We start from the raw sequence: 57,671 nt of genomic DNA, 5'->3' as shown, positions 1-57,671 counted from the left end.
CATGATATTTTTCTTAGGGATTAGCCCTAATTGCATGCTCACGCTTAAAAGTTCTACAAGCTTAATAATCACAATCGTTTTACCACTCCCTGTAGCCATATAAAAGCCTAAGCGATTAATTAAACTTTCAAAACCCAAACGATTATTTTCTATTTCAAAATGCGTTTTTAAAAAATCATTAGGTTTGATAAAATCACAATTAGCAAAAGTATAATGCGTTTGATAAAAACGATAAAAGGCTTTTTTATCCCCCTTAAACTCATTAAAAAACGCTCTTAAAACCCTAAACGCATTTTTTAAAGCTCGGCATTGATAATCTAAAAGCTCTCTTTTACTATCAAAACTTTTAAAGTCTAATTTTTCTAAGCTTGTGTTAATCTCGTCTGTATTAAATTCATTTTCGGCGAGTTTTTGAGCGACAAACACCTCGTTGAGACTATCTATTAAACTTTCTTGTTTTTTCTTGGCCATAAGCCCCCCATTACCAAATTAACGCACTTTTAAGTGCTTTTAAAATCTCTATTTTTTCATCTAATCCTTTAAACTTCACAAACCTTTCATTAAAGCTTTCTACTTCCAAACCGCTTAAATTTTCTAAAGTCTCTTTAATATCCACCCCCCTACTCTCTAAAGCTTTTAAATCAAGCGTATAAAAATCATTTTCGCTTTTAACTAAATAGCTGTATTTCTCGCTATAGCTTAATGGCTTAGTATCATTTTCATATTTAATATTCCTTAAAATCTCTTCATAGCTTTCTAATTCGTAGTATTTCACAAGCCCTCCAAGCTTGAAATCTGTATCTTTTGAAATACCACTTTTAAATCCCCCTATGACCTTTTTTATTCGTGGTAAGACTACACTATCAAAATGCTCCCCCATTTCTATGCCGATATACTTTCTGTTGAGTTTATGAGCGACCGCACATGTTGTTCCGCTACCGGCGAAAAAATCACAAATTAAATCGTTTTCTTGTGTAGAGATTTCTAAAATATGCTTTAAAAAAACTTCGCTTTTTGGATAATTAAAAACCTTATCATTAAATAAAGCTCTAATTTCAAGAGAGCCGATTTCTGTTCTTGCTATTTCACTTTTTATAATGGATTGCGGTAATCTACCTTTTTCATCATCAATATATACTTTTTTATGTAATTTATATTCTCCATTAACTTTTTTTACAATAAGCTTATGTTTTTCTTTTATCATTTTATCCCTACTCCAAGTCCACCTTCCTAAAACCCCTTCCATTTGATAAGGAATGATTTTAATTAAATTTTCTGTATTGTCTATTTCGCTATCAATAAAAATTTCTTTTGTTTTTTCATTGTAAAAAACCGGAAAATGTAACGATGGCACATCTTCTTTTCTTCCGCCCTGCCCCCTTTTCCATACTCTTTCAACATAAAATAAACCAAATTTATCTTTTTCTGTATATTTTTTATGCAATTCATTATCATTTAACCTTATAGGATAAAGCGAAACATTATCTATTGATTTAGCAAAACATAAACAATAATTGTGTTGTTGAGCTATAAATTTTGAGCTTTGAGTTCCTGCTGGAGCATTTTCACAAACTAAACAGCTAACGAAGTTATCACCCCCCCCCCCCCGTTGAATACTTCGTCCATAAGCACTTTACAAGTTGCTTGTTGATTATCATCAATAGAAACAAACATCACGCCTTTATCATTTAATAGAGTATGAGCGAGTTCTAAGCGATTACTCATCATGCTAAGCCAAGTAGAATTTTTAAATTTATCCATATAAATAAAATCGTTGTTTTGCGTGTTATAAGGGGGGTCAATATAAATACAATCTATTTTTTCTTTATAGCGGTTTTTAAGAGAGTTTAGGGCTTGGTAGTTTTCGCTTTTTATAAGTGTGCCATTAAATTCATTTTCATTAAAAAGGCTTTTAATCTCATCTTCTAAGTCTTTAAAATACTTCGTATCAAGGGGTAAAAACTCGTTTTCTATTAAGTTATCTGTGATTTGTAGGTTTAAATCTTGCCACTCTTTCTTTTGATTAGCATAATTTTTATGCTCTTTAATCTTGTTTAAATCATAGCCTTTTTCTTTTAATTTATCTAAGCTCACTATTAAATGGCTGTTAGTTACAAAGCGTGGTTTATTCCAAATTTTAGAAAGCTCATTTTCAAACTCGCTCACTAGCTCAATAATGTTTAAAGCAACTTCTTTAATGGTGTTAATCTCTTTTAGGCGTTCTTCTTTAAAATCGCTTATTTCTTTAAATAAATATTCAAACAAATACAAATCTAATTGCTCTTTTAAAAAATTATAGGCGTTTTTATGGATAAAAAAGTCCATTTGAGTTTGTTTATTGAAACTAGCAAAGGCTTTTTTTAAATTTTCTTCGCTAATTTGAACGCCTTGTTTTTTACACTCTTTTAAAATCTCTTGAATCTTTGTAACACTTCCTTTGCTAGAAAGTTGAACGCTAAAATTTAGGGCGTTTTTTTCTACACTTTCTAAATTAAATACAAGGACTGTTTTTTCATTACTCTTTTTGCTCTCTAATTTTCTTGTATCAAAATTAAAAAGGATATTTTCTATTTCTAAACTTAAATCTTTATAGATAATCTCACTTTTTACATAGTAAAGATTTTTAGTTTTATAAAAAAGGGCGGTGTCTTTTTGATTTAGTTCTAGCTTTTCATAATCGCTATAACTTTTAGTATAAATATCATAAAATAACGGCGTGTAGTTAAAATAAATACCCCCATTAGCACTAAAATAACGCATAAAAAAGCTATAAAGTTTGTCAAATAGCTCATTCTTAAAATCGCTTTTATCTTGGCATTTCTCATTAATTAGATTTTCTAATTCTTTCTTTTTGACTTTATAATACTCGCTTTTTGTTTTCATTAAATTGACTATGCCATTTTTTTGTGCCTTAGCGTTTTCATTAAAAAGATTGTCTTCTTGCTTTTCAATCTTAACGCCTACAAACAAGTTTTCTAAAATTTCATAAAATTTAGCTTCGTTAGTTTTCATTGATAATCCTTTTTTAAGATAAAATTATACTCGTTTAATGATTTTTTAATCCATTCTATTAAAAACTCTAAACAGTTATTTTTAGGGTTAGCAATAACTAAATTCAAGCATTTTTCTAAAATTTCGCCTATTTTTTTATTTTGATAGCCTAAACTTTTAAGCGTATCGCCCTTAAGAACTAGGTGTTCTTTTTTAAAAGGCTCGTTTAAATTTAACACTTCATTAAACAAGTATTTGATTTTTAAGGCATGTTTGTAGTTTTCTAAAAAATAAAATTCTAAGGCTAGATTAAAAGACTCTATATCATAGTCTTTTAGTAAAAATTTTAACTCTGTTTTATTATGGATATTTAAAAAGGCTTTTAGGCATTCTTTAGCTTTAGCAAATAAAGTGCAAGTTTTCTTAGGGTAGCGTAAATTTTCTAAACTCTGTTGGTGCTTAAAAAACCCTAGCAACCTTAACTCTAAATTTAAAGCAGCTCCTTTTAAAAACTCTAAATTTTCTATTTTCTCTTCAATCACTAATTCAAAAATCTCTTTAAACTCTTTTATAACTCCATAGGCGTTTTTTCCTATAAGAAGTTTGTTTAATTCGCTTTGTAAGCGTTCTTTTGAAAGGTGTTTTAACAAATCCTTGCATTCAAAAATCGCCATTTGAGTGTTTTTCTCTATTTTAAATCCCAAGCTCGCCCTAAATCTTAATACCCTTAAAATCCTTAAAGCGTCTTCAAAAAACCTTAACTTAGCCTTACCTACACACTCAATCACTTGATTTTTAATCGCAACTTGTCCTTTAAAAGGGTCAATAAACCCTTTTGTAGGGCTATATGCTATGGCATTCATGCTAAAATCACGCCGTTTTAAATCTTCTATCAAACTCGTGCTAAAAATCAATTCCTTAGGCTTTCTGTGCTTAATATGCCCCTTTTCAATCCTAAAAGTCGTGATTTCATAGCTTTTATTGTTTTTAAGGGCTGTAAGTGTGCCATGCTTAATACCGGTTTCTAGCACCTTAAAATGGTGTTTTAATAAGATTTCTTTACTTTCACTAGGCTTGGCATTTGTGCTTAAATCATAATCTTTAGGGATAAAGCTCATTAAATTATCACGCACACACCCTCCTACCAAATAAAGCTCATAATGATATTTTTCATAAAGGTTAAATAGCTCTTTTAATTCTCTATCTAGTTCAAACACGCTCATCACTCTTAAAATTTCTTTGTGTTATTATATCTCTTTAGTTTTTTTAAGGAATTTTTATGAAACAAGAAATTTGTGTAATCAGCTTTAGTGGCGGACAAGATAGCACCACTCTAGCTGTATGGGCAACAAAACACTTTAAAAAAGTCTGTTTAGTAGGATTTGATTACGCACAAAAACACTCTATAGAATTAGAATGCGCTACAAAAATCGCTTCTTTTTTACAACTTCCCTATGAAATCATCAAATTAGATTTTTTAGAGAGTATCACAAACTCCGCCCTTTTTAAAAACTCTAAGGATTTAGTAGAAAATTCACACACTCAGCATAAAAATTTACCCAACTCTTTTGTGCCTAATCGCAATGCGATTTTTATCACACTCTTACATTCTTACGCTCAAAAACTAGGGGCTAGTAATATTGCCTTAGGGGTTTCACAAGCGGATTTTAGTGGCTATCCTGATTGTAAAGAAGATTTTATTAAAAGTATAGAGCATTCATTAAATTTAGGTTCAAATACCCATATCACTATTCATACCCCCTTAATGTTTCTTTCTAAAGCACAAGAATTTCAAATGGCTAAAGATTTAGGAATCTTAGATTTAATCATTAAAGAAACGCACACTTGCTATCATGGCGAGCGAAAGACTTTACATGCTTATGGCTATGGTTGCAATGAATGCCCTGCATGCAAATTGAGAAAAAAGGGTTATGAAGAGTTTATGTTAGAATATAATTAAAGCGTTTAAAACTAAAACAAAGTAAAAATATGTTACATTTTTCTAAATTTTTAATATTTTAGGAAATTTCATGTTAAATACAAACACTAACTCTAAAGATTTAAAAGAATATTTTGTTAAAGGGGGGCTAACCCTAAGTGCGTGGTGTTTGGTCTATAGCCTAAATGGTTGTGGGGCTAATGTGCCGGTTGAAGAAGTGATTATTAAAGACCCTAAAGAAACTGAGGCTCAAAAAGTTGCCCAAGAAAATCAAGCCATACAGCAAGAAGATGCTATTATTGACGCACACACCACCCCCACCATTAATCACTTCAATAATTATGGCTCTTTAAATGGCTTTTACAATTCGCAAGACAATCTTAATTCCCCCATGCAAAATGGAATGTATGGGGGCTATTACATGCCCTATGGTCTCATGCCTTATGGCTATGGCATGATGCCCGGATATTTCCCCTATTCTTTTTATTAATGCATGAATGCATGCTAGATAACTGCACCTTATTCCTTTTGAATAAGGTTTTCTTTTCCATAAGAATCTAATGCCAAAATTTAAAGTTTATAGCGAGATTTATTTTTATAAAATAAATCTTTATATCTTTTTTACTTTATAAAAATAACCAAACTTGATTTTTGCGATTGCGATATTTTGATGGCTAATCATTATACGAACTTGTCTCATGGATTAATATATCATAAACCCTATTTGTTTGTTTAATGCTTGCTTCTCTAGTCGCCTCCAAAAAATTACAATATCTTGCAATAGGCATTACGCCATCTTCGCATCAATGCTTTTGTGAATATATATCCAAGACCTTCTCATTTATCCATTCACACAAATAATAAAGAAATCGCTTTAATTAGCTTATCTCTTAGGGTTCTTAGATTTTGAATGCTTGCTTTTTTTGCTTATATTGTAGACATAGCTAGAGACTAACCTTATTTATTGGTAAGTCTCTTAATTTTAAATTAAAACCTTATTTTACTTTTTCAAGATATTCTTCAGTCTCAGTATTAACCTTAATGGTCTCACCCTCTAAGACATGAAAGGGCACCTGCACCACCGCACCTGTTTCTAAAGTCGCTGGCTTTTTGCTTGCACTTGAAGTATCGCCCTTAAAATTAGGAGCAGTTTCTACAATCTTTAGAGCTACAACTTGTGGCACATCTACTGAAATGGCCTTGTCATTATGCAATAAAACTTGCACTTGCATGCCATCTAACATCCATTTAGACGCATCGCCTACTTGAGAGTCATTCAAGGCAATTTGCTCATAACTCTCTATATCCATAAATTGATAAGCATCACCATCATGATAGAGATATTGCATCGTCTTTTCTGCTAAATTTGGCTCTTCGCACTTATCTCCGGCATGGAAAGTCTTTTCAATCACTTTACCATCTAAAAACGACTTGATTTTTGCACGCACAAATGCCGCACCCTTACCGGGCTTAACATGCTGGTATTCTACAATTCTATAAGGAACACCACCTAATTCAATTTTCAAGCCTTTCTTTAGTTCGCTCATACCAATTGCCATATTATTTTCTTTCCTTGTTTAATTAAATTTTATTAGAACTGCCTAAGAGTCTCATGCGCTCTTTAACCACATTTTTAAGAGCCAATTGAGCTGGAGTAAAAAACTTTCTCAAATCAAATTGACTCTTATCTTCATTAGCGACTCTACGCACTTCTGCTATGAAAGCGATTCTTAAATCTGTATCGGTATTAACCTTATTAATACCGCCCTTGATTGATTCTTGCAAAAATTCAAAAGGCACACCCTTAGAGCCTTTTAAATCACCTCCAGCATCCAAATAAGCCTTTCTCACATCATCAGGTATCGCACTTGCTCCATGCAAAACTAAGGGAATATTTGTTAGTCGCTTCACTTCTAATAAACGCTCAAAATCTAGCTGTGGCTCACCCTTAAATTTAAAGGCTCCATGGCTTGTGCCAATGGCTGGGGCTAAATAATCTACTTGAGATTCTTTGACAAACTGCTCTGCTTCCTTAGGGTTCACTAACACAGCGTCTTTTTCATCTACAGAAATATTGTCTTCAATTCCCATCAAGCGCCCTAATTCTGCTTCCACGCTCACTCCGGCACTGTGTGCCATTTTTACCACTCTAGAAGTCAATTCCAAATTTTCTTCAAAGGCATGATGAGATGCATCAATCATTACAGAAGTAAAGCCCGCTCTCACGGCATTCTCACAACTCTCAAAAGTTGTTCCATGGTCTAAATGCAAGGCTACAGGAATATGAGAATAGCGTTCACACATAATCTTTACCATGCCAACCGCCATATCAATCCCCATGTATTTAATCGCACCCTCACTCGCTTGAATAAATACCGGCGAATTCTCTTCATTTGCAGCTTCAAAAATAGCGTTTAACATTTCAAAATTAACAAAGTTAAACGCCCCTACTCCATAGCCCTCTTTATGGGCTTTTAATAAAATTTCATTGCCATAAACTAGCATAAGAAATCCTTATTCTACTTATTAATAACAATTTTAGCTTGCTTTTTGAGTTCCTCAATCTTTTTATTCATAAGCTCTTGGAAACGCTTTTCTTGCAACATGCCTTGAATAGTGGGTTTAGCCTGCTCGTAAGTATAGGTTACAGGTTTATCCTTTGAAATCAAATAAATAATATGATAGCCAAACTCTGTTTTTACAGGAGTTTTAGTATAAGTTCCCGGAGTTAGAGCAAAAGCTGCTTTAGAAAAATCAGGAGTCATCTGATTCTTTTGAAATTTTCCTAAATCACCACCATTTTGTGCATTTTTACTATTAGGGTCAATGGTATCACGATTAGCCAATTCAATAAATTTTTCTTGCACCTTAGTTTTAGGTTGCTTATTAAGCTCAGAAATAATTCTTTTGGCCTCATCTTCACTCTTAACTAAGATGTGTCTTGCATGTGCCTCTTGCTTAACAAACATTTGGTCTTTATTAGCATTATAGAAATCTTGCATTTCTTTTTCGGGGATTTGAATCTTTTTTACTGCCTCAGCTTGCTTTTTAGCCCAAAATTCTACGAGTGCTTGCTTTTTTACCGCATCAATCATCGCCTTAAACTCTGGCGTATTATCTAACTTTTCCTTTTTAGCCTCTTTTTCTACTAACAAGGTGCGGATAGCTTGGTCAATCAAAGCTGCTTTTTGGTCGTCTTTAAGCTTATCAAAATCAAAATTTGGGTTGCGTTGCTTAATCATATCAAAATCGCTCTTAGTAATCGGTGCACCATCAACTGTTGCTAAAACTCCCATTGTAGGAACGCTCTTTTTAGTTGTGTTGGCTGTATTGGCAGACTTAGCTACTAATAGTGTCGTGCTTAATGCACCAACCAATGCCAAACTTAAGATACTTCTTTTCATCGTGTATACCCCACTTAATCAATTAAAATTAAAAATAAATGTTAGATTATAGCAAGTTTAAGCTAAATTTTATACTATTTTTTCTCTAATTTAAAAACATTAAAAATCAAAAACATTAAGCTAATTTATGCTTAAATAATCTTTAGTTTTTAAGAATTTATGCAACCAAGGTTTGTTATGACTTCATCTCTAATGATTTTAAAAAAAAGCTTTAAAGATTTTTTAAGCACCAGAATGCTTTTTATCAATCTTGGACCTGTTATTTTAAGTTTGGCGTTTTTTGGAGCTGTTTTTTATTACAATGGTGATAGCATTGTAAGTTATTGCAAAACTTTATTGCCACAATTTTTGAGTGATTATTCTCATTCTCAAGGCTTTTTTGCAAGTTTGTTTACATGGGTTTTTAAGGCATTAGTGTATTTTCTTATCTTTTGGATAGTCATTCTTTTAAGCTTAATCACTAATATTTTTATGTCTATTTTTTATACCCCTTTGGTTGTCTCTTACTTACATCAAAAGTATTATTCTCACATCGTTTTAGAAAGTTTTGGATCAACCCTTTTTTCTGCCAAGTATTTTATCAAAGCATTAATTCTTATGCTTTTCTTTATGGCACTTTTAACACCCTTATACTTCATTCCTTTTGTAGGGGTCTTTTTTTCTATGATTCCACATTTTCTCTTTTTTAAAAACACAATGAATTTGGATATAGGAAGTTCTATTTTTAACGCTAAAGATTATCAAAACTTGCTCAAACAACACCGATTAAACCATTATCGTTTTTCATTTTTTTGCTATCTTTTTTCTTTAGTCCCCTTTTTTAACTTTTTTGCAACTTTATTGCAAACCATCATGCTAACACACTACTTTTTTATCCTTAAAGAAAAAGAATGTTAGATTTCATTCAAGAGCTTAACACCCCTCATGTGAAAGATTTTTTCCTATTGTTTTTAAGGGTTAGTGGCGTGCTATCCTTTTTTCCTTTTTTTGAAAATAATTTAGTGCCATTATCGGTGCGTGGGGCTTTGAGCTTGTATGTGAGTGCGATTTTTTACCCTACCTTAACTTTCTCAAACTTCACTTACACACCTGAGAGTTTTATCATCGCATGCTTATGCGAGCTATTTTTAGGGGTGTGTGCGTCTATCTTTTTACAAATAGTCTTTGCAAGTTTGGTGTTTGCAACTGATAGCATTAGCTTTTCTATGGGGCTAACTATGGCAAGTGCTTATGACCCTATTTCAGGCTCACAAAAACCTATTGTAGGACAAGCTCTTTTATTACTAGCCATTTTAATTTTACTAGATTTATCTTTTCATCATCAAATTATTTTGTTTGTAGAGCATAGTTTAAAGGCTGTTCCTTTAGGACAATTTGTCTTTGAGCCTGAGCTAGCTAAAAATATTGTAAAAGCCTTTTCACATTTATTTGTAATAGGGTTTTCTATGGCGTTTCCTATTTTATGCTTAGTGTTATTGAGTGATATTATTTTTGGTATGATTATGAAAACACACCCTCAATTTAACCTACTAGCTATTGGTTTTCCGGTTAAAATTGCCATTGCGTTTGTAGGCATTATTTTAATCGTTTCTGCTATTCTAGGGCGTTTTAAAGATGAAATTAGCCTAGCCTTTAGCACGATTAGTAAATTATTTTAAAGGATAAAACATGATTAGTTTTAAAGAAGCTCTAAAAATCAACTCTAGCATTCCCCTAAAACTCTTAGAAACAGAAAACATCTCTTTATTTGAAAGCGTAGGGCGTATTCTAGCTAACGATGTTATTTGCACCCATGCTTTGCCAAAGTTTAATCAAAGCGCTATGGATGGCTATGGGTTTAAAACGCAAGATTTAGGCAAGAAAACCAAAGTTATCAAACACATCTTTGCTGGAGAAGATACAAGCTCTTTAGAGATTAAAGAAAATGAATGCGTAAAAATTATGACTGGAGCTATGGTGCCAAAGGGCGTAGAAACTATCATTCCTATAGAATGCATGCTAGAGAGTGATAAAAATTTCGCCCTAGCACCTAAAGATTTTAAGACTAACGCTAATATCCGCTTAAAGGGTGAAAACGCTTCTTTAAACAGCGTTTTAGTCCCTAAAAATACCCGTTTAAATTATGGACATATCGCACTCATTGCCTCTCAAGGGCTAAAAGAAATTAAAGTATTTAGAAAATTAAAAATCGCATTATTCAGTAGTGGCGATGAATTAGTGCCTTTAGGACAAAACGCCTTAGAGCACCAAATTTATGATGTCAATTCAGTAAGTATTTTTAACATGCTTAAAAACTATGACACGCATTTTTTAGGCGTTTTAAAAGATGATAAAGACTTACAGCTTAAGCAACTTGAATTAGAAGACTATGATGTAATTATTTCAAGTGCAGGAGTGAGTGTGGGGGATAAAGACTTTTTTAAAGATGCCTTGAAAGAAAAAAACGCCCGCTTTCATTATGAAAAAGTCAATCTCAAACCCGGAAAACCTGTAACTTTAGCCGAGCTTAACAAGAGTATTATTGTAGGCTTACCCGGCAATCCTTTGAGTTGCTTATTAGTATTACGCACTCTTGTTTTACCTTTGCTAGAGCGACTTTCCCTAAATAAAGACTTTAACTTAAAAACCTTTAAAGCTAAAATCAACGCTCCCTTAAAACTTAAAAACAAACGCACGCACTTAATCTTAGGCAATTATTCAAACTTTGAATTTATTCCTTACAATAACAACCGCTATGAAGCTGGAGCCATTCAAGCTCTAGCACAAGCTGATACAATCGCTTTAATTGATGAAGGAGTAGAATTAGTTCAGGGCGAAATTGAAATTTTAAGGTTTGAAAATTAAATACTTGCTAGGTTAAAAAATTTTCAAAAACTTCTCTATTCTTTTTAAACTCTCTGTTTTACCTAGAATAAAAAGCGTTTCTTTTAGTCCTATTCCGCCTCCTTTTCCTAAAAGGGCTAATCTCAAAGGTTGCATAAAATTGCCCGCTTTAATCTTTTCTTTTTCAATGATATTGTGCATGGCATTTTCTAAAGTGTTGTCATCATTGAAACTAGCTTTATCTAATTCAAGCTTAAACTTTTCTAATAATGGCACAACAACCACTTTATCAAGCTTCTTAAAAATCTTTTCTTCATACTCCATAGGAGTATTTAAAACTTCATCAATTTTAAGGGCTAGTTCTTGTAGGGTTTGTGACCTTTCTTTAAGGGCGTTAAATAAGCAATCTAATTGAGTGGGGCTTAAATGAGAAATATCACTAAAACTAAAACCCTTTAATAGTTCTAGCAATTCTTGGGTGCTTTTATTTTTCAAATAATGGGCGTTGAGCCATAATAATTTTTGCGTATTAAACGCACTGGGCGAAGAATTTAAATCTTTGGGGTTAAATAACTCTAATAATTCTTGCATGCTAAAAATCTCTTGGTCTTTATGGCTCCAACCTAAGCGCACCAAAAAGTTTAATAACGCCTCTTTTAAATACCCCATTTTAGGATAGTCCATAACACTTGTTGCGCCATCTCGCTTGCTTAATTTATGCCCTTCTTCATTTAAAATCATAGGCACATGAAAAAAGTTAGGGATTTTAAAATTTAAAGCTTCATAAAGCACGATTTGTTTAGGGGTATTAGATAGATGGTCATCGCCTCTAATAATATCTGTTATCCCCATTAGAGCGTCATCAATCGTAACGACAAAATTATAAGTAGGCGTGCCATCACTTCGTGCGATAATAAAATCATCTAATTCACTCGTATTCACGCTCACTAAGCCCTTAACGCCATCATTAAAGCTAATGATTTTATTTTCTGGCACTTTAATCCTTACTACAGGCTCTATGTTTTTAGGGGGTGTGCCTTTAAAATCACGATAGCGATTATCATAACGAGGGGTTTCTTTTCTAGCTTTTTGCTCTTCTCTTAAAGTATCTAGCTCTTCTTTACTCATGTAGCAATAATACGCCTTATCTTCATCTAAGAGTTTTTGAATATATTCTTTATACAACTCAAAGCGTTTGGATTGATAAATAATTTCGCCATCGTGTTCTAGTCCTACCCATTCAAACGCCTTTAAAATAGCCTCTGTAGCCTCCATAGAATTACGGCTTAAATCCGTATCTTCAATGCGTAAATAAAATTTTCCTTCATTAGCTCGTGCAAAAAGATAATTGAATAAAGCTGTTCTTAGACCCCCTATATGCAAATGCCCTGTAGGCGAGGGTGCAAAGCGAGTAACAATACCACTCATTATTTTAACCTTAAAATAAAATATCAATATATTGTATTCTAAATTGACTTAAAAATTCGTTTATCGGCGTTTTTTTCTAAAAAGTAGGGTATCATTGGTTATTTTTTAAAAAGGTTTAATAAATGCGAGTTAAAAAAGTATTATTGTATTTATCTTTAGTTCATTTTGGTTTTACAGAGGAAAATGGAGCTTATGCAAGCGTAGGTTTTCAATACTCTCTTATGCATGCGGTGCAACAAAATGACCCTTTTTTAAACCAAGAGCGCATTAAAACTATCATAAACGCTCAAAATAATATCGCTCAGCTTAAAAAGGTTGAAAATCAAGTGAAAGGAATGTCAAAAAACTTTGCGTATATCAATAATCAGTTAAAGCAAGCCCAAGAACAAGCACAAAAAGAAGAAAAGATAAAAAAGCTTGACCCTAGCTTTGAACCAAGTCCCGAGCAAATCAAACAAGAAGAAAAACAAAAACAAGAAGGTATGCAATACATTCAATCAGTTGTTAAAGGCATTGGAGAAATCGTAACTATAAGCCATAGTGCGAGTTCAACTCTAGGTTTAGATAAAGCGTTAGAAAACATGCAAAATCCTAAAAATTTAACTTCCCCACAAACTTTTGAAGAGAATTTAGGTAATTTAGAAAAACAATTTACACAATCACAAGGCACTATTCTTTCCAATCTATCTAGCCAAATCGCTGAAATTTCTAATTCTATCAATGCCATGCCAAAAGGCCCTTCAAGTGCGACTAACTCTAATATGTTTGGCGTAAGCTTGAATGTAGGCTATAAACATTTTTTTGGTAAGGAAAAACGCCATGGGTTTCGCTACTACTTATTCTATGAATACGGCTATTCTAACCCTAATTATCGTGGCAATGGAACAACGATTTTAGGAAAGATGAATAACCATGTTTATGGAATTGGGGCAGACTATCTATTCAACTTTATAGACAATGAAAAAACGCATTTTACAACCGGAATTTATATGGGCTTTGCTTTAGCGGGAAGTTCTTGGGTAGCAGAGGGCATGAGCATGTGGATTAGCCAAATGAATTTTATTAATAATTACTTACCTAACTATAGTGCGACAATGCACACAAGCTATTTTCAAATCCCTTTAAAATGGGGGTTTCGCACTAATATAGACAGACATAATGGTTTTGAAATAGGCATGCAAATCCCCCTAGCGGTTAATTCTTATTATGAATCCCATGGCAAGGGGCTTAATTCGGCCCTGTATTTTAAGCGCTCTATCGTATTTAGTGCGAATTATGTTTATAATTTTTGAAAATGTTTTCAAACGCTACTTCTATTGAAACAATCGCTCACTCGCTCAATGTTTCTCATAGTAGCGTGCATAATTGGATAAAAACTAATCTCTTAGAGACCATAGAAATGGATAATAAAATTTATGTCAAAACTAGCTCTTTTTTAGATTTTTGTCACAACCATTTAGGAAAAAATAAGCTTAACAAATATGCTAACAAATCCTTAAAAGACACATACAACCATAAAGAACTTACTTTAAAATATCTCAAAAAATTAGAAAGTAGCTCTCTTTTAGAAAATTTAGGTTCTTATTATGAAGAAGAACTTTCTAATACCACTAGAAATTTGGAAGGCATTTACTACACTCCAAATACAATAGTGGAGCGACTTTTTACACTTCCTAAAGATTTTGATGTATCTTGTGCTACATTTTGCGACCCGTGCTGTGGGAGTGGGAATTTTATTATGCATGCCTTAAAACTAGGTTTCAAGGTTGAAAATATCTATGGCTATGATATAGATGCCTTTGCTATCGCTTTAACTAAAGAGCGTATTAAAGAGCGTTATGGTATAGATTGCCCTAATATTTTGCAAAAAGATTTTTTAAACTTAGAACATACCCCACAATTTGATTGTATTTTCACTAATCCGCCATGGGGTAAGAAATACCATAAAAACCAAAAAGAAATTTTCAAACGGCGTTTTAATCTCATCCAAAGCCTAGATAGTGCGTCGTTATTTTTTATGGCGAGTTTAAATTGCTTGAAAGAAAACGCTCATTTGGGACTATTATTGCCAGAAAGCTGTTTGAATATTGATGTGTTTAGTGAAATGCGAGAAATCGCTCTTACATTTCAAATCAAAAAATTAATGGATTTTAACAAACCTTTTAAAACCCTAATAACTAGGGCTGTGGGTTTAGTGCTAACAAAAACCCCAAATAAAACCCCCAATAATGATGAAAAAATCTCTTGCTTTTATCAAGATAATGAGTTCAAACGCTCGCCTTATTCTTTCTCAAACAATCCTAAAAAGATTTTTAATATCCATTGCTCTAGTAAAGAAAATGAAGTTTTAGACCACCTTTTTTCCATCCCCCATATGACTTTAAAAGATAACGCTCATTTTGCTTTAGGGATTGTTACGGGTAATAACAAAGAAAAATTGTATTCTAAGCAAGAAAGAAATACCATTCCTATTTTTAGTGGTTCAGATATTTCAAAGGATAGCTTAAAAACCCCTAGTAAATTTATTAGCACTGATTTATCACAATGCCAGCAAGTTGCTCCCCTAAGTCTTTACAAGGCTAGAGAAAAAATCGTGTATAAATTCATTTCTTCAAAACTTGTCTTTTTTTGTGATACTAAGCAACGCCTTTTTTTAAATAGTGCGAACATGTTTGTTTTAAAAGAAAATTTTCCTATTCAATCTTACACATTAAAAGAGTTATTAAACAGCGATTTAATGCAATTTATTTTTGAAAAACTTTTTAGAACGCATAAAATTTTAAGAAAAGATTTAGAATGCTTGCCCCTATTTACGCAGTTTATTAACGATAAGTTTGATGAAAAAACTTATCTAGAATGCTTAGGAATAGAAAAATTAGATTCTAAACATTTTGCAATTAAATCATAAGGAAAAATCATGCATTTTGCTTGTCTTCTAGCCTTAGGGGATAATCTCATCACACTTAGTCTTTTAAGGGAGATAGCAAGTAAGCAACAAAAACCCCTTAAAATTTTAGGCACGCATTTAACCTTAAAAATTGCCAAACTCTTAGAATGTGAAAAACATTTTGAGATTATCCCTATTTTTGAAAATGTGCCAGCTTTTTATGAGATTAAAAAACAAGGCGTGTTTTTAGCGATACGAGATTTTTATTCCTTATTAAAAACAATCAAAAAATACCACATCAAGCATTTGGTTTTAGAAAAACAAGATTTTAGAAGCTCTCTTTTATCTAAGTTTATTCAAGTAAGCACTCCGAGCAAAGAAATTAAAAATGTTTATCAAAACCGCCAAGAGTTGTTTTCACAAATTTATGGGCATGTTTTTGATAGCACTCAATATTTTATAAACTCAAAAAACCCCAAAAAAATTTTGATTAACCCCTTTACTAGAGAAAATTATAGAAATATTTCTTTAGAGCATTTACAAATTATTTTAAAACTTTTAAAGCCCTTTTCTATCACGCTTTTAGATTTTGAAGAACGCTATCTTTTTTTAAAAGATGAAGTAACTCATTACTACACCAAAACAAGTTTAGAAGAAGTTAAAAATCTTATTTTAGAAAGTGATTTGTATATGGGGGGGGATTCGTTTTTAATCCATTTAGCTTACTACTTGAAGAAAAATTATTTTATCTTTTTTTATAGGGATAATGATGATTTTATGCCACCTAATTGCAAAAATGAATGGTTTTTAAAAGCCCATAGAAGCCATTTTATAGAAAAAGATTTAAGAGAAAAGTTTAAAAACTTGGGACTAGATATAACACAAACTGCTTAAACCTTTATCAAGTTAAAATGTATTATACTTCTGACTTTACACCTTTAATTTTAACATAGGAATATTGATGAAAAATATTAGAAATATCGCCGTAATTGCGCATGTTGACCATGGAAAAACCACTTTAGTAGATGGCTTGCTCTCTCAATCTGGCACATTTAGTGAGAGAGAAAAGGTAGATGAAAGAGTTATGGATAGCAATGATTTAGAAAGAGAAAGAGGTATTACTATCCTTTCTAAAAACACCGCCATTCATTATAAAGACACTAAAATCAATATCATTGACACTCCCGGACACGCTGATTTTGGGGGCGAAGTGGAGCGGGTTTTAAAAATGGTAGATGGCGTATTGCTCTTAGTAGACGCTCAAGAAGGGGTTATGCCTCAAACCAAATTCGTGGTTAAAAAGGCTTTGAGCTTTGGAATTTGCCCCATTGTTGTGGTGAATAAAATTGATAAGCCTGCTGCTGAACCTGATAGAGTGGTAGATGAAGTTTTTGATTTATTTGTAGCTATGGGGGCTAATGATAAACAACTAGATTTTCCCGTAGTTTATGCCGCTGCACGCGATGGCTATGCGATGAAAAATTTAGATGATGAAAAGAAAAATTTAGAGCCGCTTTTTGAAACGATTTTAGAGCATGTGCCAAGTCCTAGCGGAAGCGTAGATGAGCCGTTGCAAATGCAAATTTTTACGCTTGATTATGATAACTATGTGGGAAAAATCGGAATTGCAAGAGTGTTTAATGGCTCGGTTAAAAAGAATGAGAGCGTTCTTTTAATGAAAAGCGATGGGAGTAAAGAAAGTGGGCGTATCACTAAACTTATAGGCTTTTTAGGACTAGCAAGAACTGAGATTGAAAACGCAACTGCAGGCGATATCGTGGCGATTGCTGGTTTTAATGCAATGGATGTAGGCGATAGTGTAGTAGACCCTGCTAATCCTATGCCCTTAGACCCCATGCATTTAGAAGAGCCTACTATGAGCGTGTATTTTGCGGTCAATGATTCCCCTCTAGCAGGGCTAGAAGGAAAGCATGTAACCGCTAACAAGCTTAAAGACAGACTATTAAAAGAAATGCAAACTAATATCGCTATGAAATGCGAAGAAATGGGCGAAGGTAAGTTTAAAGTGAGTGGGCGTGGGGAATTACAAATCACCATTCTAGCGGAGAATTTACGCCGTGAAGGGTTTGAATTTAGTATTTCACGCCCTGAAGTGATTATTAAAGAAGAGAATGGTAAAAAATGCGAGCCTTTTGAACATTTAGTGATTGACACCCCCCAAGATTTTAGTGGGGCTATCATTGAGAGATTAGGCAAGAGAAAAGCCGAGATGAAAGCCATGAACCCTATGAGTGATGGCTATACAAGATTAGAATTTGAAATCCCAGCAAGGGGGCTTATAGGTTATAGAAGTGAGTTTTTGACCGACACTAAGGGTGAAGGCGTGATGAACCATAGCTTTTTAGAATTTAGAGAGTTTAGTGGGAGTGTGGAATCTCGCAAAAATGGGGCGTTAATTAGTATGGAAAATGGCGAAGCGACCGCTTTTTCGCTCTTTAATATCCAAGAAAGAGGCGTGCTTTTTATCAATCCACAAACTAAGGTTTATGTGGGCATGGTCATAGGCGAACATAGTAGAGATAATGATTTAGATGTGAATCCTATTAAGTCAAAACATTTAACCAACATGAGAGCTAGTGGGAGCGATGATGCGATTAAACTCACTCCACCAAGAACCATGGCTTTAGAAAGGGCGTTAGAATGGATTGAAGAAGATGAGATTTTAGAAGTTACGCCCTTAAATCTAAGGATTAGAAAAAAGATTTTAGACCCCAATATGAGAAAAAGGGCGAAGAAATAAGTATGTTTAACCATATCTTTTAAAAAGGTGTGGTTAAAAAACTATTGTTTGATAATTATACTATTAGCTCTTTTTAATTCTGGAAGTTGCAAAAAAATGATATGGCAACAAACAAAAATGAAGTAAGAGTATTGCAAAATATACAAAGGAATGCAATTTTTATGATGGAGAAAACGGAATTTTAAAAAAATGTAAAATGTTTTTGTAGAGATAAACTTGTTTTATTTTTTGAAGAAAAAGAAACCCACTAACAGAGATTTTAAACACCTTTATTCATTTCAATATCATGATATCTATTTTTGATAGTAAATTTTTGAGGTGATATTAAAGAAAAAATGAATGAACTAGTAGATGACTTAAAAGACAAAAACTTTTCAAATGTGGGGCGAGACCAAGTGCTAAAAACTTGTTTGCTTTTAATTGGTAGCAACACTGCTTTTAAATTAAGTAATTTTAATAAGCCAAATATCAAAGAAATTGAGCAAAAATACGAAAAAATTATAGAGAGCATTTATAGGGCTACAGAATTATTACAAGCTTTTGGTTATACAGATCATCTAAGCTCAGCCTACATTCTATCTACCTTAGCCTATTTTTATTTTTTAAATCAAAAATAAATAAAAAATAATAATCTTTCCGGTTAAGTTATTATAAAATAATTATATATTTTTTATAATATATAATTATTTTATAACCTAATTTTATTTGCAATATCCTTAGTTATTTTGAAAACAACTCATTTCTTATTTCACATAAATAAAATAATACCAAGATTCCTTACCACCAAAACCTATTTAAAAATAACGCCATTTTTGTTATAATACTTGCATTCTAACAATTATTCATTGAGGATATATCCATGCCTTATGGAGCACACCCTATGAAAATCAGTTTATTCCGTTGGTTTTCTTTTCTAAAAAAACCCAAGCTCCAATCTAAGCTCTTAAGACGCTTGTTTGTATCTGCCTCTATTAGGCGTTGGAATGACCAAGCATGCCCTTTAGAATTTGTGGAATTAGACAAGCAAGCCCATAAAGCTATGATTATGTATTTACTCGCTAAAGATTTAATAGATAGGGGCAAAAACTTAGATTTAGATATTTTGATTAAGTATTTTTGTTTTGAATTTTTTGAACGCTTGGTGCTAACAGATATTAAACCCCCTATTTTTTACGCTCTTCAACAAACCCATCATAAAGAATTAGCATCCTATGTTGCACAAAGTTTGCAAGATGAAATCAGCTCTTATTTTTCCTTGCAAGAATTAGAAGATTATTTAAGCCATAAGCCTAAAAATTTAGAGACTCAAATCTTAGAAAGTGCACATTTTTATGCGTCTAAATGGGAGTTTGATATTATCTATCATTTCAACCCCAATATGTATGGCGTAAAAGAAATTAAAGAAAAAATTGATAAACAACTCAAAAATAACGAGCATTTATTTGAAGGGCTTTTTGGGGAAAAAGAAGATTTGAAAAAAATGGTGAGCATGTTTGGGCAATTGCGTTTTCAAAAGCGATGGAGTCAAACCCCAAGAGTGCCACAAACAAGCGTTTTAGGGCATACCTTATGCGTAGCTATTATGGGATATTTGTTGAGCTTTGATTTAAAGACCTGTAAAAACATGCGAATCAATCACTTTTTAGGTGGACTCTTCCATGATTTACCTGAAATCTTGACACGAGACATCATTACACCTATTAAACGAAGTGTTGTGGGGCTTGATGATTGCATTAAAGACATTGAAAAAGAAGAAATGCAAAACAAAGTCTATTCATTTGTCTCTTTAGGCGTTCAAGAAGATTTAAAATATTTTACCGAAAATGAATTTAAAAACCGCTACAAAGACAAATCAAATCAAATTGTTTTTACTAAAGACGCTAACGAATTATTTGCACTTTATAATCAAGATGAATATCAAGGGGTTTGCGGGGAGCTTTTAAAAGTATGCGACCATTTGAGTGCCTTTTTAGAAGCTAAAATCTCTCTTTCGCATGGTATTTCTAGCACCGACTTAATCAAAGGGGCAGAAAACCTTTTCAAACTACGCTCACACACTCAGCTACTTGACTTAGACTTAGGAGCGTTGTTTAGGGACTTTAAATAGTTTATAGCTCTATTTTTAATGGTGTGTTGATAACTTAATAATAGAGGGCTTGCGATAGCGTTGTATAGCAAGAGATAATCTTAAAGCAACAAAAAGAAATAAAAGACTACAAACGCCTTAGTTATATGGGGGCATTTTTCAATCATTTTAAGTAACGATAAAAACAAAATTAAAAGAGCATGGGTTTTGAAATAAAAAACCTGTTTTTAACATCAATCCATATAGCATGCAAGCAATTCTTAAAAAATAATATTTTGTTTAATATTTTTAAGCACGCATTAAATAGAGCTTTTTTCTCTCGCTTGAAGAAGCGATGTTGAGTAGTTGGCGGTATTTTGTAATAGTTCTTCTCACCATTTTTAAATGGAATTTTTCTTCAATGAGTTCTAAAATCTTAGCATCGCTCAAAGGCTTTTTCTTATTTTCATTGTTAATCAATTCCAAAAGATAGTCTTTAATCACAGCGTTTGAAGTCTCACTATTGTCTAATGCAATGCTAAAGAAACTCTTAATAGGAAAAACCCCCCTTTCACATGCTAAATATTTATTAGAAATAGCCCTTGAAATCGTGCTTACAGAATGGTTAAATTCATTGGCTAAATCTAGCAATTTTAAAGGGCGTAGCTCTTTACCCTTAAAAAAATCATATTGATACTCTAAAAGCATGAGTCCGATTTTATAGATGGTAGCTTTTCTCAAATTCAAGGCATCAATCAAATCTTTGGCTTCTTTTAATTTTTCTTTCAAATAGTTTGTGTCTTTGAAATGCGTTTCTTCTAAACTAATCACAGGGTAGCTCTCATCATTCAAACGCACCACTATTTCATTATCCACTTCCACAATAAAAAGCTCAGGAATGACTTCTTTTTCTCTTTCTAAAAACTCAATAGCTGGGGGATTTTTAAAAGATTTTAAAATCTTTAAGGCTTTTTCATAGTAGAAATCTTTAGAAAATTCATGGTGTTTTTCTAAATAAAAAATAATCTTTTGAACTTCTTCATAAAGCTCGTTATTCTCTAGTTCCCTACTCTCTAACTGAAACAAAAAGCTCTCTTTAACATTCTTTGCCCCTATTCCAGCTGGGGTAAGATAGCTAAAACGCTTACGCACTTTCTCATACATTTCACTTTCTACGCCTAAAATCCTAGCCCTTTCTTCAATATTTTCTTCAAAATACCCTTCGCTATTTAACCCACTAATAATATCCATGGCGATTCTTTGAGAGATTTCAGTAGGAAATAGGGGGGGGGTAATTTGAGCTTGTAAGGTCTCAAAAAGGCTTTTTTTAGCGATAGTAAAATTCTCCAAATTATCGCTGGTATTTTTGGAATTAAACCGCTCACTAAAGCTTTTCACTCGTTTATTCTCAATTTTGATTAAGGGGTTATTGAGTGCATTTTCTTTTAAAACTTCTTCTAAGTCTTCAAGCTCGCTTTGTAAAATGGGAAGCCAGTTTTTTAAGGTAGCGTTTAATTTGTTTTTGGAACTAAGGTTTGTGCGTAAAATTGCCATTGACTTATGCCTTAAAATGCTCCCCTAAGTAATACTTACGCACTAAGGCATTCTCATAAATTTCACTAGCATTTCCGCTCGCTAAAAGCGTGCCACTTTTAATCACATACGCTCTATGGCACACGCTCAAGGTCTCTCGCACATTATGGTCTGTGATTAACACGCCGATGTTTAATTCCACTAAGCTTTCAATAATTTTTTGAATATCAATCACCGCAATGGGGTCTACCCCAGCAAATGGCTCATCTAATAGCACGAATTTAGGGTTTTTCATTAAAGCTCTTGCGATTTCTACACGCCTTCTTTCTCCCCCACTCAAGCTCATGCCTTTGCGTTTTCTAATGGCTTGGATATTAAAAGCATCTAGCATTTGCTCCATCTTTTCTTCACTCTCTTTAGAGCTTTTAAAAGTGGTCTCCCCTGCTAGGGCTAAATTCTCTTCTACGCTTAATTCTTTAAAAATACTTGATTCTTGGGGTAAGTAGCCTATGCCCAAGTTAGAACGCTTGTGTAAAGGATATTTAGCGAGATTTACATCGTTTAAAAAAACATTCCCCCCACTAGGCTCTAAAAGTCCGCATATCATATAAAAGGTGGTTGTTTTACCCGCTCCATTAGGTCCTAGAAGCCCCACTACTTCGCCACTTTTAACTTCCAAAGAAACATCTGAAACAATCTTAGTTTTTTTGATTTGTTTGTTTAAATGCTCTGCTTTTAAAATATCCATTCAAGCAACCCTTATTGTATAAAAGCGGTTTGTTAGCTCTGTTTTAATTTCTACAACCTTAATAGCTAAATCGTATTTTTTTAAAATTTTTTCTAATTTTTCATCGCCCCATTCTATAAAATGAATCCCTTTTTCTAACAAGCACTCTAGCATGCCAAGTTTTAAACAAGCTTCTAAATCACGCATATAAAAATCATAGTGAAACACGCTTTCACTATAAGCGTGCATTAAACTAAAGGTCGGCGAAGTAGCCTGCTTGTCTAAACCCAAATGTTTTAAGCAAGCTTGAACCAAGGTCGTTTTGCCACTTCCTACAACGCCTTTTAAAAAAACCACCCCCATAAAATTATCTTTCAAAATTTCACTAGCAATCTTTTCTAGCTCATCTAAATTCGCTCTCATAGTAGCTCCACGCTTTTAACCCCAAACTCACTCTTAATCTCTTTAATGAGTTCTTTATGGTTATCTATAAAATTTTGCAATTCATTTAAAGGGGGTTCTTGTATTTCTTTAGGGTTTTCTTTGTTTTGAGTTTCTTTTTTAACTTCTACCTTAGAAACTTTAGGGGTCGTTTTTGAAAGGTCTATAATTTGTTCTTGTGGGGCGTTATTCATTAATTTAGGGGTAATTTGTCCGTTATTAACTTGTTCTTGTGTGTTTAACGAAGATTTTGTATTCTCTATATCCTTAAGATTTTCTGTGCTTTTTAGGGCGATTTTAATCGTCTCGTTTTTACCAAAAACTTCATCAACAATTTTTTTGACAATTTTAAAATGCTCTCTTAAAAGTTCCTTATCCTTATCTATCGCTAGAGACTCCCAAGTGAGTGTCTTAGTATTACTATCAAAATCTACAAAACGAATACTTTTTTCAAACACAGCCCCTAGTTCATAGTTTCGCTCATAAACTAATTTTTGAACTTGCTTGAATAAATTCTGAAAAATTTGTTCTTTGGCTGATAGCGTAGAAGCTTGTAGGGTTTTTTCTTGTGGAGTTTCTAAGTTTTTGGTTTCTAATCTTGGAACTTCTTTTTCGTTATAGTTTAAGTTTTGATTTAAGGGGGGTTGAGAGATTTTTTCTTTAGTTTGTTCTAATTCTAAAATCGCATCATCTAAGGCTTTAAGCTTTAGGGCTTCTTTAAATTTCATTTTTAATAATAACAGCACAAAGCTAGAATTTGCCCCTTCTTTTAAAAGACTCAAGCTACTCATAATGATTTTAAAAAACCGCTCTATCAAAATTAACGAATATGAGCTAGGACTTAATAACTTTGCTTTCAAAAAAAGCATCATTTCTTCTAAAACGCCTTCTGTTTCATAATTTTCTAAAATTCCATAACGCTCTTGTAATAAGGCTTCATCTTGGTTGATTAAACTTTGAAAAAAGTCTTCTAATACACTTCTATCAATCGCCCCCAACATTTCAGCTACTTTACTCTCTGTGATAGAATTATTGCAATAATTTATGGCTTGTTCTAAAAGAGTGAGCGTATCTCTTAAGCTTCCTTGTCCACTGTGAGCTAGTTTTTCTAATGCACTCTCTTCATAACCCACTTTTTCTTTTTCCAAAATGGTTTTTAAATGGGCTATTACAGCAATTTCTGGGATTTTTTTAAATCTAAAATGCTGGGTGCGACTAAGGATAGTTGCAGGTAATTTCAAAGCATCAGTAGTTGCTAGAAGAAATTTCACATGACTAGGGGGTTCTTCTAAAGTCTTTAAAAGAGCGTTAAATGCTTCTGTAGTAAACATATGCACTTCATCAATGATAAAGATTTTATAACGCCCAAAGCTTGGTTTGTAGCGGGTTTGCTCTATGAGATTACGCACATCATCAATCCCCCTATTAGAAGCCCCATCCATCTCTATAATATCAATATGATGGTTATTTAAAGCACTCTCACACTGAATGCAAGTATCACAAGGCACAGCTTTTGGCCCTGCTTCACACATCAACGCTCTAGCAAAAATCCTAGAAGAGCTTGTTTTACCAGAACCCCTTAACCCACTGAATAAATAAGCATTAGCCAAACGCTTATTGTCTAGGGCTAAAGAAAGCGTTTTGGCTACGCTATCTTGTCCTACTAGCTCGCTAAAATGTTTGGGGCGGTATTTTAACGCTAAGACTTGCATATCTATCATAATCCTTAACTCAGAACTCGTTTGTGAATATTGTAATGCAAAATGACTTAAAACTCACAAAGCTCCACCCAAAAAAACAAAAAGATAAAAACCATGAAAACTAACACTATAAAATCAGCGGTGCAATAATAAAACCTAGTGCCACACTCAAAGACACGATTAAAACCCCAGGAATTAAAAACGAGTGGTCAAACACATAACGCCCCATTTTCGTGGTGCCGGTATTATCCATAGCAATCGCTCCTAGTAAAGTGGGATAAGTAGGCAATACAAATAATGCCGAAACGCTTGCAAAAGAAGCCACGATAATATACAAATATTCTGTATTATTTGCACTAATACCCAAAGCCATAATCACGCTTGGAATAAGGGCTTTAGAAGTAGCGGCTTGTGAATATAAAAGCATGGAAGCAAAAAAGAGTGCCACCGCAAGCAAAAACGGATAATCTCTAATCAAAAAAGAAGCGTAATGCTTAATTTCATCTATATGATTACTCACAAAAGTATCCCCTAGCCACGCTACTCCAAGCACGCATACGCATGCTTGCATACCGGATTTAAACACACTTGTTTGTGAAATATCGTTAGTATTTAGCTTACATAATAACACAATTAAAGTCGCCACGCTCAGCATGAAACACACAATCGCATAATCTCTACCTAAAATCACTGGCTCAATTAGAGCGATATTTTTAGAAATCGCACTCGCATAACAAACAATCGCTACAACCCCACCCATAAAAATCCATACCGATAATTTGGCATTCTTAGACACTTCTTTTTCTGCTTGAGTAGTGGGGGGCGAAATTTTACCCTGTTTCAAACGCTTCAAATAAATGGGGTCGCTATCTAATCTCAAATTCGTAAAACTCATTATAAAGGCGGTGAGTATACATGCTAGAAAAGTCGTAGAAATCCAAATCATTAAAAGCGTGAGATAGCTTGCCCCTAAGGGTTCTAAAATGCCACTCATAAACACCACAGCCGCACTTACAGGGCTTGCTGTAATGGCTACTTGACTAGACACTACCGCTAAACTTAAAGGCACTTTGGGTTTGATATTTTGACTTTGACTCACTTCAACAATTACAGGCATCAAGCAAAATGCCGTATGCCCTGTGCCAGCTAGAAGAGTTAAAAAATACGCCACGCTTGGAGCAAAATAATTGATTTGTTTGGGGTGTTTTTTTAAAAATTTTTCAGCAATTTTGACTAAGTAATCTAAGCCCCCAGCACTTTGCATGGCACTTATAGCACTAATGACTGCCATAATCACTAAAATCACATCAAAAGGGATTTTACCCGGATTTAACCCTAAAAATAAGCAAAGAATAAGCACACCCAAGCCCCCCGCATAGCCTACCCCTAAGCCCCCAAGCCTAGCCCCTAAAAAAAGTGAAAAAAGTAACACTACAATTTGAAAAAAGGTATCCATGGCTAACCCTTTTTAAATTTATTTAATAATAAGAAAACTATACTCAAAAATACTTAAAGTTTCAAACTAAATCACATTTTTTTGTTATTCAATCATTAACTTTTTACTAAATTAGATTTATTAAAAAAATACAATCAATCTTTTCTAATCTAATTAGATTGTATAAGCCGTTTGAATTAGTTTACTAACAAAATACTATACTTAAAATCACATTTAAAATCTAAAGGATAGCCATGATTAAAGCATTTTTAAGATGTTTGTTGATGGTTGTTTGTTTTAAGGGGTTACTTATGGCTCAACACTTACCTACTATCGCACTTTTAGCGACAGGCGGAACAATCGCAGGGAGTAGTGCTAGTGATAGCACCAGCAGTTATAAAAGTGGGGAATTAGGCGTTGAACAGCTTATCAATGCTGTTCCTAATATTAAAAAGCTTGCTAATCTTAAGTCTGAACAAATCTCAAATATTGGCTCACAAGACATGAATGAAGAGGTGCAATTCAAGCTTGCTAAACGCATTCAAGAGCTTTTAGATAATAAAGATATTCAAGGTGTGGTAGTTACACATGGCACAGACACTTTAGAGGAAAGTGCGTATTTTTTAAATCTCGTGGTGCATTCTAATAAGCCTATTGTATTAGTGGGAGCTATGCGTAATTCTACTTCCTTGAGTGCTGATGGTGCTCTTAATTTATACAACGCTGTGAGTGTAGCCACCAATAAAGAAAGTAAAAATAAGGGTGTATTGGTTGTCATGGACGATAATATTTTTAGCGCTAGAGAAGTTACTAAGACAAATACCACGCACACTTCTGCGTTTAAAGCCCCAAACAGCGGTGCTATAGGGAGTGTGTATTATGCTAAAGTGCGTTATTATATGCAACCTTTAAGAAAACACACTAATGAAAGCGAATTTTCTATCAGCGAGCTAGAAAAGCTAGTTAAGCATTCTTCAAACCATGATGTTCTATTGCCTAGAGTGGATATTATCTATGCTCATACTAATAGTGATGCAGAATTGTTGAATGCAAGCATCAAGCATCACGCTAAAGGCATTGTAGTTGCTGGAGTGGGTAATGGGAATGTCAATGAGACATTGCTAAAAGCTATGCAAAATGCAAGCAATCAAGGAGTTGTTATTGTGCGTTCTAGCAGAGTAGGCAGTGGTGAAACCACAAGTCCGGGCGAAATTGATGACAAGACCTACCATTTTGTAGCAAGCGATAATCTCAACCCACAAAAAGCTAGAGTGCTTTTACAGCTCGCTTTAACAAAGACTAAGGATGTAGAAAAAGTTAGAAAAATCTTTGAAAGATATTAACTATAACTAAGCTAGAATCGTAGCTTTAAAATAATTATCAAGGAATGCTCAATGGGCACAAAAGTTTGATATTGGCTTAAATGCTAAAATCAATGATTTTTTAAAGAGATTTAACATAACTAAAAGTGAGCAAAATGAAAATAATATTTTTGAAGACTTCAGTAACTATATTATTGCCTCAAATCTATTGGAAGAAGAATTACACGATATTGCATCAATATCTACAGATAAGGCACAAGGAATAGATGGCATTGCAATCATAGGAAACGGATAATCAATAGCTGAAGAATCTGATATAGATAAATTTGGTGATAAGAAAAGAATAAATGTTAAAATAGGTTTTATACAATCTACAACACAGAACGGTTTCAATGAACAAAAGTTTAGCACTTTTGTAGATACGGTTGTTAGCTTTCTAACAGAGAATATAGAAATTGAACCTTTTTATACAATTTACAAGAATGGGAGAACTTCGCATAATTTTTCACCTAATAAGATTAAAATTGAAGAAAATAAAATTCAATCTAGGAATGATTTAGAGCATAAATGTATTCTTGACAGAATTGGCATCCTCCAAAAAGATGAGCTCAAGGAAAAGTATGACAAAATTGCTAGATTTCATGCAGTAAAGTTACAATTTGAAGATACGATTGAGTTACCTTCTGTTAAAAATATTGAAATTAGTTTATTGGCAACTGTTAAATTCCAAAATCTGAAAAATTTAATACTAACTACTGACGGTCATTTAAAACAAAGTTTATTTATGGAAAATTTCAGAAGTTGCATTGGGCAAACAAATGTCAATCAATCTATTGAAAAAACTTTAAACAATGAAAGCAAAAAATGTTATTTTCCTTTTCTCAACAATGGGTTAGTTATTGTCTGTGACAATATAGAAAGAGAAAGATCTAAAAAATAATTTTTCACTTACATTTCCAAGAATTATCAATGGGTGTCAAACAACAAATGTCCTTTTTCATCAATATAAAAAAGAAAAAAGAAAAGATCGATAATGTTGAAATGGTTATAAAAGTAATCGCCACTAAAGATAAGACATTAAAGAAAGACATTATATATTCAGCCAATAATCAAAACGCCATTGATAAAGATTTACAATCGTTAAATGAATACCACGAAAAAATTGAAAACTTCTTCATGGGTCAAGAAGGAATAGGATTATTTTTTGAAAGATTAAGGGGTCAATACTCAGACATTATTCCTCCATACAAAAAATAGACATAGAAACAATCGCTATAATTTTTATATCTGTTTTTCATCAAGAACCACATAAAGTCAAAAAATAATGTTAGTTCCACTATTGAAGAAAAACAAAAAGACAATAAATTATCTACTCACCATAGCTACCCAAGTGAATATTATTACTGCAGTGTTTTATGGTATTGGTATAACTTCTTCTGTGGCAATAAAACCATTACTCCATGATCTAAAAGAATGGACATGCACATTCTTATGGCTTGCAACATATTGTTACAAACTAAATATTCTAATATTGAAGACAGGATTAGATACTTAGATTCAAAAGAGAACGAGAGCGATGCTAAGTATTTATTTAAAAAACCGTAGAATTATTAAAACTCAAAAGACTATCTGTTTGGTAAAAGAGGTTTTTATTCAGGTCCTCAAACAAAAAAACTTATTGACGAATTAAAAAATTTAAACATCTTTAATTAATAGATAAAAAGACCGTTTTTTAAACGGTCAATAACATTTCTATTAAAACACTCAAATCGGTAACACCCTGATATTTCTATCTAGCAATTCTTGTAAGGCGTTTTCAATGGCAAATAAAGTCCCCGTAGTAGCACTCATGCATCCATCACATGCTCCTACATAGCGGATATACACATCAATGTAATCATCACTTTCTTTGATATCTAGAATCTCCATATCCCCTCCATCCATCATCAGCATAGGGCGGATATTTTCATCAATGACCTTATCTACCGCCTTAATCTTTTGAACCATAGTCATTTCTCTAAAAGATAATTCCCCATTTTGAGATTTATTGGCTGTAGCCTTAAGTTTTTCAGCTTCCATTTCTTCGCGCACTTCTTTAAGAATATCCACAAGATAATAATCTCTTTTTTCATGCCCACCGGGTCTAATACAGCTCCCACAAAAACCACCGGCTTTGGTGTAGTTAGTGATTTCTTCAACGCTTTTTAAATCATTAAGTTTAATCACTTCCCTTAGAGTGCTTAAACTCACTCTCGCACACTCACACACAATGATTTCATCTTCAAAATCTTCTGCACTTTTGCCCAAATATTGCCCCGCAGCTTGCTTAATCACATCATATGCCATAACCGAGCAATGCATTTTTTGTCCCGGAACTGCTGGGGTATCTGGGTCGTCTCTCAAGCCTCTTTCTACATCTAAATTCGTAATTTTTACTGCCTCTTGCACCTTTTTGCCCAAACATAATTCAACCATCATATCCGAGCTTGCAATCGCTGTCCCACAACCAAAGCTTTTAAACTTCGCATCAATAATGGTGTCTGTGCTTTCATCTACAAGCCAATACAATCTTACCGCATCTCCACAAGACTCTGCACCATAATCTGCCACAATAAGCTTTGCGTTTTTTTCCTTAGCTTGTTCTTGTGTTAAAACCCCTAAATGCGTAGGGTTATCCATACGCCTTTGCACTTCTTTAGAATACGCATCCCAAAGAACTGAACCCACTAAATCATGTTTTGCCATTATTTATTCCTTTTATTTAATATCTTTAATAAGAGCTTGAAATATTTCTCAATCTTGTAGTTGCTTTAGAAAAAACTTCAATCGTTTTTTCAATCTCAGCTTCGGTTGTAAAACGGCTCAATGAGAGCCTAATTGCTGTGTGAGCAAGCTCCTTACTAGCCCCAATGGCTACCATTACCGGATTTGCTTCTAAATCCTCACTCGCACACGCACTCCCCGTTGATGCGGCGATATTTGCACGATTCAAATCCCATAGCATAGCCTCCCCTTCAATCCCTCTCACGCTAATTAAAGTCGTATTAGGCACACGATGTTTTCTATCGCCCACCACCATCACATCAGGAATTTTTAAAAGAGCGTCTTCTAATTTATCACGCAATTTTGCGATGACATTTTTTTCATAGTCTAAATATTCAGTCGCTAGTCTCATCGCTTCTCCCATGCCCACAATATAAGGCACATTCAAAGTCCCGCTACGCCTACCATTCATATGTTCTCCGCCATGAAAAAGGGGAGTCAATTCCACCCCACTTTTAATGTATAGCCCCCCAATACCTTTTGGTCCATGAAACTTATGAGCACTAAAAGAGAGAAAATCCACATTCGCTTTGACCACATCTACAGGAATTTTACCAATGGCTTGCACCGCATCACTATGAAACAGCACACCCCTTTCTTTACAGATAGCTCCAATTTCTTCAATAGGAAAAATAAGACCGGTTTCATTATTAGCCCACATCACGCTCACTAGAGCCGTTTTTTCTGTGATGGCTTCTTCAACTTGCTTGGCTGTTATACTCCCATGCTCATTGATAGGCAAGTAAGTAACTTCTACCCCCAAACTTTCTAAAAAACTACAAGTCGCTCGCACAGCCGGATGCTCTGCAACGGTTGTAACAATATGATTTTTGCCTTTCTTTAAGCATTCATCAAAATACACGCCCTTTAAAACCCAATTATTACTTTCAGTCGCACAAGAAGTGATAATCACATCATCTATATCTCTAGCATTAATGCCCATATAAAGCTTGTCTAATGCATCAGTAATGGCAGGGTGAATCTCTGTGCCAAATTTATGCAAAGAGCTGGGGTTTCCGTAATGCTCTGTTAAAAATGGCTCCATGATTTCTTTGACCTTAGGGTCAATTTTAGTCGTAGCGTTATTGTCTAAATAAATTCTTTCGTGTAACACCGAAGTATTTCTCCTTTAAAATTTTTGAGCGATTGTTCCCATTTAAGTTTAATACTTGATAAATACAAAAAACTTTCTTAATTTTAACTTAAAAATACAACAGAATTTACTAAAAACAACTCTTTTTTGAAAAATCCCCTACTCTGCCCTACCACAAAAAGTAGGTTATAAACGCAGGGCTTAAGAACTAAGAGGTCTTCCTCTCCTATCCTTTAAGGCATCTATCCCACCTTTTTGATAGCGCTTTTCCCACACATAAAGTTTTTGTAATTGTCTAGAGACTTCTTTTTTAGTTGGTTTAATCCCTTTGACATTATAAAGAACGGTAATAATAAGCGGTTTAGGAATATTATATTGTTGGATAAACTCTAAGCAATCCTTTTTGGAATTAGGGTCTTGTTTGTTGCGGGTAATATCCACATGCCCTAAATGCTTTAAGATAAAAAGACGCTTATCTTCATCTTCTGGGGCTAGTTCTGGAGCTAATTCCATCTCTTCACTAACACCCCTTAAAAACCTATGGCTATTTCCTAAAGAAACATCATTATTTGGCTTAATCAAGCTTGTAAATAATGCCTCTTGTGGAGAGAGCCACACACGAGTGCTTAAAGTATTTTCTAGTAATACAAACACCTTTTTTTGCTGTTCCAATAGTGCATCCATTCTGGCACATAAATCATTTATTCTCTTTTCCATTCGCAAATGATAGCAATAAACAAGAAACAAATTATTAATTAAATACAAAAATTATAGCTATTTCTTAATAATTCTTATTCTATGCTTTTATATATTTGTATTATTTTCCCTAATTTACGCTATTCTTGTGGTTAGCATGTGATAAAATAAATACTCAAAAATTCACAATAAAAACTTTTAGGAGTATAAATTATGCAAAGTTTTAATGTTTATATTGAGATTGATTCACAAGGCTATCTAGACGCTAAGTTTGGCGGTAACGCCCCTAAAGAATTTTTAGATGAAAATGGCTTACCCACTTATTCGCCTAAGATTTCATGGGACAAGGTAGAAAATGCTAAAAGCTATGCTTTAGAGCTTATAGACCATGACGCTCAAAAAGTGTGTGGCATGACTTTTATCCACTGGGTTGTGGGCAATATTTCTGGCAATGTCTTAGAAGAAAACGCTTCAATGATGGATAAAGAAATTATTCAAGGGGTCAATTCACTCACTCAAGGTTTTGTGCGTTCAACTCTTAGTGAGAGTGAAAAACAGCATTCTAATATGAATAATAGTGTCTATATCGGCCCTATGCCCCCTAATGGCGATCATCATTATCTTATCCAAGTGTATGCCTTAGACATTCCTAAACTTGAATTACAAACCCCTTTTTTCTTAGGCGATTTGCATGACAAAATGCGTGGGCACATTATAGCTATAGGAAGAACAGAGTTTTTATATAAGCAATTTATTAAATAAAACTATGCAGAGCTATAAGCTCTGCTAAAAATTCAATACTATTCTTTCATTTCTCTTTAAAAAGGATTTTTTGCAATGATTCAACGCAATCAATTAGCCGATAATCTTAAAGCCATAGGTATTTTAGCGGTTGTTTTAGGACATATTAACTCCCCTTATTCTAATTTGATTTATTCTTTTCACATGCCATTATTTTTCTTTGTAGGAGGGTTTTTTATCCCTAAAAATTTAGAGTTATTAAGTTTTATTACAAGGAATTTTAAAAAACTTATAGGGGCGTATTTTATCTTTACTCTTTTAGGAATTGGTGTAGAAATTTTAAAACGCCTTGCTTTGCATAGAGAGGCTTTAGAAATAGCACCAACTCTAAAAGGCTTGTTTTTAACAGCTGATTTAAATGGCACTTATGCGTTAGTTTTGTGGTTCTTACCATGTCTTTTTGTATCCAAAGTCCTTTTGGCAAGTTTTTTAAAATTCACTTCAAACATGTATATTCTTATTTTTCTTTCACTTTTGGCTTTTAGTATTTCATCTTATTTCCCTAACTACTTTCAAATCCCTAGAGCCTTAACATCTCTGATCTATTTAGTCTTAGGGTATTTCTACTATCAAATGTCAATTACGAGAGAGAGAGAGAGAGAGAGAGTAAAATACTTCCAACAAGCGCTTTGCTAACGCTCATGAGTATTTATATTTTCCAAAACATTCCTACTTATCATTCTAATTCAATCATACAAGTTCTATGGGCATTAAGCATGATTATCTTGCTTGGCACTTTAAGCAAATATCTAAACATCAAAGTTTTAAACTTTTATGGTAAACATAGTTTTTTTATCTATGTTTTTCATATTTATACCAATAACATCGCTCATCTCATCGCTGAAAAAATGGGTTTTTCATATTGGTTTAAATTCTTTTTATCATTAATAATGTTGCATGCGTTGTTATTTATCAAAAAGAGATTTTTTTCTATGATAAAGTTAGTGTAGCCTTTTATAAGAACCGCCACCACTTTAACTACTTAAAATGGAGTTCTCTCATCAAGGCAATTTTAGGACTATAAGGCTCTTCTATGCGACTTAATAGCGGTTAGTTGCATAATGGCGTTGAGTAAGGTAGTCGTGTCTCTAAAGACCAAGCCAAACTCATCGCACACTTTTTTATTTAAAGAAATGATAAAAACACGCAATTTTAAAATCCTTGTAGATGATAGTTCCTATAAGCATTACTTGCTTAACCCAATAGCTTTAGATAGCAAAAATCATATAAATAGCTTGTCTCAATATATCCCAAATATTAAAAAATTAAGGTCATCTTAGATACAGAAAAACCAAGGTTGCATTAACTTTAAATTAGCCTGATTAATAAATACACTCTTATACCCTAATCTATAGTCAATGAAAAACTAAACTTTAAGGGAATGAAATTAAAATCCCAAGAAATTTCTTTCTTAGGATTAGAACATAAAAATTTTAGTGATTTTCTAAATAAGAAATAACACCTAATGCCGCAGTAGCACCATCACTTGCAGCACAAACCACTTGCTTAGGGGCAAAAATGCGAATGTCTCCTGCTGCAAACAGCCCTTCAACATCTGTTTTCATGGACAAATCCACAGCCATAGAACCATATTCATCGCATTTGCATAGCATAGAGCCATCTTCTTGTTTTAGCACGGCGTTATTTACATCATAACCTACAAAAACAAAGATACCCGGCACAACTAATTCCCTTGTCTCATTAGTAGCGGTATTTTTAATGCTTAAAGAAGATACGCCAGCATTATCGCCCTTGATTTCTTCCACCACATAAGGAGTTAAAAACTCAATCTTGTCATTCTTTTTGGCATGCTCTAAAGTAATGGGTGCACATCTAAAGCCATCTCTTCTGTGAATGAGATAAACTTTTTTACAAATATTAGCCAAGTAAATCGCCTCTTCTACAGCGGTATCACCCCCACCAAGCACAGCTACTTCCTTATTTTTGTAAAAAAAGCCATCGCATGTGGCACAAGTGCTTACGCCTTTACCCCAAAATTCTGACTCTCCTTTAATGCCGGTGCGTTTAGGGCTACCACCGGTAGCTATAATCACACTCTTAGCCTCAAAAGTCTTGCCATCTTCTGCATGAATAACAAAATGAGAGCCTTTTTTAGAAACCCTTTGAATGGCTGTCATCTCATGCTTTAATCCAAAACGAAAGCATTGCTCTTGCCATGGCTGCATAAAATCTAGCCCACTCAAAACTTCCTTAATGCCCGGATAGTTTTCAATCTCGCTACTGCCTGTGATTTGCCCACCGGGCATGCCCTTTTCAAATAAAACGACATTTTTAATACCACCCCTAGTGGCATAAAGCCCTGCACTCAAACCTGCAGGACCACCTCCAATAATCGCACAATCTAACATGCTACTAGCCTAAAAGCTTGTCTAATTGCTCTTTTAAAGCAACTTTAGTTTGTGCACCGATGAGCTGATGAACCACTTCGCCATTTTTCATAAACAAAATGGTAGGAATGCTTCTAATGCCAAATTTTGCACTCAATTCTTCTTGCTCATCAGTATTGACCTTGCAAATTTTAGCCTTATTTTCATACTCACTGGCTAATTCATCAATCACAGGGGATAACATCTTACAAGGACCACACCATGGTGCCCAAAAATCTACTAACGCAACGCCTTCTTTAACAGTGCTTTCAAAATTTTCTTGAGTTAATTCAATATAATGACTCATTAGTTACTCCTAATTATTTTATGATTTTGATTAACAGAATTATCTTAGCTTAAGAATGTTAATATACTAAGATTTATCCCAAATAAGTCTAAAAAGTGATATTTTCTAAAAGCTCAAACTTACCATTTTTCACAATGATAGCGTCAATGCAAAAATCACTATTAGGGTTATTTTGAGACAAATAATAGCGAATAGTTTTGATTATTCTTTTTAATTTACTTGGCGTAATCGCATAAACAGGCTCAAAGTTTTCTCCGCTTTTGACTTCAATAAAATGTAAAACCCCTTTTTTAAGAGCGATAATATCAATTTCTCCAAATTTTGAAAAAAAGTTTCTCTCTATGATTTCAAATCCTAGCGTTTTTAAAAAATTACAAGCTTCTTCTTCAGCCTTTAAGCCCTTTTCTTTATGTTTGTTGTTAAAAAATCGCATTCAGTTTTCCAAACGAATCATTTTAGGAGTATCTAATACACTTTCTAAATTTTCAAGCTCTTTAAGAGCATTTGAAAGGGATTTTTCGTTAGTTATATGCGTAGAAAATAAAATTTTAGCCTTGTTGGCTTGTGAGATTTCTTTTTGTAAGACATTATTGAGCGAAATATCATTGTGAGCTAAAATCGCACTAATTTGAGATAAAACCCCTTTTTCGTCATTCACTAATAAACGCACATAGTAAGCACATTGTATTTCTTCTTTAGGTTTTAAGGGTAGTTTTTGGGGATTTTCAAAGCCTAGCATTAAAGAGCTTTTTTTTCTTGCAATCTCTATAATATCACTAATAACCGCACTCGCTGTTGCCTCTCCCCCAGCCCCAGCTCCATAATATAAAGTCTCGCCTACTTTATCCCCTACTACACTTATAGCATTCATCACACCATCTACTTTAGAGAGCATGCATTCATTTTTTATCATGCTAGGATGGACTCTTAATTCAATACAATCTTGGTGTTTTTTAGCAATGCCTAAAAGTTTAATGCTATAGCCAAACTCTTTAGCAAACTCCATATCATCTTGCTCTATTTTTTCAATGCCTTCAATTAAAATTTCTTCAGGTTTCGCATCAATTCCATAGGCTAAAGAAGCTAAAATCAACAGCTTGTGTGCCGCATCAATGCCCTTAATATCAAATTCAGGGTTCAATTCAGCATAACCTAAATTTTGAGCGTCTTTTAAAGCGTCTTTAAAGCTTGCTTGAGCCTTAAACATCTGGCTTAAAATATAATTGCTTGTGCCATTTAAAATCCCTTTTAAAGAGAGAATGTGATTTGCACTCAAGCCGTCTTTTAAAGCCTTAATAATAGGAATACCCCCACAAACGCTCGCTTCAAAACCTATGGGGGTGTTTTGAGCGATTTGCTCTAATTCATAGCGGTGATACGCAAGCATGGCTTTATTAGCTGTAACCAAGGCTTTTTGTTTAGCTAAAGTTTGTTTAGCTAAACTATAAGGTATCTCAACCCCACCCATAAGCTCCACCACAATATCTATCTCTGTATCTTCTACTAAACTTTCCAAATCATTACTGATTTCAAAAGGGTAGTCTTTATATTTTTCAATATCTCGCACCACCGCTTTTTTAATCACAATTTCTACACCGGCTCTATCTCTAATAATTTCTTTATTTTCTTGTAAAATTTTAGCGACCGCACTCCCTACGCATCCTAAACCCACAAGCCCTATACACAATCTTTTTTTCATACTATTTCCTTTAAATTCGTTTTCTTAAAACAGCGTTTTTCTCTTGCTCACTCGCTTTTTCTATCGCTTCAAAACTTCCAAAATAATCTAATAATTTTTTCACACTTGCTTTTCCTATGCCCTTTTCTTCTAAAAGAGCGATTTGCTTAACGCTTTTAAGTTTGCTAGAACGATGAAAGCTTATCGCATATCTATGGCTTTCATCACGCAATTTTTGCACCCATTGCAAACGCTTATCGCTAGGAAGTAACTTAAAAGTATTATTAGGCGTATGGATAATATCTTTTGCCCCCCCTTTAGAGCGATACGCCTTAAAATCTCTCTTTTCCTTAGAAATGGCAATCACTTCTACAAAACTCCCGCTACTTTTTAAAACTTCTAAAGCGATTTTTAATTGTGCTTTACCCCCATCTATTACCCACAAATTAGGCGGTGGCTCTTTAGAAAAATTTAAGGCTCTTCTAGTGAGTAGCTCCGTCATTTGAGCGTATTCATTAGAGCCTTCTAAATGATAACGCCTGTAAGAGTTTTTTTGAAATTCTTCATTTTCATATACCACCATTCCCCCTACGCATTGACTGCTTGCATGATGGCTTGTATCAAAAATTTCTACCCTATAAGGCATGCATTCTAAGCCTAAAAGCGAACGCACTTCTTCAAGGATTTGCTCTTTATTATGAATTTTTTCTTGGCTAAAAATCTCTTTAGCATTTTTCATAGCGATTTCTATTAAAGCAAGTTTATCGCCCTTTTTAGGAATGCTAAGAGTGATTTTTTTGGAGTGTTTGCTATGGATAAATTCTTGTAACTCCATAAGCACTTCATTAGAGCAAGCACTCAATAGAATTTGTTCTGGTAGTAAAGGCAAATGAGATTGATAATGATTGATAATAGCTTGTTTAAGCACTTCTTCTGTATCAAAACCATTAACAGAGTGGATTTTTTCAAACGCTGAAGAGATGACTTTACCCCCTCGCATAAACATTTTCACTAACACCGCTTTATTATTTTCGCTATAAAAAGCAAAAATATCCAAATTATAGAGTTTGGCTAAGTCCATGCAAGTGAAAGGGACGATTTTTTGAATTTTAGCAATCCTATCTCTATAGATTAAAGCTTCTTCAAAACGCAAATTTTGAGAAAATCGTTCCATTTTTAATGCAAGCTCTTTAATCAATTTATCTTTATTTTCAATCATTTCTAAACATTCTTTGGCAATTCTTAAATACTCTTCTTTAGTGATTTTGTTTTCACATGGAGCTTTACAACGCTCTATTTGATAAAACATGCATGCCTTTTTAACCTTGATACAATTTTTCTTTTGAACTAAAGGAAGCAATTCATACAAGCTATCCAAAATATCCTTAGCTCCGCTAGTAAAAGGACCAAAATATTTGATATTAGACCGTTTTAAAACCTTTCGTGTGATTAAAGGAATAGGAAAAGCAATTGAAAAATCCATGTAAATATAAGGGTAAGTTTTATCATCTCTTAGCAACACATTGTATTTAGGCTTGAGTTGTTTAATGAGTGAATTTTCTAAAATCAAAGCGTCTTGTTCGTTTTCTACTAAAATAGTTTCTAAAAAAACGATTTGTTTAACCATCATTTGAATGCGTAAGCTGGTGCGGCTATTTGGCATAACTTCATCATTACGGATAGAAAAGTAGCTTCTCACTCGCTTTTTTAAATTCTTAGCCTTACCGATATAGAGTAATTGATGGTTTTTATCAAAGTATTGATACACCCCACTACTACTAGAAAGATTTTTTAAACTCAGCAATAAACTAGCCATTCACTTCTCAAAAAAACTTCGTTGATAGCCTATTAAAGAACGCACTTTTTCAAAACATTCATACAAATGAGTGTCTTTAATAGGGTTATGAAACACCCCTAAAGCACTCGGGCAATAAAATTGAGCTTGCTTTTTAATAGGGGCATAAAAATTTGCTTTTTCTAATAAATCTTTAGGCACATAAGCAATAATCTCTAAGTCGCTCAATCCATTAAACCCATAAGCTTGCCCTTGTGTGGCTAAAAAATGGCTTATTTCTTTAGCAAATCGCTGGTTAAATTCCTTACAAGCCCAAAGGTCTTTAAACGCAAAAAGCAATTTAGTCTCTTTTATTACTATAAAAGCCAAATTTTCTTGTAAACTTAAAGGCAAGAAAACTTTAAGCTTTTTGAGTTTTGAAAGGGCTTCAAGCTTTTTCAAATTATAAGACTTTTTTTGAACTAATAGGGAGAAAATATTTTGTTCCATAAACTTATCTTAACATGCTTTTTTACACTTATTGCTATAACTATTCAAGCTTGTGGCTATAAAGCCCCCCCTTTCAATAAAAAACCCACCCCAAAAACTTCAAATAGCACTAACTCTTCTATGCAAACCCAAACTAACAACACTACACCAGAATTTTTAAAAGAGCCTTAAGAATAGCCACTCTTTTAAAGAGCTTTAATTTCTAGTGTTTCTGTGGCTAATTTTTTAGCTTCGCTCTCATCATGCGTTACCATAATAAAGGTAGCTTGAGAGTGCGTATGTATATCTTTGATTAAATTCTGTAAATTCTTACGATTTAAACTATCCAAAGCACTAAAAGGCTCATCTAATAAAATAAGTTCTGGCTTATGAATAATGCCCCTAACAATGCCCACCCTTTGAGCTTGACCCCCGCTTAATTCATTAGGAAACTTGTCTAAAATACTCTCATCTAAGCCCATTTTTAACGCTAAACTTATAGCTTCTTTTTGAGCCACCTGCTTGTCTATGCCCTGTAAATTCAAGCAAAAAGTCATGTTTTGCAACACATTTAAATGGGGAAACAAGGAATTACCTTGAGCGATATAGCCGATTTTTTGTCTTAAATTAGTATTCTTTAAATCAAGAGTTTCATTAAAAACCTTAACACTTCCTAAACTTGGTTTCAATAGCCCCAAAATCAAAGCTAAAAGCGTGCTTTTACCACTCCCACTCTCCCCTAAAACACATAAAAAATCCCTTTCTTTAATGCTTAAATTAAAATCTTTAAAGATAGCACGATTTTGATAGCTAAAAGACAAATTTTCTATTGCAACTATTTCTTTCATGCTTTTATAATCCTATGCTTTCTAAAAAACTCTCAGCCACAGCCTTGGGGCTTTTTTTCAACACTTCTACTTGGTAATTTAAATCTTGCATTCTCTCATCAGTAATCTTTGCATTTAGCTTTTCTAAAATTTCTAAAACTTTAGGATACTTTTTGACAATTTCTTTTCTTATAACAACGCCAGCTTTATAGTTAGGAAAGAATCCCTTGTCATCTGTGAGCACTTTTAAATTTAATTCTTTAATTTGAGCGTCCGTAGTAAACACATCTAGGGCGTTGATTTTTTGCGATACAAAGCTTTTGTAACGCAAATTAATATCCATTTCATGCAAACTCTTAAACTTAAAATCGTAAGCTTTCATTAAGCCCTTAAACGCATCATCTCTTTCAAAAAAGTCAAATTCTGCCCCAAAGTCAAAATGCTCGCTATAAAGGGCTAAATCGCTGAAAGTTTGAATAGAATATTTTTGAGCATTTTCTTTAGAAATGGCTAAGGAATAGGTGTTATTAAAGCCCAAAAGCCCCACCCATAAAAGATTAAATTCTTTTTCATAACGCCTTTTAATTTCTTTAAAATCCACTTTTTCTTTCAAAGGATTTTTGAGCGTATTCACCCATGCGGTGCCGGTATATTCCACATACATATCAAAATCGCCCTTAAGCAATGCCGGATGGATATTGATAGTCCCCCCACCAATGCCAAAGGCTCGCTTAATAGGCAAGTGAGCGTGTTTTTCTAACAAAGTGCTTAAAATCTCACCCAAAATATATTGCTCACTACTGAGTTTAGTTGCCACGACTAAAGGCTTTTGCTCTGTAGTGTTCTTAGGCACTAGCCATAACACACTCGCTATAAGTAAGAATACAAATAGTGCTAAATTAGTATAGACTTTTATCTTTTGTTTTTGAGTAGCATTTTGAGAACACAAGTGTTGCAAAGCGTTTTCGTGCTGAAACACACTCACAAACTTATCCGCTAAAACACTAAATAATGCAATGATGAAACTACCCATAACTAAGAGCATGGTATTTTGAGTGTTAAGCCCCCTAAAAATCGCTTGTCCTAAGCCCCCTGCCCCAATCAATGCTCCAATTCCAGCCATAGCCACTAGCATCACCACCGCAATTCTTAAGCCCACTAAAATTTGTGGGATAGCCAATAAAAAACGCACTCTAAAAAACAACTCTTTTTGATTGCACCCTAACCCAATAGAAGCCTTAATTACTTCTTCTCTCACATCTTTTAAGGCGTTATAGGTGCTATGAACAATCGGCAATAAGCCATATAAGACCAATACTACAAGAGCGTTTTTTAACCCCACACCAATTAAAGGAATGAATAATGCAAATAACGCAAGCGAAGGAATGGTATAGAGAAAATTCACTATAGGGAGCAAGAATATTCTAGCCTTTGAGCTATAGAACACAAAAACCCCAATCAAAACCCCAAAAACTAGCACCATTAAGCTAGAAAGTGAGACAATCACAAAATGCTGTGCGATTAAATCTATAAAGTAAAACAACCGCTCATAAAATTCTTGTATAAAATGTTTTAAGACGCTCATGCCTAACATTATAACTAAACTCATTTAGTCTTTTAAGTTTTTTTAAGTATTTTTAAGTTTTATTAAGAATTAGTTTTATTTTAAATGTTACTATAAGAAAATGATTGAATTTATTTATGTGAAAGACCCTAAAAACCCTAATGTTGTATTGCATGACCACATTAACATAGAAGAGACTTCTAACACAGAATGCGTGGTGTGTAATGTCAAAAATCCTAAGGCTAAAGTAATAGCTAAAGAAGTAAATTTTTTAATCCAAAATTCCGCACAAGATGCTTTAGAATTAGCTCAAAGTTTGAGTATTTTATACGAAATGAATGCTCTTAAATTTGATTACAATAACACTAAAATTAGTTTTATAGAAAATCAAGAACAAGAATTCCAAGAAGTAAGAGAACATTTTAGCTATAACGCAAATATCTGTCAGTACCACCAGCGACAAACCGAATGCTGTGCCAAATGCACTGAAGTATGCCCTAGTCTAGCTATCACTAAACTAGATAAAGAAATCGCTCTTAAAAATAACCTAACATGCGAAGATAACCGCCATTTGGTTATCAATCATAGTGCTTGTATAGATTGTGCTAAATGCGTGAGCGTGTGTCCTAGTGGGGCGTTAGTGGATAATAAAATGAATTTAGAAAGTTTTAGAGAAATTTCTAAATTATATAAAGGATACACTCCCCTACTTTTAGACAGGTTTGAAGACTTAGAAAATTTAAAAGTCAATCTTAAAAAAGAAGTGTTACCCCTATGCTTAAATCTCAATGTGTTAGAGCAAACCTATTTTCTTACGCTTTTACAAGAGAGTGGCTCTCAAATCGTGCTTTTTGCTCCAAAGCTCAATGAACTAAGCATAGGCACACTAGAGAGTATCCAGCTTTTAAATGAAATTTATCATGCTATCTACAATACAGACGCTATTTTAGTAGCGAGTGATTTAGAGAGCTTGCAAACGCATTTAAACAACGCCCAACTTCTTTTACAAACACATTTCACACCCCCTATTACTACAGAACACACTAAAAGAGATAATTTTTCTCAAAGGCTTAGTTTTATGGTAGGTCAAACAAACTATAAAGAAAAAACAAGTTGTGGGGAATTTATCCGCTACGGGCATGTTGAAATCAATGATAATTGCACCTTGTGCTTATCATGTGTAGGAGCGTGTAATACAAATGCCTTAAGCATTGATGGCAATAACTACACCTTAAGCTTTAATGGAAGTTTATGCACTACTTGTGGGTATTGCGAAAGCATTTGTCCTGAAAAAGATTGCTTGAAATTATTTAGAGATGGTATCAGTTTAGAGCCAAATTATTTTAAGCCTATTGTCCTAGCTAAAGATGAAATTTTTCAATGCAAAATGTGTTCTAAGCCTATTGGCACGCAAAAAAGTGTCTTAAAAATCGCTAATATGATGACCCCTATTTTTAAAGATGATAAGAAAAAAATCGCCGCCCTTTATGCGTGTGCTGATTGTAAGGTTAAGATTATGTTAGAAGATTTTTTAGATATTAATTCTATTTTAAAGTGAAGATATGCAAATAGATGAAAATGTATTCAAAGCTAGAGCGTTGTATTATAGGCTTTGGCATTATTTAGTGAGTTTTATAGAAGAAGAAAAAGATTTTTTAGTTCTACAAGAATTAGTCCATCATTTATCATTATTTAGTTTTGATGAGACTTCTAAAAACGCATGGCACAATTTAAAAACGCACTTAAATTTTGAAAGTTTTAAAAACGAACAAAATTTAGTGCTGTTTTCGCCTAGCTATAACCTTGTGCCACTAAGCGCGTCCTTTTATATAGACAAACAAGAAAACGCCCTTTCACGCTTAAAAGCGATTGAAATTTTAAAGCTTTCACAACTAGAAATCACTAGCCCCTTAATCAAACAACAAATCAGCGAAGATGATTTGAGTTTTTTAACGCTTTTAATGAACGCTTTATTATTTGAATGTATCCATAAGGATAAAAAGGCTTATCTTTTATGCGAACGCTTATTTAAAGAATTGTTTCATTTTTTCTGTGATGATTTTTTACAAAGATTACAAACACACCCAAAGAGCGTTTGTTATCTTAATTTTGCTAGTATTTTGAGAGCCTTTATTAGACATGAAAGATTATTTTTTAATCTTAACTGAAAGGATTAGAGTATGCAAAGACGCAACGCGCTAAAAAAAACAATCCTTGCCTTAGGGGGGATTGTTCTAGCAAGTGAGAGTTTAAAAGCAACGATGCCTAGCAAAAAATTCACTAACACACAAAGTGATAGCAATGGCGTAGTCATCGGTAAGAGCAATAAAAAAGAAATTCTTTATCATAAAACCCAAGCATGGGAAGATTTCTATAAAACCGTTTGGTAATCTTAAAAGAAAGGAAATAGCATGGAAGAAAAGCGTTTGAGTAGGCGTTCCTTTTTAAAAATGGGAGCTATTGGAGCAGGTGCGAGCGTGAGTCTTGCATTTGGGGAAAATCAAGTCAAAAAAACAGACAAGATAATAGACCCAAATGCCGGCGTTAAAAGGGTAAAAACCATTTGTAGTATTTGCTCTGCAGGGTGTGGGATTATCGCTGAGGTTAAAGATGGGGTATGGATTAGACAAGATGTCGCACAAGATCACCCCATTAGTGCAGGAAGTCATTGCTGTAAGGGGGTAGACCAAATAGATTTAGTTAAATCTAAAATGCGTCTTAAATACCCTTTAAAAAAGGAAAATGGCGAATGGAAACGCATTAGCTACGAGCAGGCTATCAATGAAATTAGCGAAAAAATGCTTAAAATGAGACAAGAGCATGGTCCAGATAGCATGATGTTTTTAGGGAGTGCGAAAATGAACTCTCAGCAAGCTTACTATTGGAGAAAATTTGCAGCCTTTTATGGGACTAACAATATTGACCATGTAGCAAGGATTTGACACAGCACAACAGTGGCCGGTGTGGCCAATACTTGGGGGTATGGTGCGATGACAAATCACTTTGGAGATGTAGCAGGGCATTCTAAGGCTATTTTAATGATAGGCTTAAATTCTGCAGTAAGTAACCCTATCGGCTTTAAGCATTTATTGCAAGCTAAGGATAGAAATAACGCTAAGCTTATTGTCATAGACCCAGTTTTTACAAAGTCTGCAGCTAAGGCGGATATTTATGTCCGTATCCGTTCAGGAACAGATATTGCCTTTATTTATGGTATGCTACATTTAATCTTTAAAAATAATTGGGAAGATAAAGAGACCATTAGAACTCGTGCTTATGGCATAGAAGAGATTAAAAAAGAGGCTATGCACTACACCCCAGAAGTGGTAGAAGATATTACGGGCGTGAAAAAAGAGTTGCTACATCAAGTAACCGAGCTTTTTGCTAAAACTAAGCCTGCTACGCTTTTATGGGCGTTAGGTATTACGCAACATAGCGTGGGTAGCTCTAACACACGCATTTTGTCTATTTTGCAACTTGTCTTAGGCAACATGGGCAAGAAAGGCGGAGGCTGTAATATTGTGAGAGGGCATGATAATGTGCAAGGTTCAACGGATATGTGCTGTGTAGCTGATAGCTTGCCGGCATATTATGGCTTAGGTGAGGCAAGTTGGAAATACTTCGCAAAATGTTGGGGAGTGAGCTATGAATATTTGCAAAAACGCTTTTACTCCCCTGAGTGGATGCATAAAAAGGGTTTTTCACTCTCTATGTGGTATGAGGGCGTCTTGCAAGAGACTAAAACCTATTCTACTAGCCCTATTAAAGGCTTATGGGTTCAAGGTAATGGAGTAACAAGCCTAGCTCATAACACCGACATAGCAAGAGCGATTGAAAAATTAGATTTAATGGTGATTGCTGAACCCTTTTTAAATGAGGCAGCGATTTTAAGCGATAAAAAAGACAATATTTATGTCCTACCTATAGCCACTCAATTTGAAAATGAGGGGATTGTGGTAGCGACTAATAGGGCGGCTCAATGGCGTTCTCAAGTAGTCAAGCCTTTATATGAATGCAAACAAGACCATGAGCTAATGTTTTTAATGGCAAAAAAGTTTGGCTTTTATGAAGAATTTACTAAAGCTTTAATGTGTGATTTTAATGCTAATGGCGAGTTAGTCAAAACTAGAGATTCGTTTGATTTTGCCATAGATGCTTGTAAGGAATTGGCAAGAACGCTTAAAGTGATTGGTTTAGGGGGTTGGACACCAGAGAGATTAAAAGCCCAACAAGAAAATTGGCACATGTTTGATTACTTGACTTTAGAGGGCAAAGGGCCTATGAAAGGACAATTCTATGGCTTACCATGGCCATCTTGGACGCCTAAGCATTCTGGAACGCCTATTTTATACGATGTGAGTGTGCCAACTAAAGAAGGGGGCATGGGCTTTAGAAACCGCTTTGGTTTGGAGCATAATGGGCATGACTTACTAGCAGATAAAAGCGTGAGTGTCAAAGGCTCTCAAATTAAAGGGGGCTATCCTGAACTTACTAAGACTAATATTGAAAAAGTGCTAGGCATTAAACTCAGCGAGCATGAGAAAAAAATCATGGGCGATAATTGGAAAGTAGATACAAGTGGTCTCATTCAAAAATACGCTGATGAAAAAGGCGTGTGCGTTTATGGGAATGCAAGAGCTAGAGCGATTGTATGGGATTTCACTGACCAAATTCCTAAGCACAGAGAGCCTTTACACTCTCCACGCCCTGATTTAGTCAAAAAATACCCTACTTTTAAAGACCAAACCAATAATTTTAGGGTAGATGTGCGTTATATCAGCGAGCAAACCAAACAAGAATGGGCAAAAGATTTTCCTATTATCATTGCTAGTATGCGTTTGGTTAATTTAAGCGGAGCAGGTATGCTTGAAAGAACAAGCAAGTATCTTTCACATATTACGCCTGAAATGTTTTGTCATATCCATCCGGATTTAGCCCTAAAGCATGGCATTAAAGATAATGATATGATGTGGATACACTCCCCTCAAGGCACTAAGATTAAAGTTAAAGCCATTCATAGCTATTCAGTAACCCCTGATAGGATTTGCATGCCTTATAGCTTTGCTGGGATTTTGCAAGGCGTGGATTTAAGCCATCGCTACCCTAAAGGCACTAAGCCTTATACTATCGGTGAAAGCTCAAATACTATTACTAACTATGGCTTTGACCCGGTTACGCAAATTCCGGAATTTAATGCTGGATTATGCAGAATTGAAAAGGCTTAACTTGGTATTAAATGAAATCGCACCCAAAAGGATTGAGAAATGATACCGACTAAATACAAAGGGCTGACTTTTTCGTTTCTCATGTCGCTTTTAATGTGCTTTGTAATGAGTGCAGTTATCACTTTTTTAAATCTTGGCACCAATGATTTTTTAAGCCATTGGGCTAAAAGCTTTGCGAGTGCTTTTGTTGTGGCATTTCCCACAGTGCTAGTGGTATTGCCATTAGTGCGTAAAATCGTAGATAAAATCGTTAAATAAGAAAAATTTAAGGAGAGAATTATGGCAAATCTTGTGTATAAAGACGCTCCTAAAACTGAGCCTATACCAAATCGCATGAAATTTTATTGCGATGATAATCGTTGTATTAGTTGCTATGCGTGTAGCGTGGCTTGCAGTCATTCTAATGAATTAGAAGTGGGACTAAATCGCCGTAAAGTCGTAACGCTTTATGAAGGCATTGAGGGTAAGGAAAAGTCCATTTCTATCGCTTGCCAGCATTGCACAGACGCCCCTTGCGCTCAAGTGTGTCCGGTAGATTGCTTTTATATTAGAGAAGATGGCATTGTGTTGCATAATAAAGAAACTTGCATAGGCTGTGGGTATTGCTTGTATGCTTGTCCTTTTGGCGCCCCACAATTCCCACGAGATGGGGCGTTTAGCGTTAGGGGGGTTATGGATAAATGCACCATGTGTGCAGGAGGTCCTGCAGAAACCAATTCAGAAAAAGAAATGAAACTCTATGGGGTTAATCGCATTGCTAATGGGCAAGTGCCTATGTGTGCGGCCACTTGTGCGACTAACGCTCTTTTAGTAGGCGATGCCAATAGTGTAGCAGAAGTCTATAGAAAAAGAGTGATGACAAAATATTCTAACGCACAGGATTTTAAAACTAAGCTTAAACACCAGCTTGAAGATGCAAGTTCGTCTAAACGCCCCTAAAACCACTAAAAAGGATTAGCATGAAAAAGGTTAAAAGCACTCTTTTGTTTTTAGGGGGGTTATGCCCCTTTTTAAGCGCTACGCCCCTAGATACAGAAAGGGTTCTAGGAATTTTAAACTACGGACAAACCCACACCAAGCAATTAGGCGACATATGGACTCTTCTACAAGGGCAATATTTTACTTGGTTGTATATAGCGGTATTTTTTGGCGTGATTTTAAGCTTTTTAGGGCATTACTTAGCCATTGGTGCTAAAACCTTTAATCATAGTGAGAAAAAAATCACTTTTTTTAATCTTTTTAATCGTATTATCCACTGGGTTAGTGCTGTGGGCTTTATTTTATTAGTGCCAACGGGACTGATTATGATTTGGGGCGATTTTTTTGGCGGAGGAGTGTTTGTTAGGGCATGCAGAATCTTACATTCTATTGGATGTGCGATTTTTATTGTAGCGGTGTTGCCTATGTTTTTTATGTGGGTCAAGGACATGTTTTTTAAAATGGCAGACATAAAATGGCTACTCATTATGGGGGGCTATCTATCCAAAGAAAAAAGAGAAGTGCCTGCTTATAAATTTAACGCCGGACAAAAAATGTGGTTTTGGGTAGCGACTTTAGGAGGCTTAGTGATGATTATTAGTGGAGCTATTTTGTATTTTAATAATCTTAATTTGAGCTTTCTAGCCTCTAGCTTAGGTGTGTATCAGATTTCACTTTTAAGATTAGTCGCTCTTATTCATAATTTCTTAGGTTTAGGGGTTGTAGCGCTATTCATCACGCATTTATACATGTCTATTTTTGCCATTAAAGGCTCTTTACACTCTATGATAAATGGCAAAAAGGAAGTAGAAGAAGTTAAGATTTTGCATAGTTTGTATTACAAAGAAAAGATTCAAGGGCAATAAGGGCAAGATAACTCTATTAAAATTGCAATATCTTAATAGAAGTGGTGGCTCTTATTAGGATTTGTTTTTCCATAAAACCTACTTAAAATTCCAATACCACTAAGCTTATTGTTTTTAATGTTGCAAAGCTTTGAGTTTATACTTGCAATAATGCCAATATCTTTCCATACAACAAGATTGATTTTATAAAAGTTCTAAGGGGGCATCCTTTCTCTTAACACATTGTGCGATAATGCTTGCTTGAATGCCATTATCTATAAGTTGCTTAAGCAATTCTTTAGCGTCTTTTTCATTTAAAGCAAAAAGTAAGCCCCCTGAAGTTTGAGCGTCATAAAAAATCAAATCATTCCCTTTAAAATTAGTTTCTACAAAAGGGCTTAAAAATTCTTTATTTTTCCTACTTCCCATAGGCACTACATCTTTTTCTAAAAATTCTATAGCTCTATTAAATACAAGCACTTCCTTAGCCATCACTTCAATGGAAATATGTTCGTTTAACATTTCTTTTAAATGCCCTAAAAGCCCAAATCCTGTTACATCAGTGCAAGCTTTCACTTCAAATTTTTGAGCGATTTCTTTAGCTCTTAAATTCAAGCTCGCCATAGATTGCACCACATCTAAAGAGCTAGAATACTCCATTAAGCCCCTTTTTAATGCAGTAGTGAGTATCCCACTTCCTATAGGTTTAGTTAAAATAATGCTATCGCCTATTAGCGCACTATTATTACGCCAAAAAATCTCATCTTCTACAATGCCTGTTACACTCAGTCCGTATTTTTGCTCTTTATCCACTATGCTATGCCCCCCTACTAAAGCACACTTAGCTTCATCTAGCTTAGCTTGAGCCCCTTCTAAAATGGCTTGAATGTCTATTGCTTCTAAATGCTCTTTATCCCACATCAGCAAGCTCATAGCCGTTATGGCTCTAGCTCTTTTAGCAAAAACATCACTTAGGGCGTTTGCACTCGCAATTTGCCCATACATAAAGGCGTCATCTACAACAGGCGTGATAAAATCCACGCTTTGAACTAAAAGCGTATTATCTTTTAAACGATAAATCCCACAATCATCGCTTTCTTTAAAGCCTACTAATAAATTTTTGTCTTCAGTTTGTTTGAGATTAGCCATTAAATGTGCTAGGTCTTCCAGACCTACTTTGGCTGCTCAACCCGCACAACTGACAAAATGTGTTAACTTTTTTACACTCAAAAATATTTCCTTAAATTTTTGACACATTATAACCAAATAACTAAATAACAAGCTTTGTTATTCTAAATTAGGATAAAATCACAGCTTTTAGCAAATTTTGGCATGGATTTTAAAGGCTAATTACTCTATAATATCCCATCGCCTAAACTATAGAAATTTAATTCAATTTAGAGAGACACATGCCGTTAGTTTTTAAAAAGATATTCTTAAAAAGCTTATTTAGCGTTTTTTTAGCGTTTTTTATTGCTATACCTTTAAACGCAAAAAGCTATTTATTCTCCCCCCTACCCCCAGCACACCAACAGGTTTTTAGGGCTCATCCTTGCTCTTTAGAATGCTTAAGAACTTTAATGCACCAAAAGAAAGTGTTTTCATTTATTTCTAGGTATGATTATCGCACTCAAGATAAAGACATCAAAGCTTATTACCATAGCATAATGAATTACCTTAACCCCCCTTATGTGGTCTCTAATGCCATGCGTAAAGAAAATTGGCAACCCAAAGCTGAAATTGCTGTGCTTTTGCCAAAGGCTGTAGTGGGGCGTTATGCGATTTCAGTGATGAATACTATTTTGGCATATTTAAGCACTAAAGAGGGGGATTTTAAAATTCAAGTTTTTGATAGCGACCAAGAAGACCCTGAAAAATTGCTCAAAGCCTACCAAGAAATTGAAAAAGAAAAATACCCTTTTATTATTGCCCTACTCACCAAGCAAGGAGTAGAAAATTTACTCAAAAGCACCTCCATTAGCATTCCTACTTATGTTCCAACCGTGCATAAAACCCAACTAGAAGAGGAACATAAAAATCAAAGTTTTTCTGAGCGTTTGTATTTTGGTGGGATTGATTATAAAGAGCAGTTGCAGATGTTGCTTCCTTATATTAACTCTAATGCACCCATTATTGAATATGATGATGATGGACTTATGGGGGAACGCCTGAGACAAATCGTAGAAAATCTAAAAATTCAAGTTAAATACCAAGAGAATATCTCTTATAGGCGGGCTACAAGTTTTTCTAAAAGTTTTAAAAAAGATGAGGATTTATTCAAAGATTCTATACTGATTTTAAACACTCCTGCTATCAAAAGTGGGCTTATTCTCTCCCAAATCGGGCTTTTGGATAACAAGCCATTAAGAGTGCTTTCCACTCAAATCAATTTTAACCCCTCTTTATTGCTCCTAGTGCAACCAAAGGATAGAAGAAATCTGTTATTGGTAAACGCACTGCAAAAAAGCGATGACAAACTCATAGAATACGCCTCACTATTAGAGAGTGATTTGGCTTATGATTGGGTGAATTATTCTAGTGCAATTGGTGTAGAAATGTTTTTAGGTATTTTAGACCCAAGATTTGAAAAATATTTCCATGAAAATTTACAAGACAATCAAGTGCATTATACTAATCAAATTTATCGAGCTTTAGGGTATTCTTTTGAGCCACTAAAGATAGATAATAGATAGGTGATTATATAAGTTTGCTTGTATTATCATTAATGGATTTTTAGAAATTTTGCAATACAATGTGCCTCAGCTTGATTAGCTTAGAGGAATTTTAATGCCACGCTTACCAAAGGCATGTATTTTTGCATGCTTTTATACTCAAGTTTTGTTGCAAGCTTTTGATTATAAATTCAGCGGTATTGCTGAATCTTATTCTAAAGTGGGCTTTAACCATTCTAAAATTAATTCTAAAGAAGGGATTTTTCCTACTGAAACCTATTCAACCATTACGGCAAAACTTCAAATAGATGTTAATCTTCTCTCTAAGAAAATAGAAAATCATAGTGTAAAGATGGGGCTTGGCGGTATGCTAGGAGCATTTGCTTATGATTCTACTAAAACGCTTATTGACCAATCTAATGGAAAAGTTTATGGCACTATGCTTTGGTTTTATTTAGGGCGTTGGTGGGGTTTTTTAGGAGATGCTCCTTGGAAAAAATCACATTTTTTATCTAACATGCATGCTAGAGACTATGTGCTATATAACGCCTATTTATCCTACTCTTATGACAATAAATTCCAACTCAAATTAGGGCGCTATTTATCTAAAATGCACTTAATGAGTGGATATACGCAAGGATTTGAATTAGATTATAAAATCACGCCTAAAATTAGTTTTAAATGGTTTAGTTCTTTTGGAAGAGCCTTAGCTTTTGGGGCGTATATTCGTGATTTTTATGCCCCTATTACATATGATAATAAAGATAAAATAGCGTTTTATGGCATTCATTCCTTAAACCTTAAAATTTCTACTAAATATTTTAGCACCACACCTTTTTTTTATTTTTCACCCAAAATCTATAACGCACCGGGCCTAGAAACACACATTGATAGCAACCCTAAATTTAAAGGACTAGGCTTTAGGTCGCTCACTCAAGTGGTTATCTTTTTTCCTATTTATGCATCTTATTTGGCTAATGAATATTGGCGTAACGCTAAAATAGGACATTTTGGAACCTCCCTATCTTTGCACCAACGCTTTGATTATAATGAATATAACTTTGGATTTGGGTATTATGAAAACTTTGGCAATGCTAACGCTAAAATTGGCTGGTATGGTAGCTCTACACCCATTTTATTTAGAGATAATAGTATTTATGATGGATTTTTAGATAATCTCATTTCTCCTAATGCCATTACAGGCTATGTCTTTTGTGGTGGGGTGCATAAAAAATTTTTATGGGGAATTTTAGGTAAATACACTTATGCACCAAGGGCAAGTGAAAGAGCTTTGGGACTTCATATTGGATATAAATACAATCAATTTTTTAGCGTTGATATTTTATTACAATACCACCATCTTAATACGCATAAAGGCTATAAAACAAATATTAGCGATTGGTATCAAGGCTATAACAAAAATTTTAAAGCCACTTCTCAAGATAGAAGCGCTTTGTATGTGTCTATGAAATTCAGCTTTTGATATTTTTATCTATATTAAATTTATTAAGACTTTGTTAGCAAACTTAATATTACCATTTTAATGCCTTTTTAATAAAACTTGCACTAATATACGAGCGGTTTTAAATAATTAAAATATTTGTAATTAAAATAAAGGTTTGTTACTCGTGTTAGTCTCACAAAGAATATTGGCTTTAGTCGCTCCTTTTTGTTGTATGCAAGCGTTTTTGCAAGCTTTTGATTATAAATTTAGCGGTATTGCTGAGTCATTTTCTAAAGTGGGATTTAACCATTCCAAAATTAATTCTAAAGAGGGAATTTTTCCTACTGAAACTTTTGTAACAACCACCATAAAATTCCAAGCTGATGCTAACTTGCTCCCCAAAAAAGTAGAAAACCACAATATAAAAATAGGTATTGGAGGGATTTTAGGTGGAGTAGCCTACGATTCCACAAAGACTCTCATAGACCAATCTAGTGGCAAGATTTATGGCTCTGAAATATACATTTATATGGGGCGTTGGTATGGTTACTTAGGTGATGCCCCTTGGAAACATTCACGATCTGAAGCAAACGCACATGCACGCAAATATGTGCTATATAGCGCTTATTTATCTTATGATTATAAGGATAAATTCTCAATGAAATTGGGGCGTTATCTCTCAAAAGCAATGTTTATGAGTGGATACACTCAAGGTTTTGAGTTTAATTATAAAATCACGCCTAAAATTGCCATAAACTGGTTTAGTTCATTTGGAAGAGCTTTAGCAGTGGGCGAATGGATACGAGATTGGTATGCTCCTATTGTTACAGAGTATGGCAATAGGGTTAGGAATACTGGTATTCATGCTACACAAATAAATTTTTATAGTAAATATATTAAAGTAACACCTTTTATTTATTTTTCGCCTAAAACCTATGAAGCACCGGGCATTAACCTTTATATTGATAGTAATTCTAAATTTAAAGGCTTAGGACTACGCTCTCAAACTATCATCAATGTAATTTTTCCTATTTGTGCTTCCAATTTAAGCGATATATATTGGCGTAATGCTAAGATTGGAAAATGGTCTTCTTCATTGCTTATTCATCAACGCTTTGATTATAATGAATATAACTTTGGCTTTGGATATTATGAAAACTTTGGCAATGCTAACGCTAAAATTGGTTGGTATGGTAGCCCTATTCCTATTGGCTTTAGGGATAATAGCGTGTATGGAGGCGTTTTGAATAACATGATTTCTCCTGACGCTATTACAGGCTATATTTTTGGCGGTGGGGTGCATAAGAAATTTTTATGGGGCGTCTTAGGCAGATACACCTATTCCCCACGAGCTAGTGAAAGAAGTGTGGGGCTAAACCTTGGATACAATTGGAGTCCAACTTTTACTACAGATATTAAGATTGCCTATCATGTCGTCAGCACCCATGCCGGCTATAATGCCAACTATACTTATGATGAAATGCCAATCAATTATGAGTTCAAAGCCAATTCTCAAGACAGAAGTCATTTAATGACCTCTATGAAGTTTTTCTTTTAAATTTTTAGTCAATAAAACTCCAATAAGAAGAGAACTACATGAAGATTTAAACTAAATGATTAAATTTTCCATAAATATTCAGTATTATATTATTTGCCAATCAATAAGGTTCTTTTTGTAGAGTAAAAAATCGTTTTTTCATATTAGTTAATTCAAGAGAGAATGTCGTGTATAAAAATTTGAAAATTGGTACAAAATTCGTGTTCGTTGTAACTCTTTTGATGTTGGTTGGCTTAGGTGTTTTGGAAGTGGTTGTGATGAAAAATGTTTCTGGCACTTTGAAAAAAAATGCTAACACAATGTTGGTTAAACTTACAAGGGCTACTGTGCAAGAAGTATATGATAAAGTCTATAAAGATTCTTATGGAGTAGCATTATTTGCTAGCACCTTGTCTGGCAAAAATACAGATAGCCTTAAAGACGAAGAAACTTTTACATAAGCTGACAAATACGCTATTGCATTTTGATTCTTTTGTCTCTTATGTTTATATGATTGCACTTAATGAAAAAAGAAGAACCTGTTAGTACTTATGAAATGCTTAAAGATGGTTCAAGTATAAGAGCAAAAAGCAATAATAAAAGCTTACTTAAAGACCCAACGGTTGCAAAAGTGTTGAAAAGTCATAAAAGTAGTAGGGATATTGCTCACACCCATACTTATTTGGATATCTATAAGGTCTATGGAGTGAGTTTGGTTTATCCTATTTTTGATGAGCATGATAAAATTGTTGCTGTTGCTGGAATCACCATAGTTTTTAAAAAGATTCAAGAAAAGGTATTTGCTAAAGCAGAGCATTATCATTCTTTTCTAATAGGGGTAGACCAGAACATTGTGGCCGACTCAAATAACCCTAATTGGCAAGAACAATATATCAAAGACTATGTAACACCTGAACAATTTTTTACTTTAAAAAATTTTCAAACTAAAAGTCCCGATGGTTCTGATATTGTGATTGATTTTATAGACAGCAACACTAAGGAAGAGTTCAATTTGGTTTTGCAAATGATTTAGGGGAGCAATCTAATTTTTTAAAAAAATGTAATGAATGAATTAAGCCAAAGCTCTAAACAACAATCTGAAAATATCACAAATGCGACCAGCTCTGTAAGTGTGATTACAGAATCCATGAACGATATTAGTTCTAAAAGCCATGATATGATTGCTCAAAGCCAAGATATTAAAGCAATTGGAGATGTGATTAAAAATATAGCTGACCAAACTAATCTTTTAGCTTTAAATGCTACTATTGAAGCGGCTAGGGCTGGTGAGCATGGCAGAGGTTTTGCAGTGGTTGCTGATGAAGTAAGAAAACTAGCAGAAAGAACGCAAAAATCTTTAAATGAGATAGAAAGCAACATTAACATGCTTGTTCAAAGCATTAGCGATTCTTCGGAGTCGATTAAAAATCAAGTAGAAAGTGTGCTAGGAATTAATGATGTGATAGCTCAATTTGATAGAGACATTAAAAATAATATCTCTATTTCAGATAAACTCTTAAATGTAAGTGCTAATATTAATGGCGTTGTAGAAAAGATTTTAAAAGACACTGATAAAAAGAAATTTTAAGGCAACTTAAGGAGGAATAACTCTTTCTCAAGTTACAACGTTAAATTTAAGCTATTCTAAAAAATATCGATGCTTATTTTAAACAGAACCAAAGATATTTACAATTACAGACTCCTTTTCTAAAATTTGATTATCTGTAGAATTCATTTTATATCCTTTATTATTTTAATTAAACTGTCTATAGAAAATAAAGTAAAAATTATAGTTTTTTATAGAGTTTTGGTTTCTGTTGTTGTCTTTTAAGGATTATTTTTATATTAATAGCGATAAGTTTTTACCATTATTCAAACACTCCAAAATCTCATTTTGATAATGACATACTAAATAGAGCAAGCGAGTTTCTCGTGTTCTATCTGAAGCATTAAGTTTGTCATTTCTACACCTATGAGTAATGGTTAGTATTCTTCATACTTGACTAATGGGGAGCAATAATCTATTAAAATTTTATTCAAATCAGAAGCCGAGCAAGTTTGGGGGTATTCTAAAAAATTGTTATGAAGTCTCTTTGCAAGGAATTTATCATTACTTGTTTTTAAAAACTCATCACGCAAATGAGTTTCATCTTCATGCCCGAAATATTTATAGAGCATAAAACGCACCAGCTTTTCAGTGTCGTTGGGGTTAGGATTATGGCTAAAAAACCATTTGTTGTGAGACAACTTCAAAATCTTTGGGAATTGTTTTTTTAATATCAATAGGGCAAAGTAAATTCATAAACTCTACTTCAAATCTTACCATAGCCCAGTCAATCTGAGCGGTCTCAAAAGCATGGGGTTTTGAAGCTTCATATTCAAACACTTCTCCAAGAGCGTCAATGATTGTGATTTTTGCTCCAAAGAGCCATTAGATAATGCCAAATTTAAATTGTTTGTAAAATGACTTATTGGTGTGTTTTTTTAAAATGAACCACATTTTCTACAAAAAAGTATTTTGTTCTCATTGATTTACTCCTTAGTTCTTGTTTCTTGGACTTCATTATCTTGTTCTTTTTGATTCAAAGTCCAAGCAAACAAAGGCAGATAAACAAACATCATCATAAATGGCACTATGTTGTTTATTGTGTCATATATTGATTGCATTTCTTCCATTCTCATACTAGCTCCTTATATCTTATTTCTTAAATTTCATTTTCTATTTCTTTAAGTTGGATTTGTAATTCAACTTTTCTTTGTTCTAGGCTTTTTAATCTAGGGTCAAAATTTGAAAGGTCGTATCGTGGCTTTTTTCTTTTACCATAGCAGCCTCTTCTAAGTCTAAAATGATTTATTTCAATTTGAACGCCCCTAATTTGTTCAATATAGCTTTTAACTTTACTATGCAACCTATAACCAGAAAGACTTTCAAAGACCTCTTTATAACCTAAGATTTCTAAAGCTTCTATTGCATAAGTATTTCTAAAAGTTGTATAATGATTTGCTGATTTTTTTAATTCATTTAAATAGATTTTATCTACTCTATTTCTAAAAACCATGCCATTTATGTATGCG

Annotated in this window: 56 protein-coding genes and 4 pseudogenes (1 of these 60 only partly in view); 31 read left to right on the top strand and 29 right to left on the bottom strand. The window is 33.9% G+C overall.

What is annotated here, in order from left to right; genetic code table 11:
• From C6H25_RS02805 to C6H25_RS02790, 3 genes and pseudogenes are all read right to left on the bottom strand, one after another.
• Positions 1 to 471: the beginning of a DEAD/DEAH box helicase family protein gene (locus tag C6H25_RS02805; protein ID WP_104747946.1), read on the bottom strand. It extends 2,433 nt beyond the left edge of the window; the window shows 471 of its 2,904 coding nt (coding positions 1-471); the start codon lies at positions 469 to 471; the stop codon falls past the left edge of the window.
• A 10-nt stretch (positions 472 to 481) separates the two neighbouring features.
• A pseudogene (locus C6H25_RS09060) lies at positions 482 to 3,012 on the bottom strand (site-specific DNA-methyltransferase).
• Positions 3,009 to 4,208, bottom strand: a complete 1,200-nt coding sequence (locus C6H25_RS02790; protein WP_104748007.1) for a CCA tRNA nucleotidyltransferase — start codon at positions 4,206 to 4,208, stop codon at positions 3,009 to 3,011. The pseudogene C6H25_RS09060 and the gene C6H25_RS02790 overlap by 4 nt, the downstream one beginning before the upstream one ends.
• A gap of 62 nt (positions 4,209 to 4,270) precedes the next feature.
• On the opposite strand from C6H25_RS02790, the gene queC reads away from it, so the two are divergent.
• Together queC and C6H25_RS02780 are read left to right on the top strand one after the other, a co-directional pair.
• Positions 4,271 to 4,951: a 7-cyano-7-deazaguanine synthase QueC gene (queC, locus tag C6H25_RS02785; RefSeq protein ID WP_104747943.1), complete on the top strand. Its 681-nt coding sequence runs from the start codon at positions 4,271 to 4,273 to the stop codon at positions 4,949 to 4,951.
• Between the two features lie 70 nt (positions 4,952 to 5,021).
• Complete coding sequence (locus tag C6H25_RS02780; RefSeq protein WP_104747942.1) at positions 5,022 to 5,420, top strand: hypothetical protein; 399 nt, start codon at positions 5,022 to 5,024, stop codon at positions 5,418 to 5,420.
• Between the two features lie 505 nt (positions 5,421 to 5,925).
• Here C6H25_RS02780 and efp read toward each other — a convergent pair.
• From efp to C6H25_RS02765, 3 genes are read right to left on the bottom strand one after another with little or no spacing between them, the layout of a single operon-like run.
• The gene (gene efp, locus C6H25_RS02775) at positions 5,926 to 6,489 is read right to left on the bottom strand and encodes an elongation factor P (RefSeq protein WP_104747941.1); all 564 of its coding nucleotides are present in this window, start codon (positions 6,487 to 6,489) and stop codon (positions 5,926 to 5,928) included.
• A 22-nt stretch (positions 6,490 to 6,511) separates the two neighbouring features.
• Positions 6,512 to 7,435, bottom strand: a complete 924-nt coding sequence (locus C6H25_RS02770) for a class II fructose-bisphosphate aldolase (protein WP_104747940.1) — start codon at positions 7,433 to 7,435, stop codon at positions 6,512 to 6,514.
• A 14-nt stretch (positions 7,436 to 7,449) separates the two neighbouring features.
• Positions 7,450 to 8,334 (bottom strand): peptidylprolyl isomerase, encoded by an 885-nt coding sequence (locus C6H25_RS02765; RefSeq protein WP_104747939.1) that lies wholly within the window; start codon positions 8,332 to 8,334, stop codon positions 7,450 to 7,452.
• A gap of 177 nt (positions 8,335 to 8,511) precedes the next feature.
• Here C6H25_RS02765 and C6H25_RS02760 point away from each other — a divergent pair, with 177 nt between their 5' ends.
• From C6H25_RS02760 to C6H25_RS02750, 3 genes are read left to right on the top strand one after another with little or no spacing between them, the layout of a single operon-like run.
• Positions 8,512 to 9,231 carry an EI24 domain-containing protein gene (locus C6H25_RS02760; protein ID WP_104747938.1) on the top strand — a complete coding sequence of 240 codons (720 nt, stop codon included), beginning with the start codon at positions 8,512 to 8,514 and terminating at the stop codon, positions 9,229 to 9,231.
• Positions 9,225 to 9,992, top strand: coding sequence for a flagellar biosynthetic protein FliR (gene fliR / locus C6H25_RS02755; RefSeq protein ID WP_104747937.1), 768 nt, complete (start codon positions 9,225 to 9,227; stop codon positions 9,990 to 9,992). Before C6H25_RS02760 ends, fliR begins: the two co-directional genes overlap by 7 nt.
• A gap of 10 nt (positions 9,993 to 10,002) precedes the next feature.
• Positions 10,003 to 11,178: a molybdopterin molybdotransferase MoeA gene (locus C6H25_RS02750; RefSeq protein WP_104747936.1), complete on the top strand. Its 1,176-nt coding sequence runs from the start codon at positions 10,003 to 10,005 to the stop codon at positions 11,176 to 11,178.
• A 12-nt stretch (positions 11,179 to 11,190) separates the two neighbouring features.
• Here the strand turns inward: C6H25_RS02750 and gltX are convergent, their stop codons facing one another.
• Positions 11,191 to 12,585 (bottom strand): glutamate--tRNA ligase, encoded by a 1,395-nt coding sequence (gene gltX / locus C6H25_RS02745; RefSeq protein WP_104747935.1) that lies wholly within the window; start codon positions 12,583 to 12,585, stop codon positions 11,191 to 11,193.
• A 122-nt stretch (positions 12,586 to 12,707) separates the two neighbouring features.
• Here gltX and C6H25_RS02740 point away from each other — a divergent pair, with 122 nt between their 5' ends.
• From C6H25_RS02740 to C6H25_RS02715, 6 genes and pseudogenes are all read left to right on the top strand, one after another.
• The gene (locus C6H25_RS02740; RefSeq protein WP_104747934.1) at positions 12,708 to 13,877 is read left to right on the top strand and encodes an outer membrane beta-barrel protein; all 1,170 of its coding nucleotides are present in this window, start codon (positions 12,708 to 12,710) and stop codon (positions 13,875 to 13,877) included.
• Positions 13,878 to 13,879: 2 nt separating this feature from the next.
• Positions 13,880 to 15,537, top strand: a pseudogene (locus C6H25_RS02735) (TaqI-like C-terminal specificity domain-containing protein).
• Positions 15,503 to 16,366: a glycosyltransferase family 9 protein gene (locus C6H25_RS02730; RefSeq protein ID WP_104747933.1), complete on the top strand. Its 864-nt coding sequence runs from the start codon at positions 15,503 to 15,505 to the stop codon at positions 16,364 to 16,366. The pseudogene C6H25_RS02735 and the gene C6H25_RS02730 overlap by 35 nt, the downstream one beginning before the upstream one ends.
• A 67-nt stretch (positions 16,367 to 16,433) precedes the next feature.
• Positions 16,434 to 18,233: a translational GTPase TypA gene (gene typA, locus C6H25_RS02725; RefSeq protein ID WP_104747932.1), complete on the top strand. Its 1,800-nt coding sequence runs from the start codon at positions 16,434 to 16,436 to the stop codon at positions 18,231 to 18,233.
• Positions 18,234 to 18,568: 335 nt separating this feature from the next.
• Positions 18,569 to 18,850, top strand: a complete 282-nt coding sequence (locus C6H25_RS02720; protein ID WP_233707311.1) for a hypothetical protein — start codon at positions 18,569 to 18,571, stop codon at positions 18,848 to 18,850.
• Between the two features lie 242 nt (positions 18,851 to 19,092).
• The gene (locus tag C6H25_RS02715; RefSeq protein ID WP_418904539.1) at positions 19,093 to 20,340 is read left to right on the top strand and encodes an HD domain-containing protein; all 1,248 of its coding nucleotides are present in this window, start codon (positions 19,093 to 19,095) and stop codon (positions 20,338 to 20,340) included.
• Positions 20,341 to 20,607: 267 nt separating this feature from the next.
• Here the strand turns inward: C6H25_RS02715 and C6H25_RS02710 are convergent, their stop codons facing one another.
• The 5 genes from C6H25_RS02710 to C6H25_RS02690 all read right to left on the bottom strand — a co-directional run bounded on the left by C6H25_RS02710 (position 20,608) and on the right by C6H25_RS02690 (position 26,155).
• Positions 20,608 to 21,852, bottom strand: a complete 1,245-nt coding sequence (locus C6H25_RS02710; RefSeq protein WP_104747931.1) for an RNA polymerase factor sigma-54 — start codon at positions 21,850 to 21,852, stop codon at positions 20,608 to 20,610.
• A gap of 4 nt (positions 21,853 to 21,856) precedes the next feature.
• The gene (lptB, locus tag C6H25_RS02705) at positions 21,857 to 22,579 is read right to left on the bottom strand and encodes an LPS export ABC transporter ATP-binding protein (RefSeq protein WP_014658778.1); all 723 of its coding nucleotides are present in this window, start codon (positions 22,577 to 22,579) and stop codon (positions 21,857 to 21,859) included.
• Positions 22,580 to 22,981, bottom strand: coding sequence for a tRNA (adenosine(37)-N6)-threonylcarbamoyltransferase complex ATPase subunit type 1 TsaE (gene tsaE, locus C6H25_RS02700; RefSeq protein WP_104747930.1), 402 nt, complete (start codon positions 22,979 to 22,981; stop codon positions 22,580 to 22,582).
• Complete coding sequence (locus tag C6H25_RS02695) at positions 22,978 to 24,711, bottom strand: DNA polymerase III subunit gamma/tau (protein ID WP_104748005.1); 1,734 nt, start codon at positions 24,709 to 24,711, stop codon at positions 22,978 to 22,980. Before C6H25_RS02695 ends, tsaE begins: the two co-directional genes overlap by 4 nt.
• A 115-nt stretch (positions 24,712 to 24,826) precedes the next feature.
• A complete protein-coding gene (locus tag C6H25_RS02690; protein WP_104747929.1) occupies positions 24,827 to 26,155 on the bottom strand; it encodes an anaerobic C4-dicarboxylate transporter in 1,329 nt (442 codons plus the stop codon).
• A 236-nt stretch (positions 26,156 to 26,391) separates the two neighbouring features.
• Between C6H25_RS02690 and C6H25_RS02685 the strand changes: the two genes are divergently transcribed.
• The 3 genes from C6H25_RS02685 to C6H25_RS08950 all read left to right on the top strand — a co-directional run bounded on the left by C6H25_RS02685 (position 26,392) and on the right by C6H25_RS08950 (position 28,713).
• Entirely contained in the window at positions 26,392 to 27,477 is a 1,086-nt protein-coding gene (locus tag C6H25_RS02685; protein WP_104748004.1) for a type II asparaginase, read from the top strand.
• 688 nt (positions 27,478 to 28,165) lie between these two features.
• Positions 28,166 to 28,396, top strand: a complete 231-nt coding sequence (locus C6H25_RS08955; RefSeq protein ID WP_199768921.1) for an AIPR family protein — start codon at positions 28,166 to 28,168, stop codon at positions 28,394 to 28,396.
• 29 nt (positions 28,397 to 28,425) lie between these two features.
• Positions 28,426 to 28,713, top strand: a complete 288-nt coding sequence (locus C6H25_RS08950; RefSeq protein WP_199768920.1) for an AIPR family protein — start codon at positions 28,426 to 28,428, stop codon at positions 28,711 to 28,713.
• A gap of 507 nt (positions 28,714 to 29,220) precedes the next feature.
• On the opposite strand, the gene C6H25_RS02675 is transcribed toward C6H25_RS08950, so the two are convergent.
• The 3 genes from C6H25_RS02675 to C6H25_RS02665 form a co-directional block, all read right to left on the bottom strand.
• Positions 29,221 to 30,201: an iron-sulfur cluster assembly scaffold protein gene (locus C6H25_RS02675; protein ID WP_104747928.1), complete on the bottom strand. Its 981-nt coding sequence runs from the start codon at positions 30,199 to 30,201 to the stop codon at positions 29,221 to 29,223.
• Positions 30,202 to 30,226: 25 nt separating this feature from the next.
• The gene (locus tag C6H25_RS02670; protein WP_104747927.1) at positions 30,227 to 31,393 is read right to left on the bottom strand and encodes a NifS family cysteine desulfurase; all 1,167 of its coding nucleotides are present in this window, start codon (positions 31,391 to 31,393) and stop codon (positions 30,227 to 30,229) included.
• 180 nt (positions 31,394 to 31,573) lie between these two features.
• Positions 31,574 to 32,089 (bottom strand): helix-turn-helix domain-containing protein, encoded by a 516-nt coding sequence (locus tag C6H25_RS02665; RefSeq protein ID WP_104748003.1) that lies wholly within the window; start codon positions 32,087 to 32,089, stop codon positions 31,574 to 31,576.
• 192 nt (positions 32,090 to 32,281) lie between these two features.
• Here C6H25_RS02665 and C6H25_RS02660 point away from each other — a divergent pair, with 192 nt between their 5' ends.
• From C6H25_RS02660 to C6H25_RS02650, 3 genes are all read left to right on the top strand, one after another.
• Positions 32,282 to 32,830, top strand: coding sequence for a YbhB/YbcL family Raf kinase inhibitor-like protein (locus tag C6H25_RS02660; protein WP_104747926.1), 549 nt, complete (start codon positions 32,282 to 32,284; stop codon positions 32,828 to 32,830).
• Positions 32,831 to 32,905: 75 nt separating this feature from the next.
• Entirely contained in the window at positions 32,906 to 33,505 is a 600-nt protein-coding gene (locus C6H25_RS02655; protein ID WP_104747925.1) for an acyltransferase family protein, read from the top strand.
• Positions 33,506 to 33,510: 5 nt separating this feature from the next.
• A complete protein-coding gene (locus C6H25_RS02650) occupies positions 33,511 to 33,819 on the top strand; it encodes a hypothetical protein (RefSeq protein ID WP_158653859.1) in 309 nt (102 codons plus the stop codon).
• A gap of 110 nt (positions 33,820 to 33,929) precedes the next feature.
• On the opposite strand, the pseudogene C6H25_RS02645 reads toward C6H25_RS02650, so the two are convergent.
• The 7 genes and pseudogenes from C6H25_RS02645 to C6H25_RS02615 all read right to left on the bottom strand — a co-directional run.
• Positions 33,930 to 34,019: pseudogene (locus C6H25_RS02645) on the bottom strand (lipooligosaccharide 5G8 epitope biosynthesis-associated protein (lex2B)); the annotation flags it as partial.
• A gap of 283 nt (positions 34,020 to 34,302) precedes the next feature.
• Complete coding sequence (gene trxB / locus C6H25_RS02640) at positions 34,303 to 35,238, bottom strand: thioredoxin-disulfide reductase (protein ID WP_104747923.1); 936 nt, start codon at positions 35,236 to 35,238, stop codon at positions 34,303 to 34,305.
• 4 nt (positions 35,239 to 35,242) lie between these two features.
• Positions 35,243 to 35,563 (bottom strand): thioredoxin, encoded by a 321-nt coding sequence (gene trxA, locus C6H25_RS02635; protein ID WP_104747922.1) that lies wholly within the window; start codon positions 35,561 to 35,563, stop codon positions 35,243 to 35,245.
• Positions 35,564 to 35,651: 88 nt separating this feature from the next.
• Complete coding sequence (locus C6H25_RS02630; protein WP_104747921.1) at positions 35,652 to 35,996, bottom strand: YraN family protein; 345 nt, start codon at positions 35,994 to 35,996, stop codon at positions 35,652 to 35,654.
• Positions 35,997 to 37,262 carry a homoserine dehydrogenase gene (locus C6H25_RS02625; protein ID WP_104747920.1) on the bottom strand — a complete coding sequence of 422 codons (1,266 nt, stop codon included), beginning with the start codon at positions 37,260 to 37,262 and terminating at the stop codon, positions 35,997 to 35,999.
• 10 nt (positions 37,263 to 37,272) lie between these two features.
• On the bottom strand, positions 37,273 to 39,057 hold the full coding sequence (uvrC, locus tag C6H25_RS02620; RefSeq protein WP_104747919.1) for an excinuclease ABC subunit UvrC: 1,785 nt from the start codon (positions 39,055 to 39,057) through the stop codon (positions 37,273 to 37,275).
• Complete coding sequence (locus C6H25_RS02615) at positions 39,058 to 39,525, bottom strand: hypothetical protein (protein WP_104747918.1); 468 nt, start codon at positions 39,523 to 39,525, stop codon at positions 39,058 to 39,060. It abuts the gene before it with no gap.
• Between C6H25_RS02615 and C6H25_RS02610 the strand changes: the two genes are divergently transcribed.
• Positions 39,517 to 39,696: a hypothetical protein gene (locus C6H25_RS02610; protein ID WP_104747917.1), complete on the top strand. Its 180-nt coding sequence runs from the start codon at positions 39,517 to 39,519 to the stop codon at positions 39,694 to 39,696. The genes C6H25_RS02615 and C6H25_RS02610 overlap by 9 nt on opposite strands.
• A 14-nt stretch (positions 39,697 to 39,710) precedes the next feature.
• Here C6H25_RS02610 and C6H25_RS02605 read toward each other — a convergent pair whose 3' ends face one another.
• On the bottom strand, positions 39,711 to 40,352 hold the full coding sequence (locus C6H25_RS02605) for an ATP-binding cassette domain-containing protein (RefSeq protein ID WP_104747916.1): 642 nt from the start codon (positions 40,350 to 40,352) through the stop codon (positions 39,711 to 39,713).
• A 4-nt stretch (positions 40,353 to 40,356) separates the two neighbouring features.
• Positions 40,357 to 41,940, bottom strand: coding sequence for an ABC transporter permease/substrate-binding protein (locus C6H25_RS02600; RefSeq protein WP_233707310.1), 1,584 nt, complete (start codon positions 41,938 to 41,940; stop codon positions 40,357 to 40,359).
• 76 nt (positions 41,941 to 42,016) lie between these two features.
• Between C6H25_RS02600 and C6H25_RS02595 the strand changes: the two genes are divergently transcribed.
• Genes C6H25_RS02595 through C6H25_RS02565 form a run of 7 tightly spaced genes read left to right on the top strand, consistent with a single transcriptional unit; the run spans position 42,017 to position 48,964 of the window.
• Entirely contained in the window at positions 42,017 to 43,453 is a 1,437-nt protein-coding gene (locus C6H25_RS02595) for a 4Fe-4S binding protein (protein WP_104747915.1), read from the top strand.
• 4 nt (positions 43,454 to 43,457) lie between these two features.
• The gene (locus C6H25_RS02590; protein ID WP_104747914.1) at positions 43,458 to 44,063 is read left to right on the top strand and encodes a formate dehydrogenase; all 606 of its coding nucleotides are present in this window, start codon (positions 43,458 to 43,460) and stop codon (positions 44,061 to 44,063) included.
• Positions 44,064 to 44,075: 12 nt separating this feature from the next.
• Positions 44,076 to 44,285: a hypothetical protein gene (locus C6H25_RS02585; protein ID WP_104747913.1), complete on the top strand. Its 210-nt coding sequence runs from the start codon at positions 44,076 to 44,078 to the stop codon at positions 44,283 to 44,285.
• 21 nt (positions 44,286 to 44,306) lie between these two features.
• Positions 44,307 to 47,120: a formate dehydrogenase subunit alpha gene (locus C6H25_RS02580; RefSeq protein WP_104747912.1), complete on the top strand. Its 2,814-nt coding sequence runs from the start codon at positions 44,307 to 44,309 to the stop codon at positions 47,118 to 47,120.
• A 39-nt stretch (positions 47,121 to 47,159) separates the two neighbouring features.
• Positions 47,160 to 47,378, top strand: coding sequence for a DUF2798 domain-containing protein (locus C6H25_RS02575; protein ID WP_104747911.1), 219 nt, complete (start codon positions 47,160 to 47,162; stop codon positions 47,376 to 47,378).
• Between the two features lie 21 nt (positions 47,379 to 47,399).
• Positions 47,400 to 48,059, top strand: a complete 660-nt coding sequence (gene fdh3B, locus C6H25_RS02570; RefSeq protein WP_104747910.1) for a formate dehydrogenase FDH3 subunit beta — start codon at positions 47,400 to 47,402, stop codon at positions 48,057 to 48,059.
• Between the two features lie 20 nt (positions 48,060 to 48,079).
• Complete coding sequence (locus C6H25_RS02565) at positions 48,080 to 48,964, top strand: formate dehydrogenase subunit gamma (protein WP_104747909.1); 885 nt, start codon at positions 48,080 to 48,082, stop codon at positions 48,962 to 48,964.
• Positions 48,965 to 49,147: 183 nt separating this feature from the next.
• On the opposite strand, the pseudogene selD reads toward C6H25_RS02565, so the two are convergent.
• A pseudogene (gene selD, locus C6H25_RS02560) lies at positions 49,148 to 50,116 on the bottom strand (selenide, water dikinase SelD); the annotation flags it as partial.
• A 236-nt stretch (positions 50,117 to 50,352) separates the two neighbouring features.
• Between selD and C6H25_RS02555 the strand changes: the two are divergent.
• The 6 genes from C6H25_RS02555 (at position 50,353) to C6H25_RS08805 (ending at position 56,184) form a co-directional block, all read left to right on the top strand.
• The gene (locus tag C6H25_RS02555; protein WP_104747907.1) at positions 50,353 to 51,636 is read left to right on the top strand and encodes a hypothetical protein; all 1,284 of its coding nucleotides are present in this window, start codon (positions 50,353 to 50,355) and stop codon (positions 51,634 to 51,636) included.
• Positions 51,637 to 51,730: 94 nt separating this feature from the next.
• On the top strand, positions 51,731 to 53,098 hold the full coding sequence (locus C6H25_RS02550) for an outer membrane family protein (protein ID WP_104747906.1): 1,368 nt from the start codon (positions 51,731 to 51,733) through the stop codon (positions 53,096 to 53,098).
• A 193-nt stretch (positions 53,099 to 53,291) separates the two neighbouring features.
• Positions 53,292 to 54,617: an outer membrane family protein gene (locus C6H25_RS02545; protein WP_104748001.1), complete on the top strand. Its 1,326-nt coding sequence runs from the start codon at positions 53,292 to 53,294 to the stop codon at positions 54,615 to 54,617.
• A gap of 179 nt (positions 54,618 to 54,796) precedes the next feature.
• Positions 54,797 to 55,057, top strand: a complete 261-nt coding sequence (locus tag C6H25_RS02540; protein WP_158653858.1) for a hypothetical protein — start codon at positions 54,797 to 54,799, stop codon at positions 55,055 to 55,057.
• Positions 55,058 to 55,119: 62 nt separating this feature from the next.
• Positions 55,120 to 55,629, top strand: coding sequence for a hypothetical protein (locus tag C6H25_RS02535; protein ID WP_104747904.1), 510 nt, complete (start codon positions 55,120 to 55,122; stop codon positions 55,627 to 55,629).
• Between the two features lie 30 nt (positions 55,630 to 55,659).
• Complete coding sequence (locus tag C6H25_RS08805; protein WP_104747903.1) at positions 55,660 to 56,184, top strand: methyl-accepting chemotaxis protein; 525 nt, start codon at positions 55,660 to 55,662, stop codon at positions 56,182 to 56,184.
• A gap of 395 nt (positions 56,185 to 56,579) precedes the next feature.
• Here the strand turns inward: C6H25_RS08805 and C6H25_RS08725 are convergent, their stop codons facing one another.
• The 4 genes from C6H25_RS08725 to C6H25_RS02520 all read right to left on the bottom strand — a co-directional run bounded on the left by C6H25_RS08725 (position 56,580) and on the right by C6H25_RS02520 (position 57,655).
• Positions 56,580 to 56,843, bottom strand: a complete 264-nt coding sequence (locus C6H25_RS08725) for a hypothetical protein (RefSeq protein WP_199768919.1) — start codon at positions 56,841 to 56,843, stop codon at positions 56,580 to 56,582.
• Positions 56,818 to 56,982, bottom strand: a complete 165-nt coding sequence (locus C6H25_RS08720) for a hypothetical protein (RefSeq protein ID WP_199768918.1) — start codon at positions 56,980 to 56,982, stop codon at positions 56,818 to 56,820. Before C6H25_RS08720 ends, C6H25_RS08725 begins: the two co-directional genes overlap by 26 nt.
• A 146-nt stretch (positions 56,983 to 57,128) precedes the next feature.
• Entirely contained in the window at positions 57,129 to 57,272 is a 144-nt protein-coding gene (locus C6H25_RS08570) for a hypothetical protein (protein WP_158653857.1), read from the bottom strand.
• Positions 57,273 to 57,301: 29 nt separating this feature from the next.
• Positions 57,302 to 57,655 carry a hypothetical protein gene (locus tag C6H25_RS02520; protein WP_104747902.1) on the bottom strand — a complete coding sequence of 118 codons (354 nt, stop codon included), beginning with the start codon at positions 57,653 to 57,655 and terminating at the stop codon, positions 57,302 to 57,304.
• Between the last annotated feature and the right edge of the window lie 16 nt (positions 57,656 to 57,671).

This window comes from Helicobacter cetorum (assembly GCF_900198405.1).
Taxonomy (GTDB): domain Bacteria; phylum Campylobacterota; class Campylobacteria; order Campylobacterales; family Helicobacteraceae; genus Helicobacter; species Helicobacter cetorum_C.
The sequence above is the reverse complement of the archived record's forward strand: the minus strand, read 5'-3'. Positions and strand labels throughout refer to the sequence as shown.

Bases quoted from the DNA above. Each gene is read 5' to 3' on its own strand.
- queC (WP_104747943.1), top strand. From the start codon at position 4,271: ATGAAACAAGAAATTTGTGTAATCAGCTTTAGTGGCGGACAAGATAGC.
- C6H25_RS02780 (WP_104747942.1), top strand. From the start codon at position 5,022: ATGTTAAATACAAACACTAACTCTAAAGATTTAAAAGAATATTTTGTT.
- efp (WP_104747941.1), bottom strand. From the start codon at position 6,489: ATGGCAATTGGTATGAGCGAACTAAAGAAAGGCTTGAAAATTGAATTA.
- C6H25_RS02770 (WP_104747940.1), bottom strand. From the start codon at position 7,435: ATGCTAGTTTATGGCAATGAAATTTTATTAAAAGCCCATAAAGAGGGC.
- C6H25_RS02765 (WP_104747939.1), bottom strand. From the start codon at position 8,334: ATGAAAAGAAGTATCTTAAGTTTGGCATTGGTTGGTGCATTAAGCACG.
- C6H25_RS02760 (WP_104747938.1), top strand. From the start codon at position 8,512: ATGACTTCATCTCTAATGATTTTAAAAAAAAGCTTTAAAGATTTTTTA.
- fliR (WP_104747937.1), top strand. From the start codon at position 9,225: ATGTTAGATTTCATTCAAGAGCTTAACACCCCTCATGTGAAAGATTTT.
- C6H25_RS02750 (WP_104747936.1), top strand. From the start codon at position 10,003: ATGATTAGTTTTAAAGAAGCTCTAAAAATCAACTCTAGCATTCCCCTA.
- gltX (WP_104747935.1), bottom strand. From the start codon at position 12,585: ATGAGTGGTATTGTTACTCGCTTTGCACCCTCGCCTACAGGGCATTTG.
- C6H25_RS02740 (WP_104747934.1), top strand. From the start codon at position 12,708: ATGCGAGTTAAAAAAGTATTATTGTATTTATCTTTAGTTCATTTTGGT.
- C6H25_RS02730 (WP_104747933.1), top strand. From the start codon at position 15,503: ATGCATTTTGCTTGTCTTCTAGCCTTAGGGGATAATCTCATCACACTT.
- typA (WP_104747932.1), top strand. From the start codon at position 16,434: ATGAAAAATATTAGAAATATCGCCGTAATTGCGCATGTTGACCATGGA.
- C6H25_RS02720 (WP_233707311.1), top strand. From the start codon at position 18,569: ATGAATGAACTAGTAGATGACTTAAAAGACAAAAACTTTTCAAATGTG.
- C6H25_RS02715 (WP_418904539.1), top strand. From the start codon at position 19,093: ATGCCTTATGGAGCACACCCTATGAAAATCAGTTTATTCCGTTGGTTT.
- C6H25_RS02710 (WP_104747931.1), bottom strand. From the start codon at position 21,852: ATGGCAATTTTACGCACAAACCTTAGTTCCAAAAACAAATTAAACGCT.
- lptB (WP_014658778.1), bottom strand. From the start codon at position 22,579: ATGGATATTTTAAAAGCAGAGCATTTAAACAAACAAATCAAAAAAACT.
- tsaE (WP_104747930.1), bottom strand. From the start codon at position 22,981: ATGAGAGCGAATTTAGATGAGCTAGAAAAGATTGCTAGTGAAATTTTG.
- C6H25_RS02695 (WP_104748005.1), bottom strand. From the start codon at position 24,711: ATGCAAGTCTTAGCGTTAAAATACCGCCCCAAACATTTTAGCGAGCTA.
- C6H25_RS02690 (WP_104747929.1), bottom strand. From the start codon at position 26,155: ATGGATACCTTTTTTCAAATTGTAGTGTTACTTTTTTCACTTTTTTTA.
- C6H25_RS08950 (WP_199768920.1), top strand. From the start codon at position 28,426: ATGGGTGTCAAACAACAAATGTCCTTTTTCATCAATATAAAAAAGAAA.
- C6H25_RS02675 (WP_104747928.1), bottom strand. From the start codon at position 30,201: ATGGCAAAACATGATTTAGTGGGTTCAGTTCTTTGGGATGCGTATTCT.
- C6H25_RS02665 (WP_104748003.1), bottom strand. From the start codon at position 32,089: ATGGAAAAGAGAATAAATGATTTATGTGCCAGAATGGATGCACTATTG.
- C6H25_RS02660 (WP_104747926.1), top strand. From the start codon at position 32,282: ATGCAAAGTTTTAATGTTTATATTGAGATTGATTCACAAGGCTATCTA.
- C6H25_RS02655 (WP_104747925.1), top strand. From the start codon at position 32,906: ATGATTCAACGCAATCAATTAGCCGATAATCTTAAAGCCATAGGTATT.
- C6H25_RS02650 (WP_158653859.1), top strand. From the start codon at position 33,511: ATGAGTATTTATATTTTCCAAAACATTCCTACTTATCATTCTAATTCA.
- trxB (WP_104747923.1), bottom strand. From the start codon at position 35,238: ATGTTAGATTGTGCGATTATTGGAGGTGGTCCTGCAGGTTTGAGTGCA.
- trxA (WP_104747922.1), bottom strand. From the start codon at position 35,563: ATGAGTCATTATATTGAATTAACTCAAGAAAATTTTGAAAGCACTGTT.
- C6H25_RS02630 (WP_104747921.1), bottom strand. From the start codon at position 35,996: ATGCGATTTTTTAACAACAAACATAAAGAAAAGGGCTTAAAGGCTGAA.
- C6H25_RS02625 (WP_104747920.1), bottom strand. From the start codon at position 37,262: ATGAAAAAAAGATTGTGTATAGGGCTTGTGGGTTTAGGATGCGTAGGG.
- uvrC (WP_104747919.1), bottom strand. From the start codon at position 39,057: ATGGCTAGTTTATTGCTGAGTTTAAAAAATCTTTCTAGTAGTAGTGGG.
- C6H25_RS02615 (WP_104747918.1), bottom strand. From the start codon at position 39,525: ATGGAACAAAATATTTTCTCCCTATTAGTTCAAAAAAAGTCTTATAAT.
- C6H25_RS02605 (WP_104747916.1), bottom strand. From the start codon at position 40,352: ATGAAAGAAATAGTTGCAATAGAAAATTTGTCTTTTAGCTATCAAAAT.
- C6H25_RS02600 (WP_233707310.1), bottom strand. From the start codon at position 41,940: ATGAGTTTAGTTATAATGTTAGGCATGAGCGTCTTAAAACATTTTATA.
- C6H25_RS02595 (WP_104747915.1), top strand. From the start codon at position 42,017: ATGATTGAATTTATTTATGTGAAAGACCCTAAAAACCCTAATGTTGTA.
- C6H25_RS02590 (WP_104747914.1), top strand. From the start codon at position 43,458: ATGCAAATAGATGAAAATGTATTCAAAGCTAGAGCGTTGTATTATAGG.
- C6H25_RS02585 (WP_104747913.1), top strand. From the start codon at position 44,076: ATGCAAAGACGCAACGCGCTAAAAAAAACAATCCTTGCCTTAGGGGGG.
- C6H25_RS02575 (WP_104747911.1), top strand. From the start codon at position 47,160: ATGATACCGACTAAATACAAAGGGCTGACTTTTTCGTTTCTCATGTCG.
- fdh3B (WP_104747910.1), top strand. From the start codon at position 47,400: ATGGCAAATCTTGTGTATAAAGACGCTCCTAAAACTGAGCCTATACCA.
- C6H25_RS02565 (WP_104747909.1), top strand. From the start codon at position 48,080: ATGAAAAAGGTTAAAAGCACTCTTTTGTTTTTAGGGGGGTTATGCCCC.
- C6H25_RS02555 (WP_104747907.1), top strand. From the start codon at position 50,353: ATGCCGTTAGTTTTTAAAAAGATATTCTTAAAAAGCTTATTTAGCGTT.
- C6H25_RS02550 (WP_104747906.1), top strand. From the start codon at position 51,731: ATGCCACGCTTACCAAAGGCATGTATTTTTGCATGCTTTTATACTCAA.
- C6H25_RS02545 (WP_104748001.1), top strand. From the start codon at position 53,292: ATGCAAGCGTTTTTGCAAGCTTTTGATTATAAATTTAGCGGTATTGCT.
- C6H25_RS02535 (WP_104747904.1), top strand. From the start codon at position 55,120: ATGAAAAAAGAAGAACCTGTTAGTACTTATGAAATGCTTAAAGATGGT.
- C6H25_RS08805 (WP_104747903.1), top strand. From the start codon at position 55,660: ATGAATGAATTAAGCCAAAGCTCTAAACAACAATCTGAAAATATCACA.
- C6H25_RS08570 (WP_158653857.1), bottom strand. From the start codon at position 57,272: ATGGAAGAAATGCAATCAATATATGACACAATAAACAACATAGTGCCA.
- C6H25_RS02520 (WP_104747902.1), bottom strand. From the start codon at position 57,655: ATGGTTTTTAGAAATAGAGTAGATAAAATCTATTTAAATGAATTAAAA.